This is a genomic window from Shewanella morhuae, assembly GCF_900156405.1.
Classification (GTDB): Bacteria; Pseudomonadota; Gammaproteobacteria; order Enterobacterales; family Shewanellaceae; genus Shewanella; species Shewanella morhuae.
Map to the genome: position 1 here is coordinate 1 of NZ_FTNN01000020.1, position 54,430 is coordinate 54,430.

Sequence of the window (54,430 nt, forward strand, 5' to 3'; positions counted from 1 at the left end):
CTTATAATCTATTGCTGAATGCCTACGTTTGTAATTGTAAAACTGGATATATTGCTCAACCACGCTCACTACAGAGCTGTGATTGATAAAGGCTAAATGGTTTAATCGTTCAGTCTTTAAGCTCCTAAAAAATCGTTCCATCACCGCATTATCCCAACAATTTCCTCTACGACTCATACTTTGTTCAATACCTAAGCCCCTTAGCTTTTCTCTGAACACCTTAGCCGAGTACTGGCAACCTTGGTCAGAGTGAAGCATCAACGCCTGTGTATTTGGCCTCTGGCGTTGTAGCGCGTTATTTAAGGCCGCTGTCGCTAACGCTGCATTGGGTTGGCTTGATAAGGCATACCCAACAATTTCTTTGGTGCCTAAATCAAGCACACAAGCTAAATAACTCCACCCTTGATGGGATTTTATGTAGGTAATATCACCCACCCAATGAGTATTATACGTCGTAGGGTTAAACTGCCGCTTGAGCAAATTAGGTGCGTAAACTTGCTCATCACCTGAGTTAGGATAGTAATGCTTTTTCTTTGGCCTAATCGCTATTAACCCCATACTTTTCATTATGCTAGCAATAGCGTAAACCCCTACCTTACAATCTAAATCGACTAAGTCTGCCTGTATTCGACGTTTACCATACGTCGAATTTGAGTCAGAGAACGCTTGTTCTACTAATTGTATCCGTGCCTGCTTTTCAGCGCTTTGGGGGATCGGTTTGTAATATAAACTACTGCAACTGAGCTCGAATACTCGGCACAACTCACTCATTCTAAAGCCTAGATTTGCTTTCTTTACTTCGCGGATCATTTTAAGTTTTGATTGTCTCGAATGAAGAAAGCTGCAGCCTTTTTTAGGATGTCATTATCCCTCATTGCTTGTTTTAGTTGAGCTTCTAAGAGTTGAATTTTTCGTTGTTCTTCAGTGAATGCTTTGGCATTTTCTGGGGTTTTACCCGCTAATTCAGCCTGGTACTGGATTTTCCATCGAGACACCGCAGATTTACCTGCACCAGACATATCTTCAATTTGCTTGTTGGTGTAACCCTGTTCGACCATCAGCTTGGCATATTCTAATTTTTGCAGCGGGCTGACAGTGACTTTCGATTTTCTAATCATAATAAATACCTTTAAGATTTGGCTTATTTTAAGCTATAAATCTCTACAGTTTCATTAGACCATTACAGGGTAGAGGCTTCCTCACTGGGTCGGCCAAACCCGCCGCTGAGTATGATGAGGATGACATGCGCCGCACGGACCCGCGCTGGCAGCCCGGTAATTTCGATAAGAACCTCGATGCTGTTAATCGCCTGACCGAAATTGCCCGATATAAGGGGATCAGCGTGTCCCAACTCGCGCTGGCGTGGCTGCTGGCTCAGGGCGATGACATTGTACCGATCCCGGGATCGCGCAGGCAGGAGCGTGTTGCTGAAAACGCTGGTGCTGCTGACATTGCATTAACGGCCGCTGATTTGGCCGCGATTGAGCAGATCCTTCCACATGGTGGCTTTGGCGAACGCTATGCAAATGGTGCGACCCCCGTCTGGATTTAAGATGCTTCCCCGGAGGAACCTGTCGAACTGGATGACGATGAATACAGCGGCGGGTGCCTAGGCCGATACGACGCGGCTTAGCCGCGCTAATTTATTCGGAGATACTAAGTTCACAGAACGCAATTGGACAATTCTAGACACGCTGGAACAGCTAGCAGCGGAGATGGGTATACCGATGGAGAAAGTTGCACTCGCATGGACTCTGGCGTTTACTGCTAGGTGGCAGCAAGATTTCACAGTTTGTGCATAATATTGCTGCCACCGACCTCCACGTTAACGGTGAGCACCTTAAACACCGGAATGACGCCAGTGTAACCCCGCCTAGGTTCACCGTCTGCTTGGGTTCACTGGCGATTCGTCGAATGATTTTTGGTGGTCACTGTGTGCTGGGATGGGGAGTGTAAAGGGGGCCAGGAAAAGCGAAACTATCCCACACTAGACTCAGACTACCCAGCTTTGAATAGGTGGAAGTATTATCTACATCTAGGAACAGCATGAGATCCTGGCGGCAGGTGAGTAAAACGTATTATGTTTCTTCAGAGCCTCTATTTTCATAAAGCAGGACTTGCTGAATTAAGTACCGATCGCCTGACGTATCTCGCGCATGTTGCGTGCAGGCGGTGCACCGAATTGCCGTAAATATTCACGGCTAAACTGTGAAGCACTTTCATAACCGACTAAAAAAGCCACGTCAGACGCGCGGTGTTCTCCGGAAAGTAACAGCTGGCGAGCTTCCTGCAGTCTGAGCTGCTTTTGATACTGGACAGGACTGAGACCCGTCATCGACAGAAAATGACGATGTAGGCTTGCCCGACTCATGCCGCTTATTACGCACAACGCTTCGATATGAAGTCGGGTATTGTAATTGTCTCTGATCCAGGCGACGGCTCGCCGGATGCTACTCAGCGCGCCATCGGGTTGGGCAATCTGACGTAACAGTCGTCCCTGCGGCCCCTGTAAGAGACGATAAAGCAATTCCCGTTCGAGCATAGGACCGAGAACTGGGATATCCTCAGGCGTATCAAGTAATGACAGTAAGCGAAGTAACGTATCGCTGATTGGAGTGGTCATGGGGTTTATCATGACACCAATTCCATTTTGTTCGCGCTCGTAAATCGGCGTTATGGAGGCCGCTAATTCTGCGAGTATGGCCGGATCAATTACCAGTGAAATAGCAGCGTAAGGCTGACCTCCTTCATCATCAAATATTTGTCCGATCAAAGGCAAATCAAGGGCACTGATTAGATATTGTTCACTGTCATAGCTCAGAAACTTTTCATTAATGGCAATGCGCTTAGAGCCTTGAAGGATAAAGCAAACCATCGAGCGATACAGGCAGGGGGTCTTGTCTGTAGAGCCTTTTCCGATACAGATATCTACACGTGGGATCCGTGTGCAGGTCAAACCCGGCGGCGCATGTCGCAGGACTATGTCGAGATGTGGAGCAAGAGAATTATTCATGAATAGATTATACCCGTGTTCCGGGATCGCGCACAATGTATTGAGACAATCAGGCAATATAATGAGCGTATCCGGCGTAGATTACAAACGGGTCATTGCCTATTATGAGCGGGTCAATAATGCATCGAAAGGTGCGTCTAATAACCTAAGCGAGACTACTCATGACTAACAAGATTGCACTCATCACCGGCGCAAGTCGTGGCCTTGGCCGCAATATGGCACTTCACCTTGCCAAACGCGGCGTCCACATCATTGGTACCTATCGCAGCAGCGAGGAAGAAGCTCAGTCACTGAAGCAAGAGATTGAAGCCCTAGGAGGCAAGGCAGTAATGCTGCCGCTGGACATTACCGATGTCACCAGTTTTCAGGCTTTTTTAAACGCCGTCATTGAAACGCTGACGGCTGATTTCGGTCGCAAGCATTTCGATTTCCTCGTTAACAATGCCGGCAATGGTCTCTTTTCAAACTTTGTTGATGCGACACAAGAGCAGTTTACCTCACTAATCAACACGCATCTTCAGGGGCCAATTTTTCTGACTCAGAAGCTGTTGCCATTTATAGCAGACGGCGGTCGTATCCTGAACGTTTCGTCCGGCTTCGTACGCTTTACTTTACCGGGATACAGCATTTATGCCGCGGTGAAGGCCGCTGTAGAGGTTCTAACACGTTATATGGCCGTAGAATTTGGTTCGCGTCAAATTCGGGTGAATGCGATTGCCCCGGGCGCCATCGAAACCGATTTTGGCGGTGGTGCGGTGCGCGACAATAATGATGTGAATGCTTGGGTTGCTCAGGGGATTGCGCTTGGGCGTGTAGGTTTACCGGACGATGTGGGTGGAGCAGTAGCCGCCATTTTATCCGATGACATGGCATGGGCTAACGGGACAACCTTTGATATTTCGGGCGGCCAATTACTGTAGCCACGTATTAAGCCCTGAAGATGGCGAATCTTTGAAGTTGTAATATAGCCAATTCGTCCTTCTCAGTCTCACTGTATAAGGACGAACCAATTCCGCTTTATATTGTTTTTAGCCATATTATTTATTCTGGCTCAGCAAATAAAACCTGTTTGTATCTATGTTGTATATTTTACCTTTTTTAGATTTGAACCATTTATCTAATGGTAAAATATTGATGTTATGTCGGCTTATTATTCCAATGAAAATAAGGTTTTCTCAATAACCACCGCCATAACCCTAGAACAAATAGCAACAGGCAAGATAAACCAGAGAGCAGCCATATCACTCTACCAATCCTACCCAATACAGAACCATCATGTAGCGGGTGAAGCCAGTTCAAAATCGTATTAGCCGCTCCTTGGGTTGGGTTATTAAAAACGGACACAACTTCAGCAGTAACAGCATCAATATAGACATAGCTGTGGGGGAATCGACGCGAAGGATCTTGATGGGCTTGTAAACGCAGGCGATAAAATCCGCCCTCCATTGTAGGTGTTTCAATCCAAGCCAATTCGGCATCAGGCAGTGCGGCCAATGCTAGCTTCGCAGCTACCGATGGCGCAATGAGTGAACCCCCTTGTACAGTAACAACCGTTTTAGGGACATTAGGCTGCTTTAACTCACTAAATAAACTTAAAACTAAACGGGTTTCAACGGGTAACGCAAGCATTGCTCCCGTTAGACTCAGCAATAACAAGGGCAACAAAAATAACAACCCAGTGATTTTATGCCAATCGTACAGTAAGCCGATAATAGCGCTACGTTTTTTGAAGCGAAGTGCTTTAAGCCATTGCCCACGTCTAGGCCACCAACTTAACAGTCCTGTCAATAATAATACTAGGCTAAACAGCCCTAAATATCCTACGATGGCAGTACCAACATCCCCCATTAACAATTGGAAATGCAGATTGTACAACCAGGTCATAAGATAATCTCCCCAGTAATCCCGCCGCAATATTTCGGTGCCATCAGGCGATAGCCAAACCATCATGGGCGCAAATCCTTGCCCCATTTTTTCTACAGGATTATTGTAACGAGCTGGGATCGTACCGTTATCTGTCGTGACTTCGAAACGCCATGCGCCACTTTTATCTGGATATGCAGTACGTAATGTTACCAGCGCTTTATCCCAATCAGGAGATTGCGGTTTGACATCCAAAACAGGATGCAGCACGCGGTCAATTTCCACGTAGTAGACCAGCGCCGCGCCGGATAAGCCAATTAGCACCAGTAGCATGCCGATGGATAAACTGCACCATAAGTGCAGCCTTCTTGCCGCTTTACGAAAATTCATCTTTAGAAGTGTAGAGAGATAGAAGCATTTACAGAACGACCTTCATTTGGACTGTGTAGCGTTTGGCTACCATCCCACCAAACATATTCATAATATTCATCGGTTAAGTTTTTGATCTCAAATGCCAGATCGGTACTGTTATTCAACGCGTAGCGGGCACTGACATTTAGCAAGACAAAATCGCCATAACGACCGGCAGAATTCGCAGTATTGAGTTCATATTTACTTTGTGCCCGTAATAATGCCGATAAACTGAGCTTTTCGGTGGCACTGAAATCAACTCCCGCATTATATATCCACTGGGGAATATGATCGATATCGTTCCCTTTTAGCTCTGGTGTTTGTGGATCCGCTTTATCTATCTCTGCCTGCTGCCAAGCCACTGAACCCCAAACATTAATGTCATCGTTCAGTGCCCAAGAGGCTTGTAAGTCAACACCATGACGCTCGGTAGCGCCGATATTATCTACATCGCCAGCAGGATCATTCAACCTTCGTTTTAGTTCACCTGTTGCAGTTTGATTCCAGAGCGCCAAACGCAAATCTACGCTATCCCATGGCTGGTATTTAGTTCCCACTTCCCAACCTTCATTTATCGAAGGGGCCACATCATCTTGACGTGGGGGAATAAGATAAGAGCCCGAGCCAACACCAATCTGAAACGTTCGTCCCCAATTGGCAAATAAGGTCAAGTCAGTAATAGGGAAAACGGCGATTGATAATTTTGGCTGACTAATTGTGCCGTAATCATTTGCTGAGGCAGTAAGATCGTTAAGATTATCAGTAAAATCACCGCGAACCTGATCCACACGCCAAGCGGGGGTCACTCTTAGCCATTTTGTAGGTTCTAACATGGTTTGAACATACGCACCCGTGATGGTTAAATCGAATTTTTGGTCACGAGTTTGACTCGTTGCAACCTGTTCTTTAGTCAAAAAACGCTTAGAAATATTGTCCTGAACTTCAACGCTAGCACCCGTTTCAATAAATAAGCGATGTAAATAACTGACTGCAGGCTCAAAGGATACGGATGCAAGCGCACCATAATGTTCTTCTTCGGTATAACGATTTTGTTGTGCAACATTAGCTGAATATGTCACATAACGATTGTCCTCAAATTGATTAAGCCAACTAAGTATACGCAATGTCGACGTTGTCGATAATGTTGTATCCAGTGATACACTAAATTGGTTGATATCACGATCGCCTTCATCGCTTTGATTGTAGTCATTAGTGGCACGAGGCGTGGTGTAGGCGACATCCCTGGTAAGATAGCCTGGTTCTTTCGCGTCAACACTATAGGTTCGGGCACTCGCGGCTAAAGTCATATTATCGCTGAGATCAAAAGCCCATTTCCCTGCAAAACTACGGCGACTAAAGTCAGAATGATCGCGATAACCTTCTGCTTCGCGATAACCCACTGCATAATTTTGTCGAAACGCACCAGTCTCAACACCCGCAACAACCTGAACGTCGTTTTTACCAAAACTACCCGTAGTTAATTTTGTATCGAAATAATCGCCGCCAGAGCGAGTTTCAAAAGACACATTACCTGCAATATTATGTAGGCCATAGCGGGGATCTGTCGTACCTCTTACCACTTCAACCGTCGATATTTCCAAAGGTAGAATCATATCAATATACGGCATATTGCCATCGTTACTATTTGATGGAATACCATCAATCAATAGCTTAACAGCGTTAATTTCTCCTTCACCATTAAAACCCCGAAAGGATAATTTGCCGCTTGTCGTCCCCTGATTGAATTCAGTCAGCGTGACTCCTGGTAATCGTCCCAATAGTTGCCACGCATAGTCGACATCCGCGGATTGGACTAACTCACCAGACATACGGTCAACAGAGGTCAGCACCTTACTTGCATCGACCGAACGTTTGCCCACTACCGTTATACGTTCACCAATTGCAAAGCTTGTATCTCCAGTGGCCAACTTTACTTCAGTAGTACTTTTCTCCAACTCTGTAGCATAGGCAGCCATCGGGCTCGTCAATAAAAAGGTAGGTATTAACAGATAGCGTAGAGTGCCACCAGACATATAAGTGTTCATCGGAAATAACCTCAAGAAAATGAAAAATATCAAAAGTGGACGTCATGCAACACGGTCATCAAAGCTATCGATTAGAAATTATTGTAATGATTGATGATTATGCAGGCTTACAAAGCGGCGGCAATGATAGTGCCTTAAGGGGGAAAACTCGATGCGACAAAATGTCGCAGTTTTGAATAATAGCATCTGAATAGTGGTCATGAATAAGAGCGAAGATTTGGGAAAACGCCAAAATAGTGGCTTGGAGTTGGCCACTAAAATTGACCACGCAACCATTTTTCTGATCTTGTAAAACTTCTGGCGATGCATTTTTGGGCGCTATTTAGCCGAAACAGTAAATCTTCTAAAACAATTACCTCGATAGACTTGTTGCTGATGTTAAAAAAATTATCACTCTTTGATAAAAATAATATTGTAATACGATTGGTGTATAGTAGTATTGTAGTACAAAATAATATTGTGATCACATGGGTGATTGCTGAGTTCAATGTACGAGGATGCTAATGTCTAATGTTTTGGGGTCTTACGCGTTAGGGCTGGATTATGGCTCTGATTCTGTTCGCGCATTATTGGTTGATACACAAAGCGGCGCTGAAGTTGCCACCAATGTGGTGTACTACCCGCGCTGGAAAAAGGGATTGTATTGTGTCCCTGCTAAAAATCAATTTAGGCAACATCCTTTAGATTACATTGAAAGTTTAATTGAAGTTGTGCAAGGACTTTGGGCTAAAGCACCAGCAGGCTCAGCAGCAAACGTTTGCGGTTTAAGCTTTGATACGACAGGTTCAACACCGATTGCAGTTGATGAAGCGGGAGTTGCATTAGCGCTTAAAGAAGAATTTGCATCTAATCCAAATGCGATGTTTTTACTGTGGAAAGACCATAGTGCGCTTCTTGAAGCCCAGCAAATTACTGCTGCCTCTAAAGTCGCGAAAGAAAATTACCTTAAATATGAAGGTGGTATTTACTCCTCTGAGTGGTTCTGGGCTAAAGCATTATATGTACTGCGTCATGATACTGAAGTGAGACAAGCAGCTTACAGCTGGGTCGAGCACTGTGATTGGATCACGGCATTAGTGACTGGCACAACTCACCCTAAGATATATAAGGCGGGTCGCTGCGCATCGGGGCATAAAGTGATGTGGCATGAGTCGTGGAACGGTTATCCGCCCAATGAATTTTTTGTTGCTATCGATCCATTACTGGATGGGGTTCGTGACCGTTTACCTATTGAAACCTGCACCTCTGATAAAGTCTGCGGCGCCTTAACCCCTGAGTGGGCAGCCAATCTTGGACTATCAACCGACGTTATTGTGTCGTTTGGCGCGTTCGATTGTCACGCGGGAGCTGTGGGTGCCAATGTAAAGGAAGGCGTACTCACTAAAGTGATGGGTACGTCGACTTGCGATATCACAGTTGCGAGCTATGAAGATATTGGCGAGCGCTGTATTAAAGGCATTTGTGGTCAAGTCGATGGTTCAGTCATGCCCGGTATGATAGGTCTTGAGGCAGGGCAATCCGCCTTTGGCGACCTATATGCTTGGTTTAAGGATCTCACCACCTGGCCAATTAAACACATCAATACTTCGGCATTATTTGACGCAGAAGTAAAAGCGAAACTGATTGCCCAGCTCGAAGATGAAACCTTAATTGAACTGGGTAATGCTGCAGCAAATATTCCTGTGGGTGAAACGGGCATAGTCGCACTCGATTGGATTAACGGCCGCCGTACCCCAGATGCCGACCAATCGGTGTCTATGGCGATAAGCGGTTTAACCATGGGCAGCCACGCACCGCAAGTGTTTAAAGCCTTAGTCGAAGCCAGTGCCTACGGCGCTAGAGCCATCATCGAACGCTTTAAGGAAGAGGGCGTGCGCATCGATCAAGTCGTCACCATTGGTGGTATTTCTAAAAAGTCAGATTTCATCATGCAAACCTGCGCTGATGTGTGGAATTGTAATATCGACGTGCTGGAAAGCGAGCAAAGCTGCGCCTTGGGTGCTGCTATTTATGCCGCAACCGCTGCTGGCGTGTATCCCGATGTGTTAAGTGCTCAAGCTGTAATGGCCTCAAATGTCGCTAAAACCTATCAGCCAAATCCTGCCAATGCTGAAAAATACCAAGCGCTTTATCAAGCGTATTTAGCCCTAGGGCATTATGTGGATGGAGCGAAATAACATGTCATTTCTTGAACTAAAACGTGAAGTTTATGAAGCCAACATGGAGCTTGAAAAACGCAACTTAGTGACTTACACCTTCGGTAATGTGTCACAAGTTGATCGCAAGCTTGGCGTGATTGGTATTAAGCCAAGTGGTGTGCCTTATGAGGATCTTAAGGTCGAAGATATTGTTATCGTCGATCTTGAAAACCAGCTTGTCGAAGGGCGTTTACGCCCGTCATCCGACACAAAAACCCACACTTACTTATACCGCCAATGGCAGAGTATTGGCGGTATTACCCATACACATTCTACTTATGCAACCGCATGGGCGCAGGCGCAAATCGCCATTCCTTGCTTGGGTACCACACAAGCCGATTATGTTTACGGTGAGATCCCATGCACTGCTGTGATGCGTGATGACCAAATCAGCCGCGATTATGAAGAAGAAACCGGCGTACAAATTCTCGATTGCTTTGCTGATAGAAATCCAAGCGAATCACCTATGGTGATTGTGGCAGGGCATGCGCCATTTACTTGGGGAGACAGCGCGGCAAAGTCGGTTTATCACGCCGTATTACTCGAAGAAATCGCGCGTATGGCTTATCTCACTAAAACCTTGTCGCCAAGTATTACGCCATTAAAGCAAGGGCTTATTGATAAGCATTATTTACGTAAGCACGGTAAAGACGCCTATTACGGCCAAAATAGTCAAAGTAAATAGTGTTTCACGTTAGCTGGATCATCAAATTTATAGGGTAGAGAGAACAATATGAAAGCATTCAAACAAAAGCAGGTGTGGTTTGTTACCGGTTCGCAAGATTTATACGGGCCAAAAGTGTTAGAGCAAGTGGCGAAAAACAGTGAGCAAATTGTTCATGGTTTTAATCAGTCAGATGCGATTTCAATGGAAGTGGTGTACAAACCTACCGTTAAATCTCCTCGCGAAATTTACGCTGTTTGCCAAGCGGCTAACAGTGATGAGAATTGTGTGGGCGTTATCCTATGGATGCACACTTTCTCTCCAGCCAAAATGTGGATCGCGGGTTTAAATGAACTCAGCAAACCCTTTATGCATTTACATACTCAGTTTAATGCCGAGCTGCCTTGGGCCGACATTAATATGAACTACATGAACACCCACCAAAGTGCCCATGGTTGCCGTGAGTTTGGTTATATTGGCACCCGTATGCGTAAAGAACGCAAAGTGGTTGTCGGTCATTGGCAAACAAACGATGTACAAGCCCAAGTGGACGACTGGTGCCGCGCTGCAGCGGGTTGGAACGAAAGCCAAAATCTTCGTATTGCTCGCTTTGGTGACAACATGCGCCAGGTGGCGGTCACCGAAGGTGATAAGGTAGCGGCGCAAATTCAATTCGGCTACGAAGTGCATGCCTACAGTTTAGGTGAGCTAAATGATGCAATTAATGCCATTAGCGAAAATGATATCAGCGCTCAAATCGACCGCTATGCGAGTGAATATATCATCAGCAATGAGTTATTTAACGATGAATACCAACTCGATCGCCTAAGAAAAGAAGCACAAATCGAACTGGGCTTAAGCCAATTCTTAACAGATGGCGAGTTTGGTGCGTTTACTAACTGCTTTGAAAACCTAACCGGCATGACTGGCTTACCTGGGTTAGCGACACAACGTTTGATGGCAAATGGCATTGGTTATGGTGGTGAAGGCGATTGGAAAACTGCGGCTATGGTTCGTATCATGAAAGTCATGGGCCAAGGCCGCAGCGGTGGTACTTCCTTTATGGAAGATTACACCTATAACTTTGGCGTGACAGACCAAGTGCTCGGCGCGCACATGCTAGAAGTATGTCCGTCTATTGCCGCCGCTAAACCACGTTTAGAAGTACACCGTCATACAATCGGTGTGCGCTGCGATGTACCGCGTTTACTGTTTACTGGTAAAGCTGGGCCTGCGATTAACGTATCGACAATCGATCTTGGTAACCGTTTCCGTATTATTCTCAATGAATTAGATACTGTAACGCCACCACAAGAATTGCCAAATCTGCCAGTGGCTTCGGCACTGTGGGAGCCGCGTCCAAATCTGTCGATAGCAGCAGCTGCATGGATCCACGCGGGCGGCGCGCATCACTCAGCTTATAGCCAAGCGATTAGCACTGATAACATAGTCGACTTTGCGGAAATGGCGGGAGCAGAGCTGGTGATCATTGATGCTGATACTAAAATACGTCAGTTTAAAAATGAGCTTCGTCAAAATTCCGTATATTACGGTCTAGCAAGAGGGCTATAATCGCTCACTTAATAGTGAAAAGCCGCCTAAGGGCGGCTTTTCAATTTATGCACAATATGTGTAAATTTCAGATGAATTTAACCCGTTAATTTGTTTCAGTCCTAAAAGGTTGGGAAAGCAATATGTACGCAGATTTTGATGGCATTATTTTCGATATGGACGGCACCTTAGTCGATAGCGGTCAGCTACATGAGCAAGCTTGGCGACAAACATTAACTCACTTCGGCATCCCTATTGATGGCCCATTAATGCGCTCCTTAGCAGGTGTGCCAACAATTGGCACGCTTGAGATCTTAGTTACCCATTTTGGTGTTACGCCGACCGCTACATATGAAGCCATAAATGAGTATAAAGAAGCATTAGTTCGTGAAACTATGCATCTCTATGTTAAGCCAACCCGTCTGGCCGAATTTGCCAAGCAAAATAAGGGCAAACGCCCAATGGCAGTAGGCACGGGCGCTTATACCCAAGAAGCGGTGGAGATTTTAACTCTGTGCGATTTACTCGACTTAGTCGACTATGTAGTCGGAGCCGACCAAGTTACAGCCCCCAAACCCGCACCAGATACGTTTTTGCGCTGCGCCGAGTTGATGGGGATTGCGCCTGAGCGTTGTATCGTGTTTGAAGATGCCAAAGCAGGTATTCAAGCGGCACAATCTGCAGGCATGTTTGTGGTCGATGTCTTGAGCGATTTTGATATAAAAAATGATTATTTTCTAACAGAGTCACCCTGCTAAAAGCGGTTAAATACTGGTTAAAAATAAGCCGTCGCAGGCAAACTCAAGCCGCTATTAGCAGCCTTACAATGTAAAGCAAAGCATAATCACTGAATAACGGCGAAAGGGTGAATTAGCGTGAAACTCTCATAAATTCTTGGCTTTATGACAAATTACCTGTTACGTTTTTAAGGAAAGGTAGTATCATAACATTTGATCAATTTCGGCTTTTTAGCGAGTTATTTTAGATTCTGTTCGGCTATATCGAGACATAAGAGGACGCAATGGCAAATCAGGCAAACAACCGACCACAGAATATCCACAACTGGGTAGCAAGCGAACTTGGCTCGCGTATTGTTGGCGGATTTTATGCACCTGGTGAATATATTCCCAATGAGAACACCATTTGTGAAGAACTTGAAGTGTCTCGTACTTCGCTCAGAGAAGCATTTAAGGTGCTTACTGCAAAGGGCTTAATTGAATCGCGTCCTAAATTGGGCACGCGTATTCGCGAACGCCGCCATTGGAACATGTTCGATCCCGTTATGTTAAATTGGTTTTCTCAATCTAAACCTTCACCTGAGTTTTACACCTCTCTGTATGAGATCCGTGAAGTATTTGAACCCGCGGCAGCGGAACTTGCTGCTAAAAAACGTACCCCAGCGCAACTGGAAATAATTGCTGCTGCGTATGCCAAGATGGAAACGGCGCAAGTGGGCACTGATGAAGTGTATACCTCGGATATTGACTTCCACATGGCAATTTTAGATGCGACCAATAATGAGTTTATGGTCTCATTAGGTGTCTCTATTCAGTCGGCTTTACTCGAAATATTTAGATTGAGTAGTACCATTCAAGATGATTTCCTCGAATCTTTGCCTGGCCATAAAGCTATTTATACTGCGATTGAAGCAGGGGACAGCGAGCGTGCCAAAGCAGAAATGAATAAACTGCTCTCTACCTCCCAAGATACGCTAAAGAAGAATATCGAGCACAAATAGCATCACGCACATGCTTTGTGAAGAACAAAAAAAGGTGATCCGATATTCGGCTCACCTTTTTGTTTCTGCAACTGTTTTCGCACCATATAGTAGTATTACTGCGCCGAGATGATCCCTTCTGTTGTCATCTGAATACGCTTAATTGTGCCATCTTGATTGTAATAAAGTGGGTCGATGGCAACAGTTCGTCTAAACTCGCCACCGCCATTTTGTGACGCGCCAGTATGGTAAATAAAGTAAGATTTACCTTTAAATTCAATAATAGCCTGATGATTTGTCGGTGAGTTTCCCGCCACTTCATTTAGGATACCTTGGTACTTCCACGGGCCTTTTATATTATCGCTGGTCGCGTAGGCTATTTTTTCGGGGAAACCTGAGGCATAAGAAAGGTAATAGGTTTTATCCTTTTTATGTACCCATAGCGCTTCGGTGAAATTAGGCACATCGATAGTGTGAATTGGGCCATCAAGTTCGATCATATTAGACTTTAGCTTGGCGTAACGAGGCTTTGAGTTACCCCAAAAAATATAAGCCTGTTTGTCATCATCAATAAATACTGCAGGGTCGATATCATCCCAATCGATGTCAGTATCTGTGGTCATATCATTGGTGATAAGTGCCGTACCACGCGCATCTTTAAAAGGACCTAATGGGCTGTTGGCAACAGCTACACCAATTGCAAAGCCATTAATTGTGGCGTGCCTTGCAGTAACATACCAATAAAACTTACCTTCTTTTTCAATTACATGGCTTGCCCAAGCATCGCCTTTGGCCCAACTAAAATCCTTAACGGCTAACTTACTGCCGTGTTCAGTCCAATTGAGCATGTCCTTTGAGCTAAAGACCAGCCAATCGTGCATCTCAAAGAAGGTTTTGTTGTCTTTGGCCACATCATGTCCCGTATATAGGTACACAGTATCCTGATGGACAATAGCGGCAGGATCAGCGGTAAACACTGGATTAGCCGCAAATGCCGCCGAATTGAATACTAAACAAATACTCAAAAGTGCCTTTTTCATAATTCCTCTATTGTTTTTTGACATTTTAGTATTATAGTAATACCAATACTTTTACCCACTAGCAATCTTTAAAGCGCAAATGATTAACGACTGTCTTTTGCTACTTTGGACGAGGGCAGAGCGGCATACAGTGACGAGGTGAGTGCCAACGCGGTACGAGTGCATTCACTAACGCCAAGATTGTTAAAACGAAGGTGTAAAATGAATAATAAAAAAATAAAAGCACTTCGTTCGGCGAGTTGGTTTGGGAGTGATGACAAAAATGGTTTTATGTATCGCAGCTGGATGAAAAACCAAGGCATACCCGAGCATCATTTTCAAAATAAACCGGTGATCGGCATCTGTAACACTTGGTCAGAGCTCACACCCTGTAACGGCCATCTGCGCGATTTAGCACAAAGGGTCAAAAACGGTATACGTGAGGCCGGCGGAATACCGGTTGAATTCCCGGTATTTTCCAATGGCGAATCCAATTTACGCCCAAGCGCAATGCTGACACGTAACTTAGCGGCAATGGATACTGAAGAAGCGATACGCGGTAATCCGATAGATGGTGTTGTCTTGTTAGTTGGCTGCGATAAAACCACTCCCGCATTATTGATGGGCGCTGCTAGTTGTAATTTGCCGACAATAGTCGTCACTGGCGGGCCTATGCTCAACGGCAAGCATAAGGGTAAAGATGTTGGCTCAGGCACTTTAGTCTGGGAAATGCATCAAGAGTATAAAGCGGGCAATATCAGTCTGGCCGAGTTTATGAATGCTGAAGCCGATATGTCCCGCTCAACGGGTACTTGTAACACCATGGGCACCGCATCCACTATGGCTTGCATGGTCGAAAGTTTAGGCGCCAGTTTACCGCAAAATGCTGCTATTCCAGCCGTCGATTCACGGCGTAATGTGTTAGCCCACATGTCTGGTATGCGTATTGTCGATATGGTTCATGAAGATTTAACGCTGTCGAAAGTATTAACTCGCGAGGCATTTATCAATGCGATAAAAACTAATGCGGCGATTGGCGGTTCGACTAATGCGGTGATCCATTTGAAAGCAATTGCGGGTCGAATGGGGGTTGAATTGTCACTAGACGATTGGTCATACGGCTACGATGTGCCTACCATTGTCAATCTTAAACCTTCAGGTCAGTACTTGATGGAAGATTTTTACTATGCGGGTGGTTTGTCGGCTGTATTAAAGCAACTGTTTGATCATGATTTATTGAATAAAGATACGCTAACGGTGAACGGACAAACCTTGTGGTTCAATGTGATGGATGCACCTTGCTATAACACCGAGGTCATCATGAGCATAGATGCGCCTTTAGTTGAAAATGGCGGTATTCGCATATTAAGAGGAAATCTTGCTCCCCGTGGCGCCGTGATAAAGCCTTCGGCGGCAAGTCCACATTTAATGAAACACAGCGGTAAAGCGGTGGTTTTTGAGAGTTTTGATGATTACAACGCCCGTATCAACTCCCCAGAACTGGATATTGATGAAACCAGTATTATGGTACTAAAAAATTGTGGCCCTAAGGGATATCCAGGAATGGCAGAAGTCGGCAATATGGGGTTGCCTCCTAAACTATTGAAAAAAGGCATTAAAGATATGGTTAGGATCTCAGATGCGCGCATGAGTGGCACCGCATTTGGTACGGTAGTCTTGCATGTTGCGCCCGAAGCACAGGATTTAGGTCCCTTAGCCGCAGTGCAAAATGGCGATGTGATCACGCTTGATACCTTTGCAGGAGTTTTACAACTTGAGATCAGTGATGACGAGTTAGCTAACCGATTGGCCAAATTAACATCAGTTCAAATAATTCACACTAGCAGTGGTTATCTCTCTATTTTTAAGGAACGAGTACTGCAAGCGGATGAAGGTTGTGATTTTGATTTTCTAGTCGGATGTCGAGGTGCTGATATTCCGGCACATTCCCATTAAACATGGGAGCTTTTTCTTTTATAATAAAACCAAATAACTATTTTAAAAAAAGGTTGAGTTATGAAGTTGAGTAATCAGTACCCGAGTTTAAAAAGAAAAACCATTTTTATTAGTGGTGGTGGTACGGGTATTGGCGCCTGTCTAGTGAGATCTTTTTTAGATCAGGGCGCGAAAGTTGCTTTTGTCGATATCCTTAATGATGAGTCAAATCAACTTGTTAACAAATTATTAGCCCACTATGCTGATGCAGTATTAAAATTTTATCTCTGTGATTTAGTTGATATTGAGGCACTAAAAACAGTGTTAGCACAGGTAGAGCAAGATCTAGGGCCGATTTCAGTTTTAATCAATAATGCCGCCTGCGATCAACGCCATAGTATCGACGAAGTGACGCCCGAGTATTGGGACCACTGCCTAAATACCAATTTACGACATTATTTTTTTGCTGTTCAAGCTGTTAGACAGCAAATGCAGCGACTCGGTGGTGGTTCAGTGATCAACTTAGGCTCAATGAGTTGGCATAATCGTCAGTCTGGTATGGCGGGCTATACCGCCTCCAAAGCTGGCGCTATGGGCCTTACCCGAGGACTTGCCGCTGATTTAGGTAAAGATAAAATTAGGATTAATACCCTAACGCCAGGTTGGGTGATGACTCAACGTCAATTAACTCACTGGATAGATAAAGATACGGCAAAACATATCGAAGATAACCAATGTATCAAAGACTATGTCATGCCAGAAGATATTGCAGCCATGGCATTATTTTTGGCTTCAGATGATAGCAAACACTGCACTGCACAAAACTTTATTGTCGATGGTGGTTGGATTTAGTCATTAACAATAAAGTTTGTGGTTCATTAAGTCGTTATTTAATACGCATGAATACGTCAGGAGTGCTTAAAAGACTTAACCCAATAAAAGGTAATATTATTGTTATGCAACTCTCTATATCGATGAAAAAATTAACTCACGCTGTATTTCCTGGAGAGTTGCATTTAATCACCTTAACTAATAGCCATGGTTTGGAGGTGTTATTATCTAATTATGGCGCGAGTGTTTGGTCGGTTAAAATTCATGACAAAGAAGCACAACCGATTGATTTAAGTTTGAGTTACAAAAACATTCAAGATTGGGCAACTAATCCTTATTATTTTGGAATTACTGCAGGTCGTGTTGCGAATCGTATCGGCGGTGCTCAATTCCCACTCAATGGCAATACGATTCAATTAACGCCTAACGAAAGTAATAATCAACTTCATGGCGGTCCACAAGGGTTAAGCCATTGCCTCTGGCAATGTGAAACCCTTCAATATCAGGATGCTGTCGCAGCAAGTTTCAGCATAATCAGTCCCGATGGTGACCAAGGCTACCCAGGTGAACTGGTAATAAAAGTCGAATACCGATTGAATGAAAACAATGAGTTAACCATTACCTATGAAGCAAAATCGGATCAAACAACGCCAGTTTGCTTAACCAATCATACTTATTGGAATCTAGCTTCAGATAAGCAAAATGGAATACTAGGCCATTCTTTGCAACTCCAATCACAACATATTTTAGCCTTAGATGCAGAGCAAATCCCTACGGGAGAACTAATCCCAGTAGAGAATACCGCCTTTGACTTTAGACAACCTAAAATGATTTTACGTGATATTCATACCTTAGATAACGGTTATGATCATTATTTTGTCATGGATAGAAAAGACAGTCGTTCATCAAATTTAAACGTTATTGCTAATTTGGTCGATCCTATTTCAGGACGTGAAATGGAAATAAGTACGACAGAACTAGGATTACAATTTTACAGCGGTAATTTTTTAGATGGTACGCACTTCGATCAACACGACAAGCCATTAACACAGTATTACGGATTGTGTTTGGAAACTCATGGTTATCCCAATGCTGTAAACATTGATCATTTTCCAAGTGTAATACTAGAAGCTAATAACGTGTATAAACAAGTTACGGTACACAAATTTAAAAATATCTGAAATTTATAAATTTATAACCAGTAAATAACATCGCTTTTTTTAAGTTTGGCTTTCTGAATTAAGAAGGTCTGGTTTTTTATCACTAAAATTTTGAAATGGAATAATAATGAAAAATTTTAAATTAGTTTCAGCATTCAGTTTATGGGCCGTCAGTGCGAGTTGTGCATTTGCAACCACTGTGGGATTTTCGCAAGTGGGTTCAGAAAGTGGTTGGCGAACTAGCTTCAGCGAAGCGGTAAAAGCCGAGGCTAAGCAAAGGGGAATCGATTTAAAATTTGCCGATGCACAGCAAAAACAAGAGAACCAAATCAAAGCAGTACGCAGTTTTATTGCCCAAGGTGTTGATGCGATTATTATTGCACCTGTAGTTGAAACGGGTTGGAAGCCCGTGCTTAAAGAAGCTAAACGTGCTCGTATTCCCGTTGTTATTGTAGATCGTAATATTAATGTGGATGATGACTCTCTCTATCTTACCCGTATTGCCACAGATTTTACCGAAGAAGGTCGTAAAATCGGTGAATGGTTAATGGATAAAACTCAAGGTAATTGTGATATTGCAGAGTTGCAGGGCACGGTGGGCGCCACTGCCGCCATTGACCGTGCGACGGGTTTTAATGCCGTGATTGCGAACTACCCCAACGCCAAGATTGTCCGTAGTCAAACGGGCGAATTTACCCGTGCTAAGGGTAAAGAAGTGATGGAAGGTTTCCTTAAAGCACAAAATGGCCAAGCTCTGTGCGCGGTCTGGGCACACAATGATGAGATGGCACTGGGTGCTGTACAAGCAATTAAAGAGGCTGGCTTAAAACCAGGTAAAGATATTTTAATCGTGTCAGTTGATGGTGTACCTGATTACTTTAAAGCCATGGCTGATGGTGATGCCAATGCCACGGTAGAGTACAGCCCGCACATGGGTGGCCCTGCATTTGATGCTATTGATGCCTTTATTAAGGGTAATAAAGAGCAGTCAAAATGGGTGAGCACCACAGGTGAAGTTTTCACCCAAGAAACCGCAGCAGCCGAATATGAAAAACGTCGCTTGCGTTAAGCTGTAATCGAGTTTATTGGGGAGACGAGCAATGAGCCTTATCTTAGAACTGAATAATATCAGTAAACATTACCCCGGCGTAAAAGCGCTAGAAGAGGTGAGTTTACGTTTATGTTCAGGGGAAGTTCATGCCCTATTGGGTGAAAACGGTGCGGGTAAATCCACATTGGTTAAAGTGATGACGGGAGCACAATCCAAAGATAGCGGGGACATTGTCTTTCTTGGCGAAAAACAGCATTTTTGCACGCCGATTGAGGCGCAAAAAGTGGGCATAAGTACGGTTTATCAAGAAGTAAACTTACTGCCTAATCTCTCTGTGGCGCAAAATTTATTTTTGGGCCATGAGCCTAAACGTTTTGGATTAATCCACTTTAATAAGATGTATACCGATGCTCGCAGTGTATTAACCCAATTTAAACTCGATATTGATGTCACCGCGCCACTGTCGCAATACTCGATTGCCGTGCAACAGCTTATTGCCATTGCCCGTGGCGTAGCCATGTCGGCCAAAGTATTGGTATTAGATGAGCCAACGGCCAGCCTCGATGCGGACGAAGTACAAGTGCTATTTGGCATTTTGAACCAACTCAAGCAAAAGGGTGTGGCCATTGTATTTATCACTCATTTTCTTGATCAGGTTTACCAGATTAGCGACCGCATCACAGTGCTGCGAAACGGTCGCTTTATTGGTGAGTATCTAACATCTGAGTTGCCCCAAACCCAGTTGATTGAAGCGATGCTCGGCCGTTCACTGCAAGCGCAACTGGTTGATAAAAAATCTGATGATAATGCCGTTAAAGCAACGACAGCGGTACTGTTATCGCTTGAGAGTGTGTCAGTTAAAGGCTCGATTCAAGCTATGACGCTCACTGTCCCTAAAGGCCAAGCTGTAGGTCTTGCTGGTTTGTTAGGTTCGGGGCGCAGTGAAGTTTGTAATGCAGTTTTTGGGTTAGATTTACTTGAGAGCGGCAGCATTCACTTAGCGGGTAAAAAACTGCATCTTTCACAGCCGGTGGATGCCATTCATGCGGGGATCGCGCTATGTCCGGAAGATCGCAAGGTTGACGGCATTATTGGGCCTTTGTCCATTCGCGAAAACATCATTTTAGCCTTGCAGGCGAGTGTGGGATGGTGGCGCTGTTTATCAAAGGCAAGGCAAGAAGAAATTGCTCAGTTCTTTATCGATAAATTGCAGATCGCCACGCCCGATGCAGACAAACCTATAGAGCAGCTCAGTGGCGGTAATCAACAGAAAGTGATTTTAGCGCGCTGGCTAGCCATCGAACCGATTTTGTTAGTGCTCGATGAACCGACGCGCGGTATCGATATCGGCGCCCATGCCGAAATTATCAAATTAATTAGATCCCTGTGTGACGATGGCATGTCTCTACTGGTCGCTTCCTCCGAATTAGATGAACTCGTCGCATTTTCCAATAAAGTGGTCGTGATGCGCGACCGTTATGCGGTGCGTGAATTAACGGGATTAGAACTCACCTCACAACATGTTATGCAAGCTATTGCGGAGGGATAAATGAAAAGCTCAGCAGAAATGATATCGCCGGAGGCTTTACCTATGGCGCAAAGCAGCCAGCAAGCAATGAACAAAGAAAAAACTGACCGTTATCAAGCGGGTAAATCAGCATCCTTTGGCCGCTATCTCTGGCCTTTACTAGCATTAACCCTGCTGCTACTGGTTAACTTATTTATCGACAGCAGTTTTTTCCATTTAACCTATCAAGACGACCGCCTTTATGGCTCCTTGATTGATATTTTAAACCGCAGTGCGCCCGTGGCCTTACTGGCGATAGGCATGAGTTTAGTCATTGCCACGGGGGGGATTGATCTGTCGGTCGGCGCTGTAATGGCGATTGTAGGCGCGGTCTGTGCCAACCTTTTACTGATACCTGACATCAGCTTAGTCACTGTTATATTGGCGGGGCTAATTGTCGGCCTAGCGGCAGGTTCTATCAATGGTGCCTTGGTCAGTTTTTTAGGCATTCAGCCTATTGTGGCCACTTTGCTACTTATGGTGGCAGGACGCGGCGTGGCTCAGTTGATCAATCAAGGCCAAATAATCACCTTTCAACATGAAGGCTTTGCGGCGATAGGTGTCGGGCAGTTTTTAGGATTGCCTATGCCAATTTGGATTGTGGTTGGCATGTTGTTATTGAGTCAGTTATTACTACGAAAAACTGCCCTTGGACTTTTTATTGAGGCAGTAGGTTGTAATGCCAAAGCGAGTCGTTACCTTGGCATTAACGATAAATCCATCAAAATTTTTGCCTATGCGATTGCTGGATTATGCGCGGCGTTAGCGGGCATGATAAGCACTGCCGACATTCAAGGTTCGGATGCTAATAACATCGGACTTTGGCTTGAACTCGATGCAATTTTAGCGGTAGTGATTGGCGGCGCAGCCTTAACTGGTGGACGTTTTTCACTTGTGCTATCGATCATCGGTGCCTTGATCATCCAAACCTTAGCCACGACGATTATCGTCAGCGGTTTACCTGCCAAATTTAACCTGTTGATCAAAGCGATCGTGATCTTGAGTGTACTGCTACTGCAGTCTGAAAAATTTAGACGTCAGCTATCGGGTTTATTTAAGCTTGGTATATTCAACAACGCCAAGGCTGGAGACAAAAAATGATGGCTCAACGTTTTATTCCCCTATGGATCACGGCCTCCTTGCTGCTGGTGATGTTTTTAATCGGCTCAGCGCAGTTTGAAGGCTTTGCCAGTATCAGGGTTGTGACTAACTTATTCCGTGATAATGCTTTTTTACTGATCACCGCACTTGGGATGACATTAGTGATCATCTCTGGAGGCATAGATTTATCCGTAGGATCTGTGATTGCCTTAAGCGGTGTACTCACTAGCGTGCTCATTACCGAATATCACTGGCACCCATTACAGGCATTTGCATTAGTGCTCCCATTAGGCACACTTTTTGGCGCCATGATGGGCACTATTATTCACGTTTATAAGTTACAGCCCTTTATTGTCACCTTAGCGGGAATGTTTTTAGCGCGCGGCATGGCAACCACCATCAGTGAAGAATCAATCGCTATTGATCACCCGTTTTACGATGCGATTGCTGATTTGAGTATTGCTTTGCCCGGTAGTGGCTCGCTTGATATCAGCTCACTGATTTTTATCCTGTTCTTTATTATTATTGCGACTGTTATGCATTACAGCCGCTTCGGAACCAATGTGTACGCACTTGGCGGTAATGCACAATCGGCGGAGTTGATGGGGGTTTCTATCGCCAAAACCACCATCAGCATTTATGCCCTCAGCAGTTTTCTGGCAACCTTGGCAGGGATAGTATTCACCTTTTACACCTTTTCGGGTTATGCACTTGGAGCGGTTGGGGTAGAGCTCGATGCCATTGCCGCTGTGGTGATTGGCGGGACTTTACTAACCGGCGGTAGGGGCTTTGTGTTAGGCACTGTGCTTGGGGTGTTTTTGATGGGCGTGATCCAAACCTACATTACCTTCGATGGCACGCTCAGCAGTTGGTGGACCAAAATAGTGATTGGATTATTACTATTTTTCTTCATCGTATTACAAAAACTCTTGAATGGACGCAAACCTAGCCATGGATAAGTTAACCTTAACGATTTGCTCTTCACGCCTGAAATTTAACCATAGCGGCGATAAGCACGGTAGCGCGAGTCGAATTCCCCTTAAACCAAACCGTTTGTCAGCACTGGCGCTATCAATGACGTTATCGGTTTGTATGGCAGCGCCTGCGAATGCAGTGCCAGTGCTTGAGCTCAAACCTGCCGTCCATCACACCACAGATTCGCAACATCTTGTGACTCAAAACGCGCCTTTTATTGCCCGCAGCGCCGATCCTTGGGTAATTCAAGCCGACGATGGCAGTTATTACTTTATCGCCTCAGTACCCGAATTTGATCGAATCGAACTGCGCCACGCCGCTACGATTCAGGCTCTGGGCCAAGCACAGCCTAAGATAATCTGGCACAAACATGAGTCTGGGCCCATGAGCATCGACATTTGGGCGCCCGAGTTACATAAGATTGATGGCCGTTGGTATATCTATTATGCCGCCAGTGATAAAGACCTGCGTTTTCATAATCGCATGTTTGTATTAGGCTTAAATGGCGATGATCCGATGGCGGGGGAGTGGCAAGAACTTGGGCGGCTTAAAACGGCGCACGATGCATTTTCATTAGATGCCACCAGCTTTCAAGTAGGCGAGCAGCGCTATTTTATTTGGGCGCAGCAAGACGAGGCTAAAAATTACAACACGGGCTTGGTGATCGCCAAAATGGTGTCGCCGACGCAGGCGTCAGCACAGGAAACCATCATCACCGAGCCTTTACTTGATTGGGAAAGATTAGGTTTTAAAGTCAACGAAGGCGCTGCCGTGCTCATTAAAAACGGCAAAGTCTTTGTGACCTATTCCGCCAGTGCCACGGACGATCGCTACGCTATGGGCTTACTGTGGGCGGATCAAACGGCCAATCTCCTCGACCCCAAAAGTTGGCACAAAGCCCCCATACCCGTATTTAGCAGCAATCCAGCGCTTAAACGTTTTGGCCCAGGGCATAACAGCTTTGTACTGGCAGAAGACGGTAAAACGGAGTTGATGTTCTACCACGCCCGCAATTACCTTGAACTACAAGGAACGCCACTCACCGACGGCAATCGCCACAGCTATTATCGCGCGATATCTTGGTCAGCAGATGGCATGCCACAGTTTGATAATCAGCTCAGCGATGCACAAACCTTAGCTAAGTGAACCTAAAAAACTTCTGCTAACTTAAAGCGGAATAAGCAGCAATAATTGGAGTAAAAGTGGCCTTGAGTCAGCACAGACTGATGTAGATACAAGCAGTTTTGCGTTTAACTCATACAGGCTTGCCATGGTATTCCCGCACCTTTAACAAAGACAACATGATTCGATCTCTGCCAGTGCCAACAAGAGGCCTGATTTGTGATTTTCATGCTTGAAATGTCATGTTTCACTGCCCCACAATGCAGATTGAATTCAGTGATGACTCGGACGAAAGAGGTGTCTTTCGCCCGTATTAAATCCGAAGCTGATTAGGCTAAGTGCTGCTTGAAGAAGGCCGTGAGCTTGTCGAACGGAATGATGTCAACTTGATCATAAAGGTCAGTGTGATTTGCGCCAGGAATGATCATCAGCTCTTTTGGTTCTGCGGCAGCGGCGAAAGCGGTTTCACTGAAATAGCGTGAGTGTGCTTTTTCGCCATGGATGAACAGCACCGGACGCGGTGAAATTTCCGCTATATAGGTCAGTAAAGGCATATTCGCGAACGACAACGGCATAGTTTGTGACCAAGCGTTACCAGAGTTGACCGCACGCGGATGGTAACCACGAGGTGTCATATAGTAATCATGGTATTCGAGCATAAATTGCGGCTCGCCCCCTTTTAGCATGTTATAAGGCGCTTGATAGGCCGGAGTTCCTTTCTCTGCATCCTGCCAACGTTGCTGACTCATTTGCGCCAACATTTGTGTGCGCTGTTCTAGGGTAACACTGTCGTTATATCCTTTTGACACAACACGCGCTATATCATACATAGTGCTTGCAACAACCGCTTTGACACGCTTATCGACAGCAACCGCATTTAATGCCATGCCGCCCCAACCACAAATACCGATAACACCTATACGCTCACGATCCACATTGGCTTGCATGCCAATACAATCTACCGCGGCGCTAACGTCTTCCGTATTGATGTCTGGCGAAGCAACATTACGCGGTTCACCGCCACTTTCTCCTGTATAAGAAGCATCAAAAGCCAGCGTAACAAAGCCACGCTCTGCCATTATTTGTGCATACAGACCTGAAGATTGCTCTTTAACTGCGCCAAAAGGGCCGCCTACGACAATAGCAGGCAAGCTACCAGAGAGATTTTTAGGTTGGTAAAGGTCGGCTGACAGGGTAATGCCATAACGATTTTTAAAAGTGACTTTTTTGTGCTCGACTTTGTCATTTTTGATAAACGTTTTGTCCCACTCATTAACTGGTGTTATTGATGACTGTGCAGACGCCATACCAGAGGAAAATGAGGCTACGCCTAATGCAGCAATACTCGCTCCGGTCACTTTCAGCATATTTCGTCTTCCTTTATCAGGGTTATCTAGTTCAGTAGCAATGTTGGTCGTTTTATTAGGTGTATCCATGGTTATTCTCCGAGTAAGCTAACATTTGGGCTGAGACTGAGATAAGGAGCACAAAATAGTATTTAACCGTGTCTTTCAGTAGAAACATTGGGCTATATACATTTGGCTAGGTCACAATCAAATTGTGTTTGAATCCAGCGCATTAATGATGTGTAGTTTTGCAGGCTTTGCTTATATTTCGTTAGGAAGATCCTGCTTAATCATTGCCTGATATTCCAAAAGGTAGCATTTCACTTAATCCATGTTCTTACTGGTACCCAGCTTTTTGTTCTATCATATGCGCCAGCGCAACAGCGATACCGTATAAAACACTTTTTCTATTGACATCAATCATCTGATCCCATCCATCAACGTTGGCACTTTCCAACATAGAAAGAGGCATAACCCCAGCATTATTGATAAGAACATCAATGCGTCCAAATGTGCAGATAGCAGTATCAACCAAATTTTAACATCGCCTTTGTTGGTTACATCCGTTGCCAGAGCCAGCGCTTTGCCACCATTCGCTTTAATCTCTGAAGCCACTTTTTGTATGCGATCAACGCGGCGAGCGCCTACAACGACTTTCGCCCCCATAGATGCAAGGGCCGAGCTGCTGCTTCGCCCATACCGCTTGATACACCTGTTTTACGATAACTTTGTTTTCGATGTTATTACTCCTTTTGCCCCCTTAGTAGCTTGTTTATAAAATTAGGTCGTGTTCGCAGATTTAAGGCTGTGGCTAATTTACTTTGTTGAGTCCGTCAAATTAGCTACCCCATTACATTCTTATTACTTAGCAGCTGCGTATTGCTCGTCAGTTACTTTTTCTTTCCAGATAACATTTTTACCTTCTTTTGAGGCTGTAATAACAAGGTGTGTCATCGCAGCATCAGATGTAGCCCCATGCCAATGATCAATATCAGGTGGACACCATACACTTTCACCCTCGTGAAAATGAATGACTTTGCCATCACGTGTACCAGTCAATGCAACTCCTTTGGTTACTATGATATGTTGTCCCGCAGGGTGGGTGTGCCAAGCTGAACGGGCACTTGGCTGAAACGTGACATAGGCAGCGCTGTAATTGGCAACATCGTTTTCTGGAAATAATATGTCGACCTTAACTTTGCCAGTAAAAATGTTGTCTGGACCTTCAAAAGATTGGCGATCTTTGGCGCGATATACTTGCTGCTCAGTATTAATGTTGACCTCAGCACTGGCTGCCGATGTCACTACCATGCTTGATAGTCCTGTTAACAATGTGGCTTTTAACGTCGCTGAAATATTTTTTTTCATGAGATTAGTTCCTTGTTAAACAATGGGATTTCGTTAAATAAACTGATACCGAGGCGACTACCACCTACTTTGTCTCAAGTACAGTGTTTAGTACTTGCTGGGCGTTTGCGGCAATTTGTTGGCCGCAATACTTCTCAATAATGGTGATGAATTCATTAAGCTCACTGATGGATATATGGTTATTCATACTAATGTTGTAGTGAGCACTTAATTGGCTATTTACACCATTTAAATTTGCTAAAGCGGCTATTGTGGCAATTTCGCGCTGTTTCCAGCTTAAGATATCTCGCTCGAAAATATCGCCGAACAGATGCGCTTTCAGATAGGTATCGATTTCGGGTGAGAAATTAAATAATGGTCCTTTAACTTCTCTGCCAATTAGCTTGGTTTGGTTATCAGTTCCAAACTGGAGACTGGTTCGGTCTGTCGGTAAAGGTTTCGATTCATAACCCACAGTATCGGTAATGCCACTTTTTTTTCGCTGTTCCAAAATGGTCATAAACGCAGAAAGACCATTTAAACTGCGGGGAAAACCCGCATAGGCATACATCTGCACCAGCACTGATTTAATTTCATTAATCGTTAAGCCAGCATCCAAACCTTGGTTTAAACTGATTTTTAGCTTGTCTATCTCTCCGCTTGCAGTAAATGCCGCTATGGGAATAATCGCTTGTTCGGTCATATTAAGTTGGGCGGTTGCTGAAGCTGTCGTCATAAATAAAGCGCCCGTTAAATTGATGAGGAGGAAGCAGATCTTTCTGAATAAACAATGCATATAAATCACCTCAGTACCCTTAAATTATTGAGATGATTAATTTATCATTTATTTTTTCTATGCCATTGCCTGTAGTTTTTTTATTATTGCCTAATCTTCCGAGGCAACTTGATATAATGAGTAATAAATTTTTATTTTACGCTAACGGCTTGATTGTTAGTCATTGAAAATAAATGAAAAACAATAATGGTATTGATATAGTTAAACTCTTCTTGTTGTCTAATATTTTATTTGGCGATATTGGTTTAAGCAAAGTCAAAATGTTATAACTAGAGCCTGATATACATGTTGCCACTAGGATAAAGATGAACGATTCACAAAAAACAGTGGCCAGTACACAAGAGCTGGCTAAGCAAATCGATAAGTGGATGGCCAACGACGAAAATCAACTCGAAACCCAAATTCCTGGCTTGAAATTAACCCGTTGGCCACATGTTACTTCGCCAACAAGTTATATTCATCCACCTAGTATTTGTTTAATTGCCCAAGGTAAGAAACGCGTTCTGTTAGGTGACGAAAGCTATATATATGACGACAATCATTTTCTTGTGTCATCGGTTGGTTTGCCCGTTATTGCTAATATTATAGAGGCCAGTGATGAACGACCTTATCTTGGGCTAGTGTTGGAGTTGGATCTTCTGATGATTTCTGAGCTGATTGCTGAAAATCAACATGTGATTTCCCATGATAAAAAGCCCCCAAAAGGAATGGCCGTTGGGCAGCTTTCAGCTTCTTTATTAAACGCCTTCACTCGCTTAATAAACCTATTAGACGAGAGCGACAATATAAAAGTATTAGCACCCATAATTCAAAGAGAAATATTCTTTCGTATTTTAACTACTGCACAAGGTAGACTATTTCATCAAATCGTCACTGTGCAGAGTCACAGCCACCAAATATCTAAAGCGATTGATTTTATTAGAAATAACTTTCATAAACAAATCAATATAAGTGAACTTGCCGATTACAGTGGGATGAGTCTATCTGCATTTTATACTCATTTTCGTTCAGTAACGGCTATGACGCCGCTGCAATTTCAGAAGAGTTTACGTTTAAATGAAGCTCGTCGTTTAATGTTAACTGAGAACTTAGATGCAATGACAACAACATTCAAAGTTGGCTATGAGAGCCCCTCTCAGTTCAGCCGTGAATACCGACGTTTTTTTGGCCAATCGCCATTAAAAGATACCAAAGCATTACGCGAAACAGAACAACATTAAACAGACATGTTCAAAGGCTCTATGGCTACCAGAGCAGGATCTCACCGTTTTAGCATGGCTACTTTGAGTCTTTCAAAATGTCCTCCAATTCAAAGGGGATTTTTTGTCCTACTGAATTGTCTTTGCTCCAAGCGTCCATACAAACCTTCTCAGGTTTTGATGAGTAATCACTTAAAGGGTAGGAAATGACGCTCTTATTGGAACAAGCATGGATTATAAAATTTCATGAATAAATGAAATTCCTGAAACGAGGAAAATGAGAAGTTAAATTGCTTGAGGGCAATAGCTTTTAGGGTGAATTAAGGATTTGGTTAAGATTGGCATTGTTGCAACAGTGACCGTTGGCGACATAGATGTCGCCGTCAGCCTATAAGGATACTTCTTATGAAATAAAAAGACGGCGAGTCACTGGGTAAACAATGACAATTCATGCGTCACAACTGACGATATAACTCACTAGCTTTGAGACAAAAAGCATTAAAATAGCGGCAACCTAAGGTTAAACCGCCATTTTCTACGAAATGTGAATCTAGGTATCAGACTTTATTGCTCTCACGCAATTACTGATTTTTAGTGCTCTTCAGCAATCTTACTTCATACAAACCACCTGCAATCGAGTCTGCTTTGGCGACAAACTTAACCGTAAAAGGCTGAGTAGGGTCAACCAGCATTTCGGCGGCAATAGGGTAGTCTTGACTATAAAAGTCTGCACCTTTTTCTGCGCTCAATGTCACTGTTGCGAGTAACTTGCCGTTAATGTGGATTTCAAACTCTCGGCCCGCATCTAAGCCGAAGTAGGTGAGCCTTAAAATTGGTGCACTTTCTCCCTTGGCATTCAGCTGATAACTAAACCAATCATGGGCATGTCGCCAATGGCGAGTACCATTGAGTCCAGCTTCACTCTTCGATGCCTTAAAGAAATGATCGGCTTCAGGTTGTTGCTCACCGGGCAAGACTAAATCAAGAGTTTGCGCCGCAAGCTTAGCTTCTAATTGAGATTTTTGACTTAGCGATTGCTGTCGCTGTTGCCACTCATTAGGCGCACTTTGCCCAAAATAAACCGTGTAACGACTGTCATGCAGACGAAAGAAGGGGATAAGCTCCAAGGGTTTAGCCTGATTCATCCGTGCCTTGCCGGTAGAGAACTTAAGCTCACTGAACGGTAAGCGGGTGATCTGCTGTAAAAATGCAGTGCCATCACTAATAAAAATCGGCGCTTGGTCGGGTTCACACATGGGGCCTTTGGCAATGTGGCCCATGCGGCTACTATCACCAATAAAGTTTAAAGATTCGTTGGCAATAGGCTGTGTTTTGGCAGCCAGAACTATCGGTCCATACAGGACTGAGTAATAAGAGCTTTTATCGGGAATTTGTTCTAACGTCACCGTCATGGGTAAAGTGATACTGATTTTATCGCCCTTATGCCACTGACGTTTAATGTTAATGTACTGGCCTGCAACGGCGTTAAACTTTTGCGCTTGGCCATTAATACTCAGCATTAAGTCATTATGTTGCACCCACTGCGGGTATCGCACATTAAGGGTAAACTGCGCATCCTTGTCTACGGTGATTTCTGAGGTATTCGTGTCAGGAAACAAGGTTTTTTGCGTCAGAGTGATCCCTTTTTCTTGCCAATGTACAGTGGAATCGACAAACAAATTCACATAAAACTTATCAGCTTCGCTGGCGTAGATGAGTTCGCCGTATTTTGCGTGATTTTCAATCCCTGATCCAACGCAGCACCACATACTTTGCTGAGCAGAGGAATAGACGCGGTAATGCTCTGGCCGCATCGGCGTAAAGTACACAAGGCCGCCGTTGTCAGGATGTTGAGACGACAGAATGTGATTATAAAGGGCGCGCTCGTAGTAGTCGATATAAGCTAAATCGGCTTTATTTTCATAAAGCAGCTTGTTTTCATAAAGCAGTTTGGACAATTTGAGCATGTTGTAAGTGTTACAGGTTTCGGGCCCTTCGGCAGACTCCAGCATGCTGCTGAAATCTTCACTGGGATGGAAATGCTCCCGCACACTGTTACCGCCAATGGATACGGTACGTTTATGTACTACTTGTTGCCAGAAAAAATCGGCACTGTCTAACCAAGCCTTGTCATGGCTCAGCTCAGCAATGCGCGCGACGCCGACGATTTTTGGGATTTGCGTATTAGCATGTAAGCCTGTGAGTTTATCTTGATGATGCAAAAGAGGTTGTAGCAGAGATTGCTCGGTATAACGTTTAGCTAATACTAAGTATTTATTGTGTCCTGTGATGGCGTAAACATCGGCTAAGGTTTCATTTAAGCCACCGTATTCAGTACGCAGCATAAGTTGCAGCTGCTCGTCGCTCAGTTTATTGCTTAAGTGCAGCATCCAATCGGCAAATTGCACTAGCATTTTTTTAGCGGTGGGATTATGGCTGTACAGATAAGCATCCTTCAAACCTGCAAACACTTTATGGACGTTGTACCAAGGCACCCAAGCTTGGTTAAGGGTAAATAAATCCGCCTCTATCTTACCTTGCTCGATTTGCTGCCATAGCTGACGGCTATTAGGCACACCGCCAAGATAACCATTGCCATGGGCTTGCTGACACTTGTCTAACTCTGCCACCATATAATTGAGTCTATCGAGTACCGCTTTATCGCCCGTTGCCGCGTACATCAGCGCGAGTGCTGAAAGATAATGCCCACCGATATGACCATCTAAACCGGTATCTTCCCAATTTGGATAGTTTTCAGCAGTGGTCGCTATGCCTGCATCCTTACGATAGGGCGCTAATAACCGCTCAGGATCCATCGACATGATGTAGTGCATATCGGTTTGCTGGGCGTGTAGAAAAGGCCCTGCGGTAATACGCACATCACTTAAGGGAATGGCAGTGGGGGCGGCAAATGTGAGCGGTGTGAATAAGCAAAGGCCTAAAACTAACGCGGGTTTCATATCAGTATCCTCTTATTTGAGCGTAAATTTACTGTCCTTATGCACCGAATAAGCATGCGATGGCGAAGAAAATTATTGGTAAAGGTTAGCCATACTAAAAGCACGCTAATGCGGCAGTAACAAAAAGGCCCCGAAATACCAAAGCTTGTTGGTACAGGAGCCTTAAATTTAAGTCTTTAAAAGACGCATTTATTCTTGGATAGATGGCTTACCAAATACCGGCATACCAGCATCATTCCAGCGTAACGCCTTCACATAGGTATGACGATTGGGATCCCATAAAGGGTCGCCTTCAATTTCAGTATAAGTGCGGGCGTGATACACCAAAAGATCGGTTTCACCATCTTCAGCAAGCGTAAAACTGTTATGCCCAGCACCGTAAACACCGTGCTCATAACAACTTGTCATCACAGGTTTTGATGTCTTATGCCATTGAGTTGCATCGAGTAAATCTGCATTATCATCAATAGACAGCAAACCCATGCAATAATTTTCATCGGTAGCGCTAGCTGAATAGGTGATAAAGATTTTGCCATGTCGTTTGAGCACAGACGGGCCCTCGTTAACCCAAAAGCCTTTGATCTCCCAAGGATATTCAGGCTTGGTTAGCATCACAGGCGTTGAGCTTATCTTGTCTGGGGTATCCATTTTGGCAATGTAAAGATTGCTGTTGCCTTGGATGTCTGGTGCTTTTTGCGCCCATAAATAATACAACTGCCCATTATGCTCAAAGGTTGTCGCATCAAGGCAAAAAGTATCCATACCAGTATCGAGCTGGCCGAGGAACTGCCATTCGCCTGTCAGAGGATTGGCATCATTACAACGCAGCACATACATGCGATGCTGAAACAATGCGTCTTTTATTTCTCGGCTTGGTGCTATCGCAACATAGAGATACCAAGCACCTTGATTAAAATGGATTTCTGGCGCCCACACTAAGTCAGAATAAGCACCAGTATCGGGTTTATGCCACACATCAACCGGAGTGGCATCGGCAAGGCCGGCAATGGTGGTTGCTCTGCGTAACTCAATACGGTCGTACTGCGGCACTGACGCAGTGAAATAATAAAAACCGTCCGTGTGCTTATAAATAAATGGGTCGGCACGTTGTTCAATTAAAGGGCTGAGCGTTAACATCTTTTACTCCAAACGATTCCAAAAACAGATTGCAAAAAACGAACTTTATAATTGACTAAATTTAGTTAAACAGCAGATCGTTCACTCACTTAAACCGTCTCAATCTAGCAGCTATAGCGATACTTGCGGATCAGCGTTGCCGCCTTGAGCCGTAGGCTTGTTGTTAAGTGCGGTATCTTCATCAAGTATTTCCATATCAGGTAGTGCCTGTTTGATATCTTCATAAACACGGTCAGATATTTTGTACTTAAACATGAGCAGCCCCATCAGCGTGTGGAAAGCACCAGGTATAACAGTTAGCATTAATGAAATACCGGTTAATGTGGCTGCACTTTGTTCTTGACCTGGCTGATAATTAAAGTAAGTCAATAACATGCCCACCACAAAACCTGCCGCGCCCATACCGGCTTTTTGGGCGAATGAGATGCCACCAAACGCTAAACCCGAAACCCTGTGACCCGTTTTAACCGTGCCGTAATCGACTGATTCAGAAATCACCGACCAGAACACCGGTGCATGTAAATCCACCACAAAGGAAATAGCAAAGTAGAGTACAAAGGCTAATAGGATATCGCCCGGTTGCACGGTAAAGAACATCAGCACACTTAAAACACCGACGATAATCTGGCTATAACGAAACAACTTAAGTTTGCAGTAGCGCTTAGTGATCCACGTTGAGGCCACCATCGCCAAAATCGCCGCACCAACACCGGTTGATAGAAAAGCCGACAACATTTTGGCATCGCCACCGAGGTAATAGGTCGCGTAATAGGCGGCCACAGAACCTCGAATAACGTAACCAATAGTGCCAATCACACAGATAGAACACAGTACCAACCATTGATCGTTTTTTAATAGCAACTTCAATTGTGTGCCAATTGGTTTAGTTTCAACCTTATAGGCCACGCGCTCTTTCGTGGTAAAAAAACAAAATAAAAACAGCAGTGTTGCCATAAATGCCATCACGCCCATGGCCTTTTGATAACCTGCAGCAATATTATCTCCTCCCCAAGATGCCGCCAGCATAGGCACAATAATGGTGACTAAAAATGCCGCTATTTTTGCGAAAAAAAGCCGGTAACCGTTTGCGGATAAACGCTCTTTGGGGTTATCCGTTAATACGCTGATAATGGAAATATAGGGGATAGTCACAGTGGTGAAAATAATTGTCACCAGTATATAAGTGGAATAAGCCCAAATCAGCTTGGCGTTGTAATCCCAGTCCGGAGTGCTAAAGGTTAAAAAGACTGACAGCCCAAACGGAACGGCCATAAACAGGAAATAAGGGCGATAACGGCCCCAGCGTGTGGTCACTTTGTCGTTAATAATGCCCATTAATGGATCTGTGATGGCATCGATTAAACGCACCAATAGAAACAAAATCCCCACATCGGCGGGTTTTAGGCCAAATATGTCGGTATAAAAGAAGGTAATAATTAACATCATTGAAGATATCACCACGTTCACGGCCATATCCCCAGAGCCGTATCCGATTTTTTCAATGACCGACAGTTTATGAGAACTCATCAGAAATCCTTATTATATTTATTATAAACAGCGAGTTAATGTACCTCCAACACGTTATAGCGTATTTTCCATATCAATACATTTTCTAACTGTTAATTTTCCCACATTGGATTGTTACTTATTTGTCTTGATAGTATGATAACCTCAATCATCATACAATAGCATAATAACTATTTTGTAATATTTGGATCTTGTTTCATTAAGGAGAATTGATGCCACCTATATCTGTTACATCTAAAAAATACCTTAAACGACACCTTAAGTTGCTCAACTGCGCTTTGTTGCTTGCCCTTACTGGCACAGTAAGTCATGTCAATGCAGAGCAGGTGAGCATTCATGATCCCGTAATGGCACAAGAAGCGGGTAACTATTATCTGTTTAGTACTGGTCCTGGTATTACTTATTATGCTTCAAAAGATAGAGTGCATTGGGAGTTAGCGGGTAGGGTATTTGACACTGAACCTACATGGGCAAAGCAAGTCTCGCCAGATTTTGGTGGCCATCTCTGGGCACCAGATATCATTGAACACGATGGCCTTTTTTATCTTTACTACTCAGTGTCGGCTTTTGGTAAAAATACCTCGGCAATTGGCGTAACCGTTAATAAGACACTCGATAAAAATTCAAAGGATTACCTGTGGGTTGATAAAGGCATTGTGCTGCAGTCTGTGCCAGATCGCGATGCATGGAATGCCATTGACCCCAATATTATTGTCGATGAACAAGGCACGCCTTGGATGAGTTTCGGTTCATTCTGGCAAGGGTTAAAACTTGTTAAGCTCAATAGTGACTTTATCTCGATTGCCGAGCCGCAGGAATGGCACACCTTAGCTAAATTAGCACGCCCAGCATTGTTAGCAGAAACCGAGCCAGGCCCAGCACAAATTGAAGCGCCCTTTATTTATAAAAAAGATGACTATTACTATTTATTTGTCTCCTATGGACTTTGCTGCCGTGGCGACGACAGCACTTATCATTTAGCCGTTGGCCGAGCTAAATCAGTAACGGGTCCTTATGTAGATGAAAACGGTAAAGATATGGCCCAAGGCGGAGGCACTGTGCTCCTAAAAGGCACAAAAGCATGGCCAGGACTCGGGCACAACAGCGTGTATCAATTTGATGGGAAAGACTATTTAGTCTTTCACGCCTACGAATCTGCCGATAACGGCTTACAAAAACTCAAAATAGCTGAACTGACATGGAACCAAGGTTGGCCTATCGTCGACCCTAACGCGCTCACCCAATATCACAGTGTATTAGTTGACTCAGTAGGAAATAAATAACAATGACTCATTCTCTGACTACATTATTCGCCGCGATGGCACTCGCATCCTCTCTAGGAGCAGGTATAGCTCAGGCATCCCCTATATCAACGGACGATAATCGCATCACTAGCGAAACCTTTGCGAACCCGTTGCTCCGAAATGGCGCTGATCCTTGGCTTGAATATTTTAATGGCAACTATTATCTGACCACTACCACGTGGACATCCGAGTTAGTGATGCGTAAATCGCCCACGATTGCGGGGCTTGCCGATGCTCCGGCACACAATATTTGGAGTGGTACCGATAAATCCCGCTGCTGTAATTTTTGGGCCTTTGAGTTTCATCCGCTGCAAACCGCTGATGGTTTACGTTGGTATGTCATTTATACCTCGGGCGTGGCAGAAAACTTTGATGGTCAGCGTAATCATATTCTCGAAAGTGAGGGCAGCGACCCTATGGGACCGTATCAATTTAAGGGTACCCCCATGCCGGATCATTGGAATATTGATGGCAGCTATTTGGAATATAAAGACCAGTTATATTTCCTTTGGTCCGAGTGGCATGGCAAAGATCAAGTGAATTTAATCGCTAAAATGAGCAACCCTTGGACCGTTGAAGGCGAGCATAAGGTCATCACTCAGCCTATTCATGATTGGGAAAAATCGGGTTTAAATGTAAATGAAGGGCCAGAGATTATTCAGCATGAAGGCCGCACTTTCTTGGTGCATTCTGCAAGCTTTTGTAACACTGAAGATTATGCGCTAGGTGTAGTCGAGCTAACTGGCGCCGATCCTATGGATCCTGCCGCTTGGACTAAGTACGACAAACCTTTTTTCAGTAAAGGCAATGGGGTCTATGGCCCTGGCCATCACGGATTCTTTACTTCACCCGATGGCAGTGAAGATTGGTTAATTTATCACGGTAACTCTTCGCCCACTGATGGTTGCAGTGGCACACGTTCAGCCAGAGCCCAACCTTTTAAATGGGATGATAAAGGCCTACCTCAATTTGGTGAGCCACTGGCAGATAAGCAACAATTACCTGTCCCAAGTGGTGAGTTTGGTCCATTGAAAGCCCAAGTTGAAGGAGTGAAATACCGCATTGTTAATCGGGAAATTAATCAATGTTTGATCACTAATGCTAAAGGTGACGTCAGCGTGAGTCGTTGTGATGATAAAGCCAGCACTTGGGTGATTGATCAGGCTAATGATGGCTTATATCGATTTGCTAACGTCGCCGAAGGCACATTTTTAACCCAAGAAAACTGTCAAGATAGTGCGATATCGGGCATCAATGCCACGCCTTGGGTCGCCTCTCGTTGTCAGCGTTGGTCGGTTGATGCGAGTCATGATGGTTGGTTCCGCTTTGCTAATGAGCGTTCGATTAAAAACCTGCAAGCTGCTAATTGCAGTACTAAAAAAGGCGCCGCTGTCGTTGCTGGCGAAAATCGTGTGAGCGAATGCACTGATTGGCGTATTGAGCCAGTGTCGAAATTTGCCATAGTGAATGCTCATAGTGGACGGGTAGTGTCAGCGCAGCAATGTGATGTTAACGCTAATGCAAATGTCGTCCAATATGAATACACGGCAAATGCCTGCCAACAATGGCAAGCAACACCAACAACTGACGGTTATTATCGTTTGCAATCAAGTCAGTTAACCGCTCAAAAGCAAGCACAATGTGTTATCAGTGTGGCGGGGAATTTACAGCTTGGCAGTTGCGATAAAGATGATAGTGAATGGCGCACTGAATACATGCCAAATGGTTCATTACGCGTGGTGTCGCGTAAGGGAGGATCGTCGATGAAAGTCGCAGGTGAGTCCTATGCTAACGGTGACAACATTGTGGAAGATGTATGGAAGAGCACTATTTCACAACAATTCTATTTTAGAGAGGTGAAATAGGTCATCTCAAACGTGTAAGTTGTGTCGTTAGCTGAGGTCGCATAACGGCATTTTGTTGAGTACACCTTATTACTCAACGCTTTTGCAGTAACTGTTTAGGCAGTTACTGCTTTTTTATGTTTATTGCTAAAGTACGTCTACTTCACCATTGGCTGTAAGCTTGCCATAACAGTCGCAAAGCAAGTAAAGATAAAATCACACTAAACATGCCACTAAAATGCTTATCAGTAAGTCGGTTAAGCAGCTTCAATCCTACCCAACTCCCCAGTCCGCCGCTTAATATCATGCTCAACAATAACGGCCACCAAGCAGTGAGTGAGACGCCGATACCTTCAAATACACCGACTTTAACGCCATGCTGTAACGACATAGCCATGGCAAAGGTAGCAACAGTACGGAAACGATCGACATAAAGTTGTTTAATAAAAGCTGCCACTAAGGGCCCAGTCGCCCCTGCAAATAATGAAATAAACGTGGTAATCGTGCCAGCTGCAAATGTGCCTGCCTTGCCAAGTGCCATTGGCGGAAGCTTAGGGCCCCAACAGGAATACAGAATAAAAGCAGCAATAGTGAGATACAGTATGGCGGGCGGCAGGGCAACTAATACTAAACTGCCCAATAATGCGCCAAGGAGCGCGCCAGGAAAAAAGGTTCCGATGAGGTACCAATCTATATGCTTAAAGCCCATTAACGCCCGCCCGCCATTGGAGCCAAGTTGCACCACACTGTGCAAGGGGATAATTAATTGTGGCGGTAACACTTGCGCCATAATGCCTAAGAGCATGACACCGCCACCAATCCCAAAACAGACGGTAAAAAACGATGTAAAGCCTGCGCTAAAGGTGAGCAAGATATAAAGATCAGCAGGAATAGCGTCAAATAAGGTCGCAAAGGTAAACATAAACCAAGCTTATTAAGGGATTAGCAATATATGCACAGTAACAAATGGTTCATTGCAGTCAACGTATTACTGGGTTAGTGAATTAACACTGCTATGTTAAGTACTGCTGTGTTAAGCAATGGTATATGCAGCTGTCAGTGATATTCAACGTAATTGAGATGGATAAAATAATATAAAAAAGGCTAATCAATTGATTAGCCTTTAGTTTCATAAACAATGGTATTTATATACGCCGCGGCCCATGACATGAGTAAGGGAACCCATTCCCGCAGGCCGCATTGATGTTAGAAAGAGTAACGCACTCCTAACGCAAACGTACGGGTATAAATGCTATTGGTACGATTAAATAGAGTGGAATCTTCATAATATTCTTGATACACATCATCAAGGATATTGGTTGCATCGAAACTCAGCACTAAATCATCGGTAATGTTATAGCTTAACTGAAAGTCCAGTGACTGCTCAGGCTTACGGTAAATACCGCGTGGCATTGCAAATAAACCAGCATCATAGCTATTTAAGAAAGCACTACGCCATGTGTAAGACATACGCGCACTGAAAAAATCTTTATCATAAATTAACGTTGCGCTGTACGACTCATCGGAAACACCAAACATATCACGCGTCGTTGTACCAATTTGATTACCTGTATCGCTGTCGTACTCAGGAATATCCTGCGACGAATCGAGTAAAGTCGCACTAACTTGAGTACCTAAACCATCCAGCAAGCTTGGCATACCTTCGGGGAAATATACTGCGCCGAGTTCAACGCCTGTAAGTTTACCGTTTGATGTGTTACCTGGGCGGTTTAAAATATAGGCTTCATCAACACCATCTCCATCGTAGTCGTGTAAGGTTTTTGTCAGTGAGCCGTAAACTAAGCCATCGATATCACGGCGGAAATAAGTACCGTAAATAGAGTTGCCTTCGCCGAAATAGTATTCCAGAGAAAAGTCGTAGTTTTTCGAAGTGACAGGATCTAGACTAGGATTACCGCCACTGGCTGTACCGAAACCAGTACCGGTTAAATCAGGTGTGTAGTAAGTAAAAGAGTTTAAATCAGTGAACGCTGGCAAACGAATCGTTTCAGTATAGGCAAAACGGGCCACAAGATCGTCTGTTAACCAGTAGCGCATCATCACACTCGGTAGCAATTTTGATGTGCTGTTAGTGGCCGAGCTTTCTGCAGTATAAGGGGTATTATTGGCGTCAATAGCATCGTTATCAAAAAAGGTCATATCAGATTCTGAACCTTCATAACGCAAACCAACTTGGCCATCGAATCGTTTACCAAAGAGTTCAGTATCAAAGTCCGACATTACATAACCTGCCCAAGAGTCTTCATCAATATCGAAGGTTTTTTGTAAGACTAAATCACTGGCATCAAAGCCCCACAATGCTTCATATTGGCGACGATTTTTATACAGGTTGTAACCGTTGATCACCGCCCATGAGTTAGGCACATTGGCTCGGCCATCAAAGAAATTGGTTGTGTTAGTGATTAGCGAAGGGTCTAAATCATCAAAGGCTATGTTATTACCACCACTTACAACACGATTAGAGTTAGTTGCGCCGCGTTGTTCATAACGTGCACCAAATTGTAATTTAGTAAAGATCCCAACGTCGATATACACGCTGCCGTCCATAGTCCATGAAAGCGAATCACCTTCATCTTTGCTGCCGTTATCGTAAAAGTCGGCAGTTTGCCATTGTGCGGTATTAGTCATATCAGACTCATCGACACTGGTATCTGGATTATCTAAATATGTCCAGCTAGGAATACCATCATCGGCATTATAATCAACATCAACACCATACACTGTGGTTTGGCCGCGCATGGCGGTAAATTCATTTTCAAAAGTACTTTGTTGATACACAACTTCGGATTTCAATTGAAAATCTTCGGTAATATCCCATTTGCCGCCAAGAGCAAATACATAGCTGTCGGTGCTCGATTTACTGTAATCGCCACTGGTGAAGTTATAGGCATCATAGACAGTGCGCGATTTCACCACATTGGTGCCATCGTAAACATCTATACCATCGTTGACCACTTGGTTCCAATTAGCTGGTGAGTCAACGGTGCTAAACAACATTGAGTTAAAGCTTTCATTGCGAAAACCATTATAAAAAGCTTCAAAGGTGTATTCTGCGGTATCTGTTGGTGCCCATTGCAGAGAAATATTGAATGCAGGGCGCTCACGCTCACCTTCAATAGAATTACCAATCATAGCGTCGCGAGCCAGTAAATACTCTTTACCGCCTATGGTAGCGCCGGCACTAGTATCAATGCCATGGGCAGAGCCGACGTTCCAACCGTCATTAATGCGGGTACCATCTTCAACGAAATAAGGGAACGATGCACCGGGTGACACTACATCGTCTTTATAGTTTGTTCGAATATAGGATAAGTTAATCAGTGCGCCTATTTCACCTATGCTGGTGTCCCAGCGATCACTCGCTAATGCGCTGAAATTAGGGTCTATTTTATCGGGCTGATCGGAGTAAATACCTTTAGCCGCAACGGAAACTTTACTTTCTTCAAAATCAAATGGTTTATGGGTTTTGATATCAATTTGACCCGCGATCCCGCTGCCAATTTGTGCAGACGAGCGAGTTTTAAATATTTCAACACTACCTAATAGGGCGGCTGGGATGTCGGCGATAGACACTGAACGTCCGGTTGAGGTAAAAATTTGTCGACCATTGACCGTTGTGGTTACATCGGTCAAACCACGAATACTGACGGTGTTTGCCTCGCCGCCCGCTCTATCTGTTACTTGCACACCGGTAACACGTTGCAGAGCTTCGACAACGTTGTTGTCAGGAAACTTACCGATATCTTCCGCCACAATCGCATCAACAACTTGGATATTCTGGCGTTTAAGTTCAACAGCTTTATTTAAGCTAGCACGAACTCCTTGTACTTGAATGACTTCCATTTCGTTGTCGCTTGCTTGCGGTTTTGCAACTGGAGCTTGTTGCTGAGTCACGGTAGCCTCGGTTTCCGTTTGACTCTGTTGTGCCATATTTTGATCTGCTGCATACGCCGCCTGACTGGTCAGTGCAAAAATAATTGCACTGGCCAAATAAGTCTGTTTAAACATCAAGTTTATCTCCGGTAGTTATTATTTTTGATCCGGTAAGCCTAAGACACGAACGACATCCCGGTCTTGTGTATCCCACTTAAAATCACGCATACCCCAGCGAGTTTTAAAAGTTAAGAATTAATTCATACTCTTTGCGGCGAGTTAGCGGTATATCCACTAAATATGCAAAGTCAGACATGTATGATAACTGTTAAAATCATATTGTATGACTAATAATGTGTCAACCCATAAAGATGTTCAATATATATTCAGAAAAATGTTAAGCATATTTATTTCACATTCAGAAAAATAAGCTTAAGCAACTGATAATAAATGTTATTTATTTTTATACATTTACAGCTAGGTAATTGGCGAATCTCTAATCACAAGCCTCACTGCAGTCTTTAGCCCATAAAATCATCATTTTATCTGTTATAAAAACCAAAATTACTCACAACGTATTTACTTATTTTAATAGAATGTTAATGTTGACATTGTGTTACTGTATTATTGTATTACATATATATCGCAACACATTATCACAACTATCATTAACATTAATCACAACAATAAAAGGATCGACGCTCATGGTGCTTCAACGCTCATTCGTGTCTGTAAGCTTGATTTTGGCACTTGCTTCCTGTGGTGGGGACGACAGTAGCTACAGTGCTAACGACACAAACACTTTTAAACTCCCTGATCCGGTCATCTCAGCGGATCCTATCATTGCTGGTGAAATCAACTACACCAATGTCGCGGTCCATGACCCATCTATCATTAAAGATGATGGGACCTATTATGTTTTTGGTAGTCATCTTGCGGTGGCAAGCTCAAAAGATTTAATCAACTGGACGCAAGTGGCATCTGATGGTGTTGAAACCAGTAGTTTATTTGATACCTATGCCACTGAAATAGCAGAAGGTACAGCGTGGACTGGCGGCTTTATTGGCTCATGGGCTCCCGATATTAAAAAACTAGCCGACGGTAAATATCACTTTTATTACAATTTCTGTGGTGGACCGACTGTCGTTGACTGTGTTTCCCGCTCATATTTAGGTATGGCAACCTCTGACAACATCATGGGTCCCTATGTCAACCAAGGTTTATTGTTTAAAAGTGGCCATGTCGGCATGGAAAACCCTGGATTAAATGGTCAAAACTACAATGGCAATACTGATCCTAACGCGATAGACCCTGCGATTTTTTATGATAAAAATGGTGGCCTATGGATGAGTTATGGTTCCTACTCCGGTGGAATTTGGGTCATGCAGTTAGATCCAACAACGGGTAAGCCACTTGCTGATCAAGGCTATGGCACTAAAATCATGGGGGGAGGTTATAGCGCAATCGAAGGCTCTTACGTTATCTACAGCCCTCAATCTGAATATTATTATATGTTTACTTCATTCGGTGGTTTTGCTCAGAATGATGGTTATAACATACGTATTTCACGATCAAAAAATCCCAATGGACCGTATGTTGATGCCTCTGGCCAAGATATGATTGGTGCAACAGGCAATTTGGACGGCATTGCGCCCTATGGCGTAAAACTCATGGGAGACTTTTTATTTGAGGCTCATCCTGGAGATGTCGGGACAGACCATGGTTATATGTCACCAGGACATAACTCAGCCTTTTACGATGTTGATACCGATAAGTACTTCTTAGTTCTGCATACTCGTTTTCCAGATACCGATGAAAACCATAGCGTGAGAGTTCATGAAATGTTTATGAACAGCGATGGTTGGCTAGTGGCCTCACCGCAACGTTATGCCCCTATTTCGGGAGACAATATCGTCGATGAAGTCGATATTACCGGTGCTTACCAATTTATTAATCATGCAAAAGATATCAATACAACACCGCATAAATCCGTTTATATCCAGTTAACCCGAACATGGACGAATAAAGGCTCAGTCACTGGCGATGTGACTGGAACTTACATACAAGGTGATGATAATCAAATTACACTCACTCTTGATGATTTAGGTTCGTTTGAGGGTGTACTTGCTTGGCAATGGGATGAAAATCTAGGCAAACTCATTCCCACCTTTAGTGCATTATCGACTGATGGCGTCAGTATTTGGGGCTCAAAATTACTCGATAAGACAACAGACCAAGTGCTAACCGATATCGCTAATGGTATCAGCATCGGCAGTGAGGTTACTGAAGGTACGATTTTATTACCTAAACAGGGAACCCATGGTGCCACCATTAATTGGGCATCCAGTGATGAAGATGTGATCCGAGTTGATGGTACGGTTATTCGTCCCAATGCAGGGGAAGAGGATAAAGTTGTTACATTAACCGCCACCATTATGGTTAATGGTAAAAAAGTCACCAAGACTTTTCAAGTAACTGTATTTGCCAGAAAACTTTATAACCGTATCGCGCAGTATAGTTTTGAAAATAACCTGACCGACTCATTGGGTTTATTTGCAGCGGGTCAACCGACGGGCGATAAAATATTTAAAACTGCAGACTCAGTGGCTTATAGTGCGGGATTTGAAGGGGAAGCACTTGCACTCGATGGTGCACACGGCGTGCTATTACCAACAGGGATCATTTCAAGCTATGAATACACAGTTTCATTCTGGGCCAATCCAACAGTAATCACGGGCTTTTCAACTGCATTTTTTGGTGCAGTGAATGAAGAAACGGCTGCCGATGGTACAACATTCTCAGACACTTGGATAAGCATGCTGCCCCAAGGATGGGATGGCAATACCATGTTTTGGAGTAACGGTAGTGCATGGTTTGATGGGGTAACCGGTGAACGTATTCCTGAGAATACTTGGTCACATGTTGCGTTTTCGGTGAGTAATGGATTAGTTCGTGTATTCATCAACGGCATTGAAAAATTTAGTCGCGGCAACCTCAGTGACTATTTCAGTGGCCAACAGGGCGTGTTTGGTCTTGGGGTTAACTATTGGGATCTTCCCTACAATGGCCTACTTGATGAGTTAAAGGTGTACGAAGCGGCATTAACGTCTGAAGAAATCAAAGCATTAGATATCGATAAATTACCTGATAGCGAGCTGTTAAGTTCCGCAGTTAATATCCTCGATTTAGGTGACTTATCTTCGGTGCGTGGGGATGTTGATTTACCTTTCACCGGCCCCTATGCCGCTACCATATCTTGGGTATCTTCAGATCCAACGATCATCGACACTAAAGGCCGTGTAAACCAACCAAGCCGTGATGAAACCGATAAAGAGGTCACGTTAACGGCGACAATTAAGTTGGGGCAAGCGACGCAAACCAAAGTCTTTACGGCCAATGTAAAATCAATGGCGCCACCCAAGCCCATTGCGATTTATAGCTTTGAAGATAACCTAATAGACAGTACAGCTAACTTTGGTGCTGGCAATATCGTCGGTAACTTGATTGGTACAACTGGCGGAGAAATCACTTTTGCCGAGGGTGCAGTAGGTAAGGCGGCAGTATTTAACGGAGCATCTGGTATTGAATTGCCAAATAATCTGATTAAAAGCAATCGCTATTCAGTCTCGCTTTGGCTGAATCCTAAGGTCTTGAATAAGTACACCAGTGCACTGTTTAGTTATGCGAGTGCGTCAAGCTGGACCAGCGTATTACCCGGCGGTCAAAACGACTATGAACGTATGGTGTTATGGTCAGGCGAAGCTTGGTATGACGGTAGAACAGGCTTTACTATGCCAAAAGACGCTTGGTCCCATATGGTGTATACCGTCAGTAGCGGTGATGTGAAGGTTTATATTAATGGTAAGTTGCTCTTCACTGGTGCTAACTTCCCAGATATTTTCTCAGCATCGACCACCAGATTTGCTGTTGGAGTTAACCTATGGGATGTACCGTTCACGGGCGCTATTGATGAAATCAAATTTTATGATGAAGCTGTAACAGAACAAGACGTGCAAGAGTTGTTTAACGAGTCTACTCAATAAGTATCAACTGAGTAGTTTTTTCAAAAAGCATCCTGATGGATGCTTTTTTATTTACAGTCTAAACAAATTGATAGCGTCCAATTATAGTGAGCTGCATTGCTAAATATATCGATTTGTAGAAAGATAACACCTCATGCCAAATAAGTGATTTTATGATGAGTAATGTTGGTGTAGGTGAATTATTAATGACCATTCCCGTAGGTAATATTCTAGGGGAGGGCGTGTTATGGGATAACAAAAATCAATCCATTTGGTGGACTGATATAGAAACTGCACAACTGTTTCGCTATGACATTAATAGTGAACAACTAAGCACATTTATTATGCCGTACCGAGTAGGTTCATTTGGATTGACTCAACATGCTGACCAACTGATTGTTGCCTTTGACCGCGGTATTGCTTTATACCATTTAAAAACTGAAAACCTTCAATGGCTGGCTACACCAGAATCACACCTTCCAAACAATAGATTTAATGACGGAAAAGTGGACAGGCAAGGGCGCTTCTGGGCTGGTACTATGGTTGAAACGATAGCCGATAATAGCGCTTCTCCAAGCACTAATGCCGCACTTTACTGCATCAACCATAAGAGCCAATGTGCAAAAGTATACGAGAATATCAGCATTTCAAATGGACTGTGCTGGAGTCCCGATAGCCTCACTATGTACCATGCAGACTCACAACAGCATGAAATATTTCAATATGATTTTAATCCAAACACCGCAGCAGTTAGTAACAAGCGATCATTTGTCACCACTGACCCATTAATTTTCCCTGACGGTTCTGAAGTTGATGCAGCAGGATACCTCTGGAACGCTCAATGGGGCGGCGGGCAAGTGGTTCGTTATTGCCCCGATGGTAAAGTCGATCTGACTCTCAAATTACCAGTTACCAATCCAACCAGTATTGCGTTTGGGGGCCCTGATCTCGACTGGCTTATCATCACCAGCGCAAAAAATTCACTCAGTGCTAGACAGATAGATATTGAACAATTCGCAGGCGATGTTTTTATTTATAAACTGAGTAGTATTAAAGGCTTAGTTGTAAATAGCTGTTTAGTCGGATGTTGACCAGCCAAAATTGAACTCACTGTTAGTTGGGCGTTTTTAAGTTCTACATGTCAGTGATAAATCACCATTAACAGAATGAAGTCAGCTCATAATGATAATATTTCATGTAAGCAGTCACGCCGTAAGTGTCAGGCTCTATGCCTTGTCTAAACTTTCTAGTGGTGCAAGTTAATGAACTACTGCACTCAACATCCATTTAAAAGTATGGCAATAGGGCAAAAGCCGAAAGAAATAATTGGTTAGCAGCTGTTGTCATTAAATAACCCGTCGCCGTGATCTATGCCGTTGATAAGCCAGCTTGGGTATTCCTCCTTGAACGGTAAATTGTTCCTGAATGGCAGAAAAAAGAGAGCGAAGTGATGAATCTCAGTGATACCCAGATTTCTACCCAAGAACAGGAAAATAGAATGAATAATGCACAGAAAAGCCGCCGTGAATTTCTGAGCGGAAGTGGCAAAGTTGCCGCTGCTGCCGCACTTTTTGGTGCCACGGGTTCGATGGCGTATGCAGCCCCTTCGACATCTAAAACACGTGAAACGGATAATCGCATGACAGCTATTAAAGATAAGCATTACTACCTCGACAATGTACTGCTGGAAGCGGGTTTTATACGCGATGGCCAAGCGGTAGTGGGAACTGAAACCGAGCTAAAAACGCTTGAAATTAAAGGCGGTGTGATTGCTGCTTTGCTAAATAACAAACAGCATCCTGATGCAGCACTTGCACATTTCGACGCAGGCGGAAAACTGCTACTGCCAGCGATGCGCGACATGCATATTCATCTTGATAAAACGTTCTATGGTGGCCCGTGGCGGGTAAATTACCGTCCGGAAGGCACCACCATTATGGATATGATTGCGCTGGATCGGAAACTGCTGCCGGAACTTCAGCCCTATACACAGGAGCGTGCTGAAAAGCTGATCGATTTAATCCAGTCGAAAGGCTCCACCATCGCTCGCAGCCACTGCAATATCGATCCAGTATCCGGGCTGAAGAATTTAGAAAATTTGATGGCGGTGCTGGAACGTCGTAAATCCGGTTTTGAGTGTGAAATAGTGGCGTTTCCGCAACACGGCTTGCTGTTGTCAAAATCTGAGTCATTAATGCGTGAAGCTATGCAGGCCGGGGCGCATTATGTCGGCGGGCTTGACCCGACAAACGTTGACGGCGCGATGGAAAAATCGCTCGATACTATGTTCCAGATAGCACTCGACTACGGTAAAGGCGTGGATATCCATCTGCATGAAACCAGCCCCGCAGGGATTGCAGCGGTGAATTATATGGTGGAAACGGTTGAGAAAACGCCAGAGTTAAAAGGAAAGCTGACCATCAGCCACGCTTTTTCTCTAGCAATGATGGATGAGCAGCAGGTGAATAACATTGCCACGCGCATGGCGGCACAGAAAATTACCATCGCTTCTACGGTGCCGATTGGCAAGATGCATATGCCGCTCAAGCAGTTACAGGAGAAAGGTGTATTCGTGATGACTGGCACCGACAGCGTGATTGATCACTGGTCGCCGTACGGCTTAGGCGACATGCTGGAAAAAGCCAATCTCTATGCGCAGCTCTACGTTCGTGCCAATGAGTTAACGCTCTCTCGCTCGTTGGGAATAGCTACTGGCAACACGTTACCGCTCAACGATAAAGGTGAGCGCGTTTGGCCAAAAGTGCAGGATGAAGCCAGCTTTGTGTTAGTGGATGCCTCATGTTCTGCAGAAGCTGTCGCGCGTATTTCACCTCGTACCGCCACGTTCCATAAGGGTGAAATGGTTTGGGGAGCAGTAGGAATTTAGGCTTTGAGGTTGTAGCCGGGTTGCAGGTTAATCCGGCTACACGTTTTTTAACCATCAAATAGTCTGGATAAACTCTAACTGAAACATGCGCCTACATTTGCTGCCAATACAGTGGGGAGCCAAATACTTCAATGTAGTGGTCAATAATCGCTTTCGTATTCAGCGATGGATGACGGGTCCCTGGATAAATTGCCGCAATATACTGAGACTCAGCCTTAATTGACACATCAGCGTTAGGTAACAGGTCAATAAGTTCACCATTTTGAATTTTGTCACCAAGCAGCCAGTCGGGAAACAATACAATCCCCATCCCATTTAGAGCCGCAGTTAATAATGATTCAGCGCTGTTTGAGCGGAGCAGGGGCGACACCGGATAATGGATCCACTCTCCAGTAGCTTGTTTAATAAACCAACGATTAGGGCCTGATGTCCCACTATAAACCAGACATTTATGAGTGTTTAACTCTTCTGGGCTGGTAAGTATTCCATGTTTTTGAATATACGATGGTGATGCTGCGAGATAATAGTGCTGCTTTCCAAAAATACGAGCGCGAAACGATGAGTCAATCAAGGCACCAATACGAAAAATAACATCAGCTGCGTCCTTAAGCGGATCAATAAAATCATCAGTCAGTGTTAGATCTATTTCTAAGTGGGGATATTTCTGTGTCAGATTAGCTAAGGCTGGAGCAATATGCCTTTGACCAAAAAACACCGGTGCATTAATTCGTATCAGTCCAGCGGGTTCTTGCTGGCGTTCACTTAATTCTCGGCGTGCATCCTCTAGATTGGCGGCTATCACCCGCGCATGTTTAATCAATAGATGCCCACTTTCGGTGGGAATAATCGCGCGAGTATTGCGATAAAACAGTTGCTGTCCCAGCGCATCTTCAAGGTTCTGGATCACGCGAGATATCTGTGAGGCCGATATACCTTCTCGACGGGCCACTAATGAAAAGTTTTGGGTCTCATAGACTTGAATAAAAATGAGTAAAGCCCGTAGATTAATCGTTCCCAAACCGTTCATTTATGCACTTTATGCAAAGGTGTTTAGTTGATTGTGACATTTATCTTAGCTATCTAACATAGTAGCCTGCTTTTTATCAAAAATGGAGACCACTTGCTATGCAGCTTTTTTTAATATTAACCGTAATTATTGGTGGGATGGGGCTTTCTGTTGAAGCCGGATTACTCGGCCCTCTTGGCACTCAAGTCGGCGATCTATGGGCCACATTTAGCATATTCGGCGTAGGTGCAGCGTTAACCTTTCTTCTTATGCTATTTTTCAGCCCTCGTAATAGCCCATCCTTTTTTTCTCAACCATCTTGGCAACTTCTCGGCGGAGTATTAGGCCCTATCTATGTTGTCATTATTACAGTTGCAGCCCCAATTATTGGTATTGCGCTCACCATGATTGGTATTTTGGTTGGACAAATCTTTAAAAGCCTGATTATCGATCACTACGGGCTACTGGGCACGACACACAGAAAAATTGATAATAGACGTATTATAGCCCTCATTTTTATCATTGCTGCATTGGCAATTGTGGCACAAGGTTAAGGTTAGATTGATGACTATTTTAATGATTTTACTAGCGATTTTTGGTGGGGCAATGTTGAGTGTCCAAGCTGCAATAAACGGACAACTTGGCAGTAAACTGGGGGTTCTGAAAACGGCTTTTCTTACCTTTTCAGTAGGAGCGCTTATCACGGCTTTACTCATTTTCTTTTTTGAACCCAAATATGCAGTCACCTTGCTAGATGTGCCTAAATGGCAATTGTTAGGTGCGCTGTGTGGTGTCCCTTACATTGTCATTATGGTGATTGCGGTGCAACGTATCGGTACAGCAGTAGCCACAGTTGCAGTCATCTTTGGGCAACTGACCATGAGCATGTTAATAGATAACTTTGGCTGGTTAGGCAATGAAGCAATCCCGTTTTCAATGTATCGATTGAGCGCGATTATCTGCCTAGGCATTGCTTTATATTTTATTTATTCCAGCAATAAAAACGTTGAACGCCTAAGCGATAAAAATCACTAAGATTTGTTTGCCTAAGTAACGATGGAGTTTCATTGCACACAAGCGTCTTAGCGGAGAAAGCTTGAGATATTCAGTAATCGTTACTCAAATTTAGTTACTGAAATTAGTTACTCACAGGGAAGCGCTCAATAGTGACAGCCCGTAACTTTATTGTTACGGGCATTTTATTATTCAGTGAGTTAACGCCGCAGATAGCACCCAGAGTTTATTGGAAATGATGCGTTAGACCGCGACTCATCAAGGATGATTAGTGTTAGTAAACACCCTGTGCCAACATGGCATCAGCCACTTTAACGAAACCGGCGATATTCGCTCCATCCTCATAGTTCACATGACCTTCTTCGTCCATGCCGTAATTCACACAAGTCGCGTGAATACTTTGCATTATTTTCTTTAGGCGAGCATCTACTTTTTCTCGGCTCCAAGAGAGGCGTTGAGCATTCTGACTCATTTCTAGTCCAGAAGTTGCCACACCACCTGCATTGGCCGCTTTACCGGGTGCAAATAATACCTTAGCGGCGTGGAAGGCTTTTATTGCCTCGGCGCTGCTAGGCATATTTGCTCCTTCAGCAACCATTATCACGCCATTAGCGATGAGTACGGCGGCATCTTCTTCTAACAATTCGTTTTGAGTGGCACAAGGCAGTGCGACTTGAGTTGGCAGATGCCAAGGCGTGCGATTGATAAAGTACTCGAGCCCCATCTCATAGGCATAATCTGCCACACGCTTACGCTGCTCATTTTTCAATTCCATAAATCTAGCCAACTTCTCAGGAGTAAAACCAGACGGATCGTAGACAGTACCATCTGAGTCTGATGCGGTGATGACACGAGCACCTAACTCCATCGCTTTCTCAATAGCATATTGCGCCACATTACCAGATCCCGATACTGAGACCGTCATGCCAGCCAGTGTCTGAGATTGGTTAGCCAACATGGCCTCAACAAAATAGAGTAGGCCGTAACCTGTCGCCTCTGGACGGATCAAGCTGCCGCCAAAAGAAAGTCCCTTTCCTGTGAATACACATTCGGCGCTGTGGGTCAGCTTTTTCATCATCCCTGCCATATAGCCGACCTCGCGTCCGCCGACACCGATATCGCCAGCCGGCACATCAGTATTAGCACCCAAATGGCGATAGAGTTCCAACATCAGCGCTTGGCAAAAGCGCATCACTTCCCCCTCACTCTTGCCCTTAGGATTAAAATCACTACCACCTTTACCTCCGCCCATTGGCAGCGTCGTTAAGGCATTTTTAAAGGTTTGTTCGAAGGCGAGAAATTTGAGTACAGAGAGATCTACCGAAGGGTGAAAGCGCATGCCGCCTTTGCAGGGGCCGATAGCTGAACTGTGTTGGATACGATAACCACGGTTTACTTGTACCTGGCCTAGGTCATTTACCCAACTTACCCTAAACTGGACAAGTCGCTCTGGCTCTATTAAACGCTCTAAAAGTCCATATTGTAGATAATCGGGATTTTGCGCCAAAAATGGCCAGATGGAGGCTATGACTTCACTTACAGCTTGAATGAACTCTGGCTGATTCGGGTTGCGCTTGGCCACTTGGGCGATAAAACTCTCTTTAGAAAGGGAATGACTCATCAATAACTCCTACAGTAAATTACATCGGCTTTATGCCAGCAAATGGCCATGCCCTATATCAACCTAAGCGTTACATGTTTAGTTTGTCTGCACAAAAACAGTAAGATTCATGAAAAAAATCGACTAACCTGTGTGAAGACGCTAACCCAATAAACGCCTAAAAGCGTCTTTTTATGCACTTAATTCACATAAATAGCAATAGTTAATTTTGTGTTAACTTATATTTAAAACTATTTTCATTATGGTAAAAAATAGATTAAACAATATAAAACAAAAAGTTAACTTGTATTTTTCTGGCGTGAAATTATCGAAAATAAAAACTCGGAAAGTTTGTTTGAATATGTAGTTATATGCAGCACCTGAGTATTATGCTTTTTTAGAAACCGAACCAAACATAGAAGGGCAGATAGATTAGATTTAATTGACAGTGTGACCCCAAAATCGCCACTCAAAATTAGTTAATGGTCTAAATCGACAAACCTTCAGTAAGTGTTGGCTAGACCAAGCTAGCTGATAGATATCTTGCGTATTGCCGCACTTTAAACAATTTATCGCTCGTCCCCTAAGCATCCTGTTATATGAACCAAGCGTGACAAGTCACAGTAAAATCAAGCGTACTTTATTGAGCCGCAATATGGTTTATTTAACACTGTGCTTCTAGCGTAAATAAGATACATTATTCACAATAAAACAGGGGGGGAACATGGATTTACAACTGACAATACAAACTACTAACCTTGGTTTTGACTATGACATAGAGCTACACAGTTGGCATCAAAAGTTACGTGCTTATAGGGTATTTGGCACTAAATCCAAAGAATTATTAGAAGGTGGGCTAGGGTTAGGGCTTAACTTCATCACTCAGTTTGAATCGGGTGACGAATGGTTGGCGCAAATTCCCGAGCAATATATTTCAATCACGGACGCCTTTCCTGAACATCAGTATCAGCTTTTATGGCTTGCTGCAAATAGTGAGCAAGCAGCGCAATTGTTATTAATGCGGCCGTTATTGTTAGTGCTTATTTGTGAGCAGTATCCAATCGATAACGAAAAGGCATTAGCATTAAGTCATCTAGGACAGCGCGACATTCTGAATGAACTCGGATACGACAACGCGAAAGCCACACTTAAATTTATCGACAAGCTAACACTTAAGTTTGAACGAGATTTAGAGCTAAAACACGTAAAAAAGCAGTTGGACAAACGTACTTGTCGATACAAAATATTCAATCACTACAAGACGATAAACTATGTGGCTTTAAGCTTGGATAACAAATATCCATTTTTAACCTGTACCAAATTTGGCATCACTATAGCAAGTAAAAACAAGCTAGAAAGAGGGCCTTTACGTGCTTGTTTAGCCGATACTTTAGCACTGGGTATAGAGTTAGGTATTAATGAGCCAGCAACTAGAATTGGGCAGCTTTCGTCACTTGATGAGCTTGAAAGATTGCACCAACAATGGATAGAACGACGTAATGACATAAGGAGAGTAGCATCTAGACCTGTAGATGCTGATAAGGTATATCCAAAGCTTATCCCTAGTGAGCAGAACATTACAGCTATTGAAAATTATAATGAGCTTTTTACTGAGGGGATTGCCCAAAAGCACTGTATCGCGATTTATCACAGTCGGATTATTGCAGGACAATATTGCGTATTTACCATGCAACAACCCCAAAGAGTTACAATCGGGGTGAAAGTGAACAAGCTAATAAACATGCTTGAATTGGATCAAATTTCGGGAATAAGTAACGCAATCGCGACAAACGAAACCAGAGAGATAGTATATAAGTGGTTTGAGAGAGTGAAGAAAATCTATAAGCAAGGATTTGACGATGAGATTGAGTTAAAGGCTTAGCATACTGGGCCCATAGATTCAGGCTTTAGCGATAATAACTTCACATCATGATGTAAGCGCTAAGTGAAAATTAGCCAACGGCTGGTATAAGTTATAAAACCAAATACAAACACATAAAAATATACCGCAAGATTTAAAAAAGTCAGGTGGTGAAAATAGACCTAAAAAGCACTCTGATGTATATATTTGCACATCAATAGCGAGCTAAAAGGGTAAAACTAAGTTTAACTCATTGATTGCTAATACTTTAAAGCCACAGTCATAAGTTGACACAAAAGTCATTTTGTTTGACAAGCCACACACAAGATATGACGTGTTATTCCTTACACCTTCAATTTAACATAATATACATTGTGCGCATCCTTTTTTTTAAGTTAACCAGAGTGCCGATAAGTACATGTATCGGCATTTAGTTAATTAGTCAGGCGTATGGAAGATAGTT

Annotated in this window: 39 protein-coding genes and 1 pseudogene; 24 read left to right on the forward strand and 16 right to left on the reverse strand. The window is 43.9% G+C overall.

Going from position 1 to position 54,430, the window contains the following annotated elements; all coding sequences use genetic code 11:
* A protein-coding gene (locus BW947_RS17250) for an IS3 family transposase (RefSeq protein WP_143562272.1) occupies positions 1–1,118 on the reverse strand; the annotation gives its coding sequence in 2 pieces (ribosomal slippage) (positions 1–857 and positions 857–1,118; 1,119 coding nt annotated over the 2 pieces). This gene is flagged as partial in the annotation.
* A 53-nt stretch (positions 1,119–1,171) separates the two neighbouring features.
* Between BW947_RS17250 and BW947_RS17260 the strand changes: the two genes are divergently transcribed.
* Positions 1,172–1,552, forward strand: coding sequence for an aldo/keto reductase (locus BW947_RS17260; protein WP_279626107.1), 381 nt, complete (start codon positions 1,172–1,174; stop codon positions 1,550–1,552).
* A gap of 573 nt (positions 1,553–2,125) precedes the next feature.
* Here BW947_RS17260 and BW947_RS17265 read toward each other — a convergent pair.
* The gene (locus BW947_RS17265; RefSeq protein ID WP_076501898.1) at positions 2,126–3,013 is read right to left on the reverse strand and encodes an AraC family transcriptional regulator; all 888 of its coding nucleotides are present in this window, start codon (positions 3,011–3,013) and stop codon (positions 2,126–2,128) included.
* A gap of 161 nt (positions 3,014–3,174) precedes the next feature.
* Between BW947_RS17265 and BW947_RS17270 the strand changes: the two genes are divergently transcribed.
* A complete protein-coding gene (locus tag BW947_RS17270; protein ID WP_076501900.1) occupies positions 3,175–3,933 on the forward strand; it encodes an SDR family NAD(P)-dependent oxidoreductase in 759 nt (252 codons plus the stop codon).
* A 217-nt stretch (positions 3,934–4,150) separates the two neighbouring features.
* Here the strand turns inward: BW947_RS17270 and BW947_RS17275 are convergent, their stop codons facing one another.
* Complete coding sequence (locus BW947_RS17275) at positions 4,151–5,266, reverse strand: PepSY-associated TM helix domain-containing protein (RefSeq protein WP_076501902.1); 1,116 nt, start codon at positions 5,264–5,266, stop codon at positions 4,151–4,153.
* A 2-nt stretch (positions 5,267–5,268) separates the two neighbouring features.
* Positions 5,269–7,332 carry a TonB-dependent receptor gene (locus BW947_RS17280; protein ID WP_076501903.1) on the reverse strand — a complete coding sequence of 688 codons (2,064 nt, stop codon included), beginning with the start codon at positions 7,330–7,332 and terminating at the stop codon, positions 5,269–5,271.
* Between the two features lie 503 nt (positions 7,333–7,835).
* On the opposite strand from BW947_RS17280, the gene BW947_RS17285 reads away from it, so the two are divergent.
* The 5 genes from BW947_RS17285 to BW947_RS17305 all read left to right on the forward strand — a co-directional run bounded on the left by BW947_RS17285 (position 7,836) and on the right by BW947_RS17305 (position 13,483).
* Complete coding sequence (locus BW947_RS17285; RefSeq protein ID WP_076501905.1) at positions 7,836–9,509, forward strand: ribulokinase; 1,674 nt, start codon at positions 7,836–7,838, stop codon at positions 9,507–9,509.
* A 1-nt stretch (position 9,510) separates the two neighbouring features.
* Positions 9,511–10,215: an L-ribulose-5-phosphate 4-epimerase gene (locus BW947_RS17290; RefSeq protein ID WP_076501907.1), complete on the forward strand. Its 705-nt coding sequence runs from the start codon at positions 9,511–9,513 to the stop codon at positions 10,213–10,215.
* A 48-nt stretch (positions 10,216–10,263) separates the two neighbouring features.
* Positions 10,264–11,766, forward strand: a complete 1,503-nt coding sequence (gene araA, locus BW947_RS17295) for an L-arabinose isomerase (protein WP_076501908.1) — start codon at positions 10,264–10,266, stop codon at positions 11,764–11,766.
* A 122-nt stretch (positions 11,767–11,888) separates the two neighbouring features.
* Positions 11,889–12,503, forward strand: a complete 615-nt coding sequence (locus BW947_RS17300) for a beta-phosphoglucomutase family hydrolase (protein ID WP_076501910.1) — start codon at positions 11,889–11,891, stop codon at positions 12,501–12,503.
* A 263-nt stretch (positions 12,504–12,766) separates the two neighbouring features.
* Complete coding sequence (locus tag BW947_RS17305; RefSeq protein WP_076501912.1) at positions 12,767–13,483, forward strand: FadR/GntR family transcriptional regulator; 717 nt, start codon at positions 12,767–12,769, stop codon at positions 13,481–13,483.
* 95 nt (positions 13,484–13,578) lie between these two features.
* Here BW947_RS17305 and BW947_RS17310 read toward each other — a convergent pair whose 3' ends face one another.
* Positions 13,579–14,502 (reverse strand): glycoside hydrolase family 43 protein, encoded by a 924-nt coding sequence (locus BW947_RS17310; protein ID WP_076501914.1) that lies wholly within the window; start codon positions 14,500–14,502, stop codon positions 13,579–13,581.
* A gap of 201 nt (positions 14,503–14,703) precedes the next feature.
* Here BW947_RS17310 and BW947_RS17315 point away from each other — a divergent pair, with 201 nt between their 5' ends.
* From BW947_RS17315 to BW947_RS17350, 8 genes are all read left to right on the forward strand, one after another.
* Complete coding sequence (locus BW947_RS17315) at positions 14,704–16,437, forward strand: IlvD/Edd family dehydratase (protein ID WP_076501916.1); 1,734 nt, start codon at positions 14,704–14,706, stop codon at positions 16,435–16,437.
* A 60-nt stretch (positions 16,438–16,497) separates the two neighbouring features.
* The gene (locus BW947_RS17320; protein ID WP_076501918.1) at positions 16,498–17,268 is read left to right on the forward strand and encodes an SDR family NAD(P)-dependent oxidoreductase; all 771 of its coding nucleotides are present in this window, start codon (positions 16,498–16,500) and stop codon (positions 17,266–17,268) included.
* Positions 17,259–18,428: an aldose epimerase family protein gene (locus BW947_RS17325; RefSeq protein ID WP_244153268.1), complete on the forward strand. Its 1,170-nt coding sequence runs from the start codon at positions 17,259–17,261 to the stop codon at positions 18,426–18,428. The genes BW947_RS17320 and BW947_RS17325 overlap by 10 nt, the downstream gene beginning before the upstream one ends.
* A 106-nt stretch (positions 18,429–18,534) precedes the next feature.
* Entirely contained in the window at positions 18,535–19,476 is a 942-nt protein-coding gene (locus BW947_RS17330) for an ABC transporter substrate-binding protein (protein WP_076501919.1), read from the forward strand.
* Between the two features lie 31 nt (positions 19,477–19,507).
* Positions 19,508–21,007, forward strand: coding sequence for a sugar ABC transporter ATP-binding protein (locus BW947_RS17335; protein WP_076501922.1), 1,500 nt, complete (start codon positions 19,508–19,510; stop codon positions 21,005–21,007).
* The gene (locus tag BW947_RS17340) at positions 21,008–22,126 is read left to right on the forward strand and encodes an ABC transporter permease (RefSeq protein WP_076501924.1); all 1,119 of its coding nucleotides are present in this window, start codon (positions 21,008–21,010) and stop codon (positions 22,124–22,126) included.
* The gene (yjfF, locus tag BW947_RS17345; protein ID WP_076501930.1) at positions 22,123–23,085 is read left to right on the forward strand and encodes a galactofuranose ABC transporter, permease protein YjfF; all 963 of its coding nucleotides are present in this window, start codon (positions 22,123–22,125) and stop codon (positions 23,083–23,085) included. Before BW947_RS17340 ends, yjfF begins: the two co-directional genes overlap by 4 nt.
* A 115-nt stretch (positions 23,086–23,200) precedes the next feature.
* Positions 23,201–24,247, forward strand: coding sequence for a glycoside hydrolase family 43 protein (locus tag BW947_RS17350; RefSeq protein ID WP_425272286.1), 1,047 nt, complete (start codon positions 23,201–23,203; stop codon positions 24,245–24,247).
* 305 nt (positions 24,248–24,552) lie between these two features.
* On the opposite strand, the gene BW947_RS17355 is transcribed toward BW947_RS17350, so the two are convergent.
* From BW947_RS17355 to BW947_RS17375, 4 genes and pseudogenes are all read right to left on the reverse strand, one after another.
* On the reverse strand, positions 24,553–25,659 hold the full coding sequence (locus BW947_RS17355) for an alpha/beta hydrolase (RefSeq protein ID WP_076501934.1): 1,107 nt from the start codon (positions 25,657–25,659) through the stop codon (positions 24,553–24,555).
* A gap of 247 nt (positions 25,660–25,906) precedes the next feature.
* Positions 25,907–26,235, reverse strand: a pseudogene (locus tag BW947_RS18485) (SDR family oxidoreductase).
* Between the two features lie 195 nt (positions 26,236–26,430).
* Complete coding sequence (locus tag BW947_RS17370) at positions 26,431–26,937, reverse strand: (R)-mandelonitrile lyase (RefSeq protein WP_076501940.1); 507 nt, start codon at positions 26,935–26,937, stop codon at positions 26,431–26,433.
* A gap of 64 nt (positions 26,938–27,001) precedes the next feature.
* Positions 27,002–27,652 (reverse strand): carboxymuconolactone decarboxylase family protein, encoded by a 651-nt coding sequence (locus BW947_RS17375; RefSeq protein WP_208606980.1) that lies wholly within the window; start codon positions 27,650–27,652, stop codon positions 27,002–27,004.
* Positions 27,653–28,017: 365 nt separating this feature from the next.
* Here BW947_RS17375 and BW947_RS17380 point away from each other — a divergent pair, with 365 nt between their 5' ends.
* The gene (locus BW947_RS17380; RefSeq protein WP_076501944.1) at positions 28,018–28,932 is read left to right on the forward strand and encodes an AraC family transcriptional regulator; all 915 of its coding nucleotides are present in this window, start codon (positions 28,018–28,020) and stop codon (positions 28,930–28,932) included.
* Between the two features lie 560 nt (positions 28,933–29,492).
* Here the strand turns inward: BW947_RS17380 and BW947_RS17385 are convergent.
* The 3 genes from BW947_RS17385 to BW947_RS17395 all read right to left on the reverse strand — a co-directional run bounded on the left by BW947_RS17385 (position 29,493) and on the right by BW947_RS17395 (position 34,535).
* The gene (locus tag BW947_RS17385; RefSeq protein ID WP_076501946.1) at positions 29,493–31,871 is read right to left on the reverse strand and encodes a glycoside hydrolase family 127 protein; all 2,379 of its coding nucleotides are present in this window, start codon (positions 31,869–31,871) and stop codon (positions 29,493–29,495) included.
* Between the two features lie 189 nt (positions 31,872–32,060).
* Positions 32,061–33,008, reverse strand: coding sequence for a glycoside hydrolase family 43 protein (locus BW947_RS17390; protein ID WP_076501948.1), 948 nt, complete (start codon positions 33,006–33,008; stop codon positions 32,061–32,063).
* A 111-nt stretch (positions 33,009–33,119) separates the two neighbouring features.
* The gene (locus BW947_RS17395; RefSeq protein WP_076501960.1) at positions 33,120–34,535 is read right to left on the reverse strand and encodes an MFS transporter; all 1,416 of its coding nucleotides are present in this window, start codon (positions 34,533–34,535) and stop codon (positions 33,120–33,122) included.
* A gap of 212 nt (positions 34,536–34,747) precedes the next feature.
* Between BW947_RS17395 and BW947_RS17400 the strand changes: the two genes are divergently transcribed.
* Complete coding sequence (locus BW947_RS17400; RefSeq protein ID WP_076501963.1) at positions 34,748–35,818, forward strand: arabinan endo-1,5-alpha-L-arabinosidase; 1,071 nt, start codon at positions 34,748–34,750, stop codon at positions 35,816–35,818.
* Positions 35,819–35,820: 2 nt separating this feature from the next.
* Positions 35,821–37,704, forward strand: a complete 1,884-nt coding sequence (locus tag BW947_RS17405) for a family 43 glycosylhydrolase (RefSeq protein ID WP_076501966.1) — start codon at positions 35,821–35,823, stop codon at positions 37,702–37,704.
* Between the two features lie 142 nt (positions 37,705–37,846).
* Here BW947_RS17405 and BW947_RS17410 read toward each other — a convergent pair whose 3' ends face one another.
* Both BW947_RS17410 and BW947_RS17415 read right to left on the reverse strand, forming a co-directional pair.
* Positions 37,847–38,605, reverse strand: coding sequence for a sulfite exporter TauE/SafE family protein (locus tag BW947_RS17410; RefSeq protein WP_076501969.1), 759 nt, complete (start codon positions 38,603–38,605; stop codon positions 37,847–37,849).
* Between the two features lie 284 nt (positions 38,606–38,889).
* Positions 38,890–41,712 (reverse strand): TonB-dependent receptor, encoded by a 2,823-nt coding sequence (locus tag BW947_RS17415; protein WP_076501971.1) that lies wholly within the window; start codon positions 41,710–41,712, stop codon positions 38,890–38,892.
* A gap of 569 nt (positions 41,713–42,281) precedes the next feature.
* Here BW947_RS17415 and BW947_RS17420 point away from each other — a divergent pair.
* The 3 genes from BW947_RS17420 to BW947_RS17430 all read left to right on the forward strand — a co-directional run bounded on the left by BW947_RS17420 (position 42,282) and on the right by BW947_RS17430 (position 48,486).
* Complete coding sequence (locus BW947_RS17420) at positions 42,282–45,620, forward strand: LamG-like jellyroll fold domain-containing protein (RefSeq protein ID WP_076501974.1); 3,339 nt, start codon at positions 42,282–42,284, stop codon at positions 45,618–45,620.
* Positions 45,621–45,772: 152 nt separating this feature from the next.
* Positions 45,773–46,690, forward strand: a complete 918-nt coding sequence (locus tag BW947_RS17425; RefSeq protein ID WP_244153269.1) for an SMP-30/gluconolactonase/LRE family protein — start codon at positions 45,773–45,775, stop codon at positions 46,688–46,690.
* A gap of 359 nt (positions 46,691–47,049) precedes the next feature.
* Positions 47,050–48,486, forward strand: a complete 1,437-nt coding sequence (locus BW947_RS17430) for an amidohydrolase family protein (RefSeq protein WP_208606981.1) — start codon at positions 47,050–47,052, stop codon at positions 48,484–48,486.
* 91 nt (positions 48,487–48,577) lie between these two features.
* On the opposite strand, the gene BW947_RS17435 is transcribed toward BW947_RS17430, so the two are convergent.
* Positions 48,578–49,513 carry a LysR family transcriptional regulator gene (locus BW947_RS17435; RefSeq protein WP_076501980.1) on the reverse strand — a complete coding sequence of 312 codons (936 nt, stop codon included), beginning with the start codon at positions 49,511–49,513 and terminating at the stop codon, positions 48,578–48,580.
* 98 nt (positions 49,514–49,611) lie between these two features.
* Between BW947_RS17435 and BW947_RS17440 the strand changes: the two genes are divergently transcribed.
* Positions 49,612–50,046 (forward strand): DMT family transporter, encoded by a 435-nt coding sequence (locus tag BW947_RS17440; protein ID WP_076501982.1) that lies wholly within the window; start codon positions 49,612–49,614, stop codon positions 50,044–50,046.
* A gap of 10 nt (positions 50,047–50,056) precedes the next feature.
* Positions 50,057–50,527 (forward strand): DMT family transporter, encoded by a 471-nt coding sequence (locus BW947_RS17445; protein ID WP_076501984.1) that lies wholly within the window; start codon positions 50,057–50,059, stop codon positions 50,525–50,527.
* A gap of 253 nt (positions 50,528–50,780) precedes the next feature.
* Here BW947_RS17445 and gdhA read toward each other — a convergent pair whose 3' ends face one another.
* A complete protein-coding gene (gene gdhA / locus BW947_RS17450; RefSeq protein ID WP_076501987.1) occupies positions 50,781–52,127 on the reverse strand; it encodes an NADP-specific glutamate dehydrogenase in 1,347 nt (448 codons plus the stop codon).
* A 703-nt stretch (positions 52,128–52,830) separates the two neighbouring features.
* Here gdhA and BW947_RS17455 point away from each other — a divergent pair.
* Positions 52,831–53,988, forward strand: coding sequence for a PcfJ domain-containing protein (locus BW947_RS17455; protein ID WP_076501990.1), 1,158 nt, complete (start codon positions 52,831–52,833; stop codon positions 53,986–53,988).
* Positions 53,989–54,430: the final 442 nt, after the last annotated feature.

Coding starts and splice junctions, on each gene's coding strand:
- BW947_RS17265 (WP_076501898.1), bottom strand. CDS start 3,013: ATGAATAATTCTCTTGCTCCACATCTCGACATAGTCCTGCGACATGCG.
- BW947_RS17270 (WP_076501900.1), top strand. CDS start 3,175: ATGACTAACAAGATTGCACTCATCACCGGCGCAAGTCGTGGCCTTGGC.
- BW947_RS17275 (WP_076501902.1), bottom strand. CDS start 5,266: ATGAATTTTCGTAAAGCGGCAAGAAGGCTGCACTTATGGTGCAGTTTA.
- BW947_RS17280 (WP_076501903.1), bottom strand. CDS start 7,332: ATGAACACTTATATGTCTGGTGGCACTCTACGCTATCTGTTAATACCT.
- BW947_RS17285 (WP_076501905.1), top strand. CDS start 7,836: ATGTCTAATGTTTTGGGGTCTTACGCGTTAGGGCTGGATTATGGCTCT.
- BW947_RS17290 (WP_076501907.1), top strand. CDS start 9,511: ATGTCATTTCTTGAACTAAAACGTGAAGTTTATGAAGCCAACATGGAG.
- araA (WP_076501908.1), top strand. CDS start 10,264: ATGAAAGCATTCAAACAAAAGCAGGTGTGGTTTGTTACCGGTTCGCAA.
- BW947_RS17300 (WP_076501910.1), top strand. CDS start 11,889: ATGTACGCAGATTTTGATGGCATTATTTTCGATATGGACGGCACCTTA.
- BW947_RS17305 (WP_076501912.1), top strand. CDS start 12,767: ATGGCAAATCAGGCAAACAACCGACCACAGAATATCCACAACTGGGTA.
- BW947_RS17310 (WP_076501914.1), bottom strand. CDS start 14,502: ATGAAAAAGGCACTTTTGAGTATTTGTTTAGTATTCAATTCGGCGGCA.
- BW947_RS17315 (WP_076501916.1), top strand. CDS start 14,704: ATGAATAATAAAAAAATAAAAGCACTTCGTTCGGCGAGTTGGTTTGGG.
- BW947_RS17320 (WP_076501918.1), top strand. CDS start 16,498: ATGAAGTTGAGTAATCAGTACCCGAGTTTAAAAAGAAAAACCATTTTT.
- BW947_RS17330 (WP_076501919.1), top strand. CDS start 18,535: ATGAAAAATTTTAAATTAGTTTCAGCATTCAGTTTATGGGCCGTCAGT.
- BW947_RS17335 (WP_076501922.1), top strand. CDS start 19,508: ATGAGCCTTATCTTAGAACTGAATAATATCAGTAAACATTACCCCGGC.
- BW947_RS17340 (WP_076501924.1), top strand. CDS start 21,008: ATGAAAAGCTCAGCAGAAATGATATCGCCGGAGGCTTTACCTATGGCG.
- yjfF (WP_076501930.1), top strand. CDS start 22,123: ATGATGGCTCAACGTTTTATTCCCCTATGGATCACGGCCTCCTTGCTG.
- BW947_RS17350 (WP_425272286.1), top strand. CDS start 23,201: ATGACGTTATCGGTTTGTATGGCAGCGCCTGCGAATGCAGTGCCAGTG.
- BW947_RS17355 (WP_076501934.1), bottom strand. CDS start 25,659: ATGGATACACCTAATAAAACGACCAACATTGCTACTGAACTAGATAAC.
- BW947_RS17370 (WP_076501940.1), bottom strand. CDS start 26,937: ATGAAAAAAAATATTTCAGCGACGTTAAAAGCCACATTGTTAACAGGA.
- BW947_RS17375 (WP_208606980.1), bottom strand. CDS start 27,652: ATGACGACAGCTTCAGCAACCGCCCAACTTAATATGACCGAACAAGCG.
- BW947_RS17380 (WP_076501944.1), top strand. CDS start 28,018: ATGAACGATTCACAAAAAACAGTGGCCAGTACACAAGAGCTGGCTAAG.
- BW947_RS17385 (WP_076501946.1), bottom strand. CDS start 31,871: ATGAAACCCGCGTTAGTTTTAGGCCTTTGCTTATTCACACCGCTCACA.
- BW947_RS17390 (WP_076501948.1), bottom strand. CDS start 33,008: ATGTTAACGCTCAGCCCTTTAATTGAACAACGTGCCGACCCATTTATT.
- BW947_RS17395 (WP_076501960.1), bottom strand. CDS start 34,535: ATGAGTTCTCATAAACTGTCGGTCATTGAAAAAATCGGATACGGCTCT.
- BW947_RS17400 (WP_076501963.1), top strand. CDS start 34,748: ATGCCACCTATATCTGTTACATCTAAAAAATACCTTAAACGACACCTT.
- BW947_RS17405 (WP_076501966.1), top strand. CDS start 35,821: ATGACTCATTCTCTGACTACATTATTCGCCGCGATGGCACTCGCATCC.
- BW947_RS17410 (WP_076501969.1), bottom strand. CDS start 38,605: ATGTTTACCTTTGCGACCTTATTTGACGCTATTCCTGCTGATCTTTAT.
- BW947_RS17415 (WP_076501971.1), bottom strand. CDS start 41,712: ATGTTTAAACAGACTTATTTGGCCAGTGCAATTATTTTTGCACTGACC.
- BW947_RS17420 (WP_076501974.1), top strand. CDS start 42,282: ATGGTGCTTCAACGCTCATTCGTGTCTGTAAGCTTGATTTTGGCACTT.
- BW947_RS17425 (WP_244153269.1), top strand. CDS start 45,773: ATGATGAGTAATGTTGGTGTAGGTGAATTATTAATGACCATTCCCGTA.
- BW947_RS17430 (WP_208606981.1), top strand. CDS start 47,050: ATGAATCTCAGTGATACCCAGATTTCTACCCAAGAACAGGAAAATAGA.
- BW947_RS17435 (WP_076501980.1), bottom strand. CDS start 49,513: ATGAACGGTTTGGGAACGATTAATCTACGGGCTTTACTCATTTTTATT.
- BW947_RS17440 (WP_076501982.1), top strand. CDS start 49,612: ATGCAGCTTTTTTTAATATTAACCGTAATTATTGGTGGGATGGGGCTT.
- BW947_RS17445 (WP_076501984.1), top strand. CDS start 50,057: ATGACTATTTTAATGATTTTACTAGCGATTTTTGGTGGGGCAATGTTG.
- gdhA (WP_076501987.1), bottom strand. CDS start 52,127: ATGAGTCATTCCCTTTCTAAAGAGAGTTTTATCGCCCAAGTGGCCAAG.
- BW947_RS17455 (WP_076501990.1), top strand. CDS start 52,831: ATGGATTTACAACTGACAATACAAACTACTAACCTTGGTTTTGACTAT.